The sequence below is a fragment of the Brucella sp. 22210 genome (assembly GCF_052045675.1).
Classification (GTDB): Bacteria; Pseudomonadota; Alphaproteobacteria; order Rhizobiales; family Rhizobiaceae; genus Brucella.
Window position 1 is genome coordinate 114,494 of record NZ_JBQEPD010000010.1, and the last position, 57,671, is coordinate 172,164.

The following is a 57,671-nucleotide window of genomic DNA, read 5'->3' on the forward strand; positions in this document are numbered from 1 at the left end:
AAACAAAAGGCGGGACTATTCAGTCCCGCCTTTTTCATAAAGCCGCAGCTTCAGAACTGGAGCATCTGGCTGAGCACAATAATCGTGCCGACAGCGCATGAGCAGGCAAAGAGCGCCAGTTCCGATGCCGTAAGCCGGTCGATCCAGATCGGTCGCTTCAATTGTCCATTCGTTTTTAATTGTGTGCTGGCGGGCAATTTTGCTTTCGCCCCGCTATCCCTTTTCATTGAACCGCTGCGCATTTTTCATTTTCTCCCCCATCCAACGCTAACCGCGTTGGGTCGCCGCGAGACCGGCGCAATTAACTGAACATTAACCAATCTTTAACCGTCGGGAAACAGCAAAAACGGACGAACCGACAAACCGGTCTGACGAATGAACATCGTGATCCCCTTGGCGCGATGAGCTTGCCTGTATGGTTGCAATCCCGGCCGGGTTCTGGTCAAAGCCTGCAAGGCTTTTCAGAAATGTCGGAACCAAGCCGAAAACAGGCCAGAAGTAGGCCAGAAGCAGGATTGTTGAACCATGCCCGATAATGGCGCATCTGCACCATTCATTGCTGTCGACGGCGTCGGTTACGCCATAGCCGGGCGACCGATCCTGCATGGTGTTTCGCTTCACTCTACAGCGCGCAGAATGGGCATTGTCGGCAGAAACGGCTCTGGCAAGAGCACGCTTGCGCGGCTTCTGGCTGGTCTGCTGAAACCCTCGGAAGGCGCGATCCGTATTGCGGGCCAGGACCTTTACGAAGACCGCAAGGCGGCGCTTTCAACGGTCGGTATCCTGTTTCAAAACCCCGAACACCAGATCATTTTTCCAACTGTCATTGAGGAAATTGCTTTCGGCCTGCGCCAGCAAGGTGCAACCAAAGCCGATGCGCGGACGATGGCGACAAAGGTGCTGGGCGATTTCGCCAAGGAACATTGGGCCGATGCCGCAATCCAGTCTTTGTCACAAGGGCAGAAGCATCTCGTCTGCATGATGGCGGTGGTCGCCATGCGCCCGGCGCTGATCATTCTCGACGAGCCTTTTGCCGGGCTCGATATTCCGACGCGGCATCAGCTGTCGCGCTATCTGAATGGTGGTGAGGCGCGTCTTCTCCACATTTCCCACCATCCGGAAGACTTGCACGGCTATGACGAAGTGTTCTGGATCGATCAGGGCCAGATCCGGGAAACCGGGGATGCGCAAACGGTTCTGACCCGCTATGTTGAAGAAATGATCCTTCAGGGCAAGAGCGATGATCTCTCTCACCTCTCCCGTTAAAACACGCGCCCATCAATGGCCGGTGGCGGCCAAGGTCGCAGCGCTTTGCATTGCGACCACGACGCTTTTCATGGTCCAGTCGGTCTGGTTCCAGCTTGGCGCATTCGTGTTCTGTCTTGTGCTCTACGCGCTTCCGGGGTGGGTGTTCTTTCGCGCTGGCTTGCAGGCCATGCGCCCGGTTCTGCCGTTTGCCGCGGTGATTTTTCTCTGGCATCTGGCTTTCTACACCGCGCTTGAAGGGGTGGAGATCACGGTACGGGTCGTCACGATGATCGCCTTGGCCAATCTGGTGACGATGACCACGCCGCTTGAAGATTTCGTGCATCTGCTGCGGTTTCTGAATGCGCCTTTGCGTCGCCTCGGGATGCCGACGCAAATTCTCGAAACGGCCATTCCGCTGGTGATACGCTTTTCGCCGGTGCTGATTGCCAAGGCCGGACAGCTTGTTGAAGCATGGCGCGCCCGGTCGCGCAGGCGCCCAGGCTGGCAACTGGTGCTGCCGCTGTCACTGGCCGCGCTTGACGATGCCGATCATGTTGCCGAAGCATTGCGTGCTCGCGGCGGAACTCTCAAATAAAGGCTTCCCGAATGGAAAGAAATGTCGCCCATGTGGCCCTGTTTGCAGCGCTGATCTGCGCATTGGGATTTTTGCCGGCTGTCACGCTCGGCTTCGGCGTGCCGATTACCGCGCAAAATCTCGGCGTTATGCTTGCCGGGGCCGTTCTGGGGCCGAAACGCGGTGTCGCCGCTGTGGCGCTGGTCATCCTGCTTGTGGCGATTGGCTTGCCGGTTCTGGCAGTTGGACGCGGCGGTCTTGGCGTGTTCTCCGGCCCGACGGTTGGCTTTCTGCTCGGCTGGATTCCGGCGGTTTACGTCACGGGCCTTTTCATCGAGCGTGCACCCATCGCCAATCTCGGCGTGTCGACCTTTATCGGCGCGGTTCTGGGCTGCATCGTGGTGCTCTATCTGTTCGGCGCAATCGGCATGTCGCTGATCCTCGCAAAGCCTTTCCTTGAAGCGGTCAAGCTCCTGGCCATTTTCATTCCGGGCGATGTGGTCAAGGCTGTCATCACGGGTGTTCTGGTGTCCGCACTTGCCAAAATCAGGCCGCAGGATATTCATCGCGGTCAAGCCATACGCTGAAAAGTTGTGCGTTCACGGTAACTTGTATCGCACCGCGCAGCAGATCGGTATTCCTGATGCTTTCTCCAATCGGAGAGATTACGGTAATTTTTCATAGCGAATCGATGTCCAGATTGGGAGACATTGCATGGCAGCAGAGACCGGTGCGGCGCGTACCATTCGGACCATTGTCGAAACCATTCGACCGCAGTTGAATGTCAAACTGTGGGACGGCACCCAGATTGGCGCTTTTGACGGGCCAACGCTCGCGATCAAGGACCCATTGGTCGTTCGTCAGGTGGTGCTGAAGCCGAATTACGATACGCTCATCAGTCTCTGGACCTCCGGCGCAGTCGACATCGAAAATGGAACCATCTTCGATGTCGCCGAAACAAAGATCGACGGTCATCTCAAGGACCGGATCAAGGCGCTGCCGAAATGGCAGTTGCTGAAAGGCATTCCATCGCTGCTCTTTGCCGGAAAGGCAAAGGACCAGGAAAATATCGACGGAAAGTCTCCCTTCGTCAGCGGCTCGAACAAGGAAGCAATCACCCATCACTACGATGTGTCGAACGAGTTCTATCAGCTGTTTCTCGATGAACGCATGGTTTACACCTGCGCCTATTTCACCGACTGGCAGAACAGTCTGGATCAGGCACAGCACGACAAGCTGGATCTGATTTGCCGCAAGCTGCGTCTGAAGCCGGGCGACCGCTTTCTGGATATCGGCTGTGGTTGGGGCGCGCTTTTGATCCACGCCGTGCAAAATTATGGCGTGATTGGAACAGGCGTTTCGCTGTCGGAAGCGCAGACCGCGCTGGCCCGACAAAGGATCAAGGCTGCCGGGCTGGAAGACAAGATCACCATCCATATCAAGTCCTATACGGAGCTTGATCAGGAGTTTGACAAGATCTCTTCCATCGGCATGTTCGAGCATGTCGGCATTGCCCATTACGACACCTATTTCAAATCGGTGCGGCGTTTGCTGCGGCCCGGCGGCCTCTATATGCATCACGCCATTACCCGCCGGATGAAGAAGAACAAGAAGAGCTTCAACCGCAAGAGTGCGGAACATCTGGCGCTGGTGAAATACATTTTCCCCGGCGGTGAACTGGACCATCTGGGCATGACGGTCGAGAATCTCGAAGGCCATGGCTTTGAGGTGCATGACGTGGAAAATCTCCGCGAGCACTATGGGCGCACCTGCCGCATGTGGGCGGACCGGCTTCATGCCAATTTCGACAAGGCCGTTGCCGAGGTCGGTTATGCGCGGGCGCGCCTCTGGATATTGTATCTCGCAGGATGTGCATTGGCGTTTGAGCGCGGAACGGTTCAGATCAACCAGACGCTCGCCTCGAAGCGCAAACGTGGCATTTCGGCTGTGCCGCAAACACGCGCTGATATTTATCAGAGCTAGAGCAGGCGAAGCGCGAGCTTCCGCCTGCCGCTTGATTTATGCCTATCTGACTTCGCGGTCGATATCGCGCCGCAGCACAAAGGCGGTGGTGATGTCGTCCACAATATCATGGGCGGCAACGAGGTCGCGCACGCGGTTCAGATCGTCGATTGTTGCCGCTTCCAGTTCGACAACCAGATCAAGCTGTCCGCTGACCGACGAGACGCGGCGGACTTCCGCATGCTGCGCCAGTATGTCGAGAAGCGCCAGAGCGGGCGTGCGTTTCAGGCTTACGAGCAGAATCGCGCGGATGAAATTGGTATCGATCTCGCCGATATCCGCACGATAGCCGCGAATAACGCCGCTGCGTTCCAGATTCGTGACACGTTCGCTGGTCGCGCTGCGGGACAAGCCGATACGACCGGCCAGTGTCTTCAGCGCGATGCGCGCTTCCTTGGACAGAATTGCCAGTATTTCGCGATCTTTCGCATCAAGTTCCCGCATCGTTACCCTATACGCATGACCGGACATATGCCGGTCTATTCCGACAAAGTGCCGGTTCTTCCGACAGGATACTTGATGCCCGAAAACGCATTGCGTGCCAAGCTTCTGATAAGAAATGTAAACTGGAAACGCACCGTCTATGACCGATCTCTCCCATCCGAACCCGCAGTTTTCCGCAGCCGATGCCGAGAAACTAGCCATTGAAGTCTTTGGCGTCACCGCGACGGCATCACCGCTCGACAGCGAACGAGATCGCAATTTTCGCCTGGAAACCGGAACGGACGCTGACTGGATTTTAAAGATCGTCAATGCCAGCGAGCCGCAGGTCGAAAGCGAATTCCAGACCGCACTTCTGCACCATCTTTCCAACGCGGATGCAAAGCTTGCCGTTCCGCAGCTGAAGCCGAGCCTTTCCGGCGATGTGCTTGCATCGGCTGTGGCTACCGGCGGCGAGCGCCACGCCATGAGACTGGTGGGGTGGCTTCCGGGTGTTCCGCTCGCGGAAGTCAAGCGCACATTCGAACTGATGCGCAATCTCGGTCGTTCGCTTGGCGAACTGGATTATGCCTTGCAGGGCTTTATTCATCCGGGCGCCGTGCGCGAACTCGATTGGGATCTGCGCCATGCAGGCCGCGCGCGGACTCGCCTGCATTTCGTCCGTGATGCCGACAGGCGTGCGCTGCTTGAGCGCTTCATCGTGCGTTTTGAAAACCATGTCGCGCCGAAATTGTCGCGCTTGCGCGCGCAGGTCATCCATAATGATGCGAATGACTGGAATGTGCTGGTCAGCAAGGGCGACCATGAACAGATTGCCGGACTGATCGATTTTGGCGATGCGGTGCACACCGTTCTGATCGCCGAAGTCGCCATTGCCTGCGCCTATTCCATCCTCGATATGGAAGACCCAATCGGCGCGGCGGCAGCACTTGCCGCCGGTTTCCATGAAAAATACCCGCTCAAGGCGGAAGAAATCGACCTGCTGTTCGATCTCATCGCCATGCGTCTCGTCACCAGCGTCACTTTCTCGGCTTCGCGCCACGACAAAACGGATGACAATCCATATCTCGCGATCAGCGAGGCACCGGCCTGGCGTCTTCTGGAAAAGATGGACGCGATGAACCCGCGCTTTGCCACTGCTATTTTGCGCAAGGCCTGCGGCTTCGACGCCATTGAAGGCGCGGGCGCGGTCCGCAAATGGATTGCCGATAACAGCAAAACATTTGCGCCGATCGTGCGCCCGGCACCGGCAACCATGACCAAGGCGCTTGTGCCTTATGGCGATGCGACGCATTTCATGACGGTTGCTTCCGCCGAACAGCGCGCCAAGGAAGCCACGGAATGGTGGGATAATTTCTGCGCCGAGAACAATGTCCAGCTTGGTATCGGACCTTGGGGCGAAAAGCGCACCGTCTATACCGACACGGCGTTCGAATCGCGCTTCATCGAAGGGCAGCGCCGCATCCATCATCTGGGCGTCGATCTGTTCATGCCTGCCGGAACGCCGCTGTACACGCCGCTGGCCGCAACCGTCGTCAGTGTCGAAATCGAACGCGAGCCGCTCGGCTATGGCGGTCTTGTCAAGCTTGAGCATCGTCCGGAAGGCTGCCCGCCCTTCGTAACCCTGTGGGGACACATGGCGCATGAGGCGCTTGGTCGTCTCAAGCCGGGTCAGAAGTTGCAGGCTGGCGATCTCGTTGGTCATATGGGCGATATTCACGAGAATGGCGGATGGACCCCGCATCTGCATTTCGAAATGACGACGGATATCAATCTGACGGCAACCGAAATTCTGGGCGTTGGCGAAGCCGCCTATCTCGACGTATGGGCCGATGTCTTCCCGGATGTGGCGGCGCTGGCCGGCATTCCGCCGGAGACCTTCCATCAAGATGGGCGCACCCGCGCCGAGATCATCGCGAAGCGCAAGGAAATCCTGCTGCCGAACCTGTCGATTTCCTATTCGGAACCGATCAAGTTTGTGCGCGGCGACGGGACGTGGCTGATCGACAATTATGGCCGCGCCTATCTCGATTGCTTCAACAATGTCTGCCATCTGGGCCATGCCCATCCGGAAGTTGTGGAAGCCATCGCCCGTCAGGCGGCGCTGCTCAACACGAACACGCGCTATCTGCACGACAACATCGTCGCCTATGCCGAACGGCTGACGGCAACCTTGCCGGAAGGGCTGACTGTCGCGTCCTTTGCCTGCTCGGGCAGTGAAGCAAACAGCCTGATGCTGCGCATGGCGCGCAATCATACGGGGCGCAAGGAAGCCATCGTTCTCGACTGGGCCTATCATGGCACCACGCAGGAGCTGATTGATCTCAGCCCCTACAAATACAAGCGGAAGGGTGGCAAGGGACGGCCGGATCACGTCTATGAAGCGGTCATTCCAGACAGCTATCACGCGCCGGAAGACTGGCCGCTGGAGGAGCATGGCAAGCGCTTTGCCGAAAGCATTGCCGAACAGATCGACACTATGCGCAAGCAGGGTCGTGCGCCGGCTTTCTTCTTCGCGGAATCCATTCCGAGTGTCGCTGGTCAGGTGTTCCTGCCGGAAGGCTATCTCAAGGAAGTTTACGCTATGGTTCGTGCGGAAGGCGGACTTTGCGTTGCCGACGAAGTGCAGGTCGGTTTCGGTCGCGTCGGCAGCCATTGGTGGGCGTTTGAAATGCAGGACGTCGTGCCGGATATCGTCACCATGGGCAAGCCGATTGGCAATGGTCATCCGATGTCGGCTGTTGTGACCACTCGTGAAGTCGCAGACAGCTTCAATAACGGCATGGAATATTTCAACACCTTCGGCGGCAATCCGGTGTCCTGTGCCGCTGGTCTTGCAGTCATCGATGTGATCGAACGGGACAAGCTTCGCGAGAATGCGCTGAATGTCGGCAACTATCTCATTGACGGTTTCCGCAAGATGCAGCAGCGCTTCGATATTATCGGCGATGTTCGCGGTCAGGGACTGTTCCTGGGTATCGAGCTTGTCACGGATCGCAAGACCAAGGCCCCGGCAACAGCGTTGGCCCGCAAGATCAACGACGGCGCGCGCGAACGCGGCATCCTGATGGGCACCGAGGGTCCGCACGACAACGTGTTGAAGATGCGTCCGTCCATGGTGTTCAACCGCGCCAATGCCGATCATCTGCTCAGCGTTCTCGCTGACAGTTTCGAAGCTGCGTTGAAGTAAAGTCTTCAATATCAGGGCCGATTTTCAAGGTCGCACTCCCATTCGGTTCGCCGGATGGGTGTGCGGCCTTTTTCGCGCTCGGGGTTCAAGGGATGGCGCTTGTTCTATCGATGAGGGGCAAGACAGTACGTTCGTGCTCAACAACGTATTTTCGTCGGGAAAAGCGTCTCCTCCGCCGACAATATGCCGGTCAATTCCGGCAATGTGTCGGGTCCGCAGTCATATTGCAGGATGCTTGAAAACAACGCCTGTGCGAAGCTCTGCCGATGAAGGTTGATGGCAAACCATAAGCCTAACAATAAGACCAATCCAGAGGAAAACACAAAGCCATGAATATGAAGCTCAAGACCCTGTTTGCGGCGGGCGCCGTTGCGATTGCAGCCGCTTTTTCAGCCATGCCCGCGCATGCTGACGAGCTGGAAAAGCTGAAGGAAAACGGTGAGTTGCGCGTCGCCATGAGCGGCGCCTATCCGCCCTTCAGCTTCACCAATGCTGATAACCAAGTGGTTGGCTTCGACGCTTCCATCGGAACAGAAATCGCCAATCGTCTGGGTGTGAAGGTCAAGCTCGTGACCACGCCGTTTGACGGCATCATTGCGGGTCTTCTGGCGAAGAAATATGACGCCGTGGTCGCCTCCATGACCATCACGCCGGAGCGCGAAAAGGCTGTCGACTTTGTGGGCCCCTACTACCATGCGGGCCGCACGGTAGTGGTCAAGGAAGACTCCTCCATCCAGAAGCTTGAAGACCTCAATGGCAAGACCGTTGGCGTGACCATGGGCGATGCCCACGAGAAGTGGGCCAAGGCACACGGCGACCTCAATGTCCGCACCTATAAGGGTCTGCCGGAAATGCTGATCGATCTCGATGCAGGTCGCATCGATGCGCTTATCATGGACAGCATTCCGGTGAAGATCGCCGTCAAGGAAACCGGCCAGAAGGTCCGCATCCTCGATACGCCGAATATTGAAGGCGGTCGCGAGGCGCTCGGCATTGCCATTCGCAAGAACAATCCGGAACTCAAGGCAGCCATGCAGAAGGCGCTCGACGACATGCTCGCCGATGGCGGCTACGAGAAAATCTCGATGCAGTGGATCGGTAGCGATATTCGCTAAGCCGGCTTTTAATCCGGCCCGGTTTGTCCGGGCCGGCACATGCGATCTTCCGGAGTAGTTTTATGGATCTTGCGTTAATGCGGCACGTCCTCCCGTTTTTTCTGGAGGCGGCATGGGTAACCGTGCAGATTTCCGTGCTTGCTCTCGTGTTGGGATTCGTCATTGCGGGCATTCTGGTCGCCGGACGCCTTTCAAACAGTACTATTCTGCGTTTTCTATCCGGCGCTTATGTCAGCATCTTTCGTGGAACGCCCTGTCTCGTGCAGCTGTTCGTTCTGTATTTCGGCGGCCCGCAGATCGGTCTGGAACTGGAGCCTTATGCGGCTGGTGTGATCGGTCTGGGGCTCAATATCGGCGCCTATATGGCCGAGTCCATTCGCGGTGCGATTGCAGGTGTTGACCGGGGGCAGGACGAAGCGGCCCGTTCGATCGGCTTTGGACGCGGACAGACCCTGCGCCTCATCATTCTGCCGCAGGCCGCGCGCCTGATGATCCGCCCGCTCGGTGTGAATGCCGTTGCTCTGGTCAAGGGTTCGGCACTGGTGTCGACCATTTCCGTGGTTGAACTCACCTATACGGCGCAACGTTTCATCAGCTCGACCTACAAGCCGTTCGAGATTTTCGCGGTTGCTGCGGTCATTTACATGGTCATCGTCTATGTGGTGGCGTCGATTGTCGATCTGCTCGACAAGCGCTTCGCTGCACGCTGAGGGAGGACGCTATGCCAGCTCTCGATTTCAGTATCGTCGCTCCCTATACCGATCTTCTTTTGACCGGACTGTGGTGGACTTTCGTTCTTGCGGTCGCATCCAGCGCACTGAGCTTTATCCTCGGCATCGCGTTTGCACTGGTCGTGCTTTACGCACCGGCCCTGCTCGCCTATCCGGTCCGCTTCTTCATGTGGCTCTTCATGGGCACGCCGCTGCTTTTGCAGCTCTATCTCATCTATTACGGTCTGGTGCAGATCGGCATTGATATTCCAGCACTGTTTGCCGGCATTCTTGGCCTCAGCCTGCATTTCGCCGTTTATAATGCGGATGTGTTCCGGGCGGGTATCGTTTCGGTCGATCCCGGCCAGATGGAAGGTGCGCGGTCCATCGGGCTTAGCCGCGGACAGGCGCTGCGCTATATCATCATCCCGCAGGCCATTCGCAACACCATCCCGCCCATCGGCAACAACATGATCGTGCTGTTGAAAGATACGTCGCTCGTGTCGATCATCGGCATTGCCGAACTGGTTCACAGCGCGCAGATCGCCATCAGTGAAACCTATAGTCCGTTTGAGTTCTATCTGACTGCCGCCGCACTTTATTATGTGGTCAATCTCGTCATGGAAGCGGGCCTGCGGCATATCGAAAGAAAAGTGGAGGTTACGCGATGAGCGCCTTGAAGCCTATGGTTGAAGTTAAGGGCGCCCGCAAAGCCTATGGTGCGCTGGAGGTTCTGAAGGGGATCGATCTTTCGGTATCGCGCGGCCAGATCATTGCGATCATCGGCCCCAGCGGTTCGGGCAAGAGCACATTGCTGCGCTCCATCAACCATCTGGAGACGCTGAATGGCGGCGAGGTCTGGCTGGATGGGCTGCAGGTGAACCAGCCACTCAGTGGGCAAGCTTTTGAAAAGCACATCAACTCCGTGCGTCAGCAGATGGGCATGGTGTTTCAGCACTTCAATCTGTTCCCGCATCTCACCGTGCTCGAAAACATCACGCTGGGACCGACAAAGCTGAAGGGCATGTCGAAATCGGCGGCCCGCGAACTGGCGCTGGAACTGCTAAACAAGGTAGGGCTCGCCAGCAAGGTGGACGTCTACCCGTCGCGCCTGTCCGGCGGCCAGAAGCAGCGCGTCGCCATTGCCCGCGCCTTGGCCATGCAGCCGAAGGTGATGCTTTTCGACGAGGCGACCTCGGCGCTCGATCCGGAACTGGTCGATGAAGTGAATGCGGTCATGAAGCAGCTTGCCGCTGAACACATGACGATGCTGATCGTGACGCATGAAATGCGCTTTGCCGGTGAGGTTGCCGACAGGATCGTCTTTATGGATGGCGGCGTTGTGGTTGAAGAAGGTGCACCCGCAGACGTGCTGCGCAACCCGCAGAAGGACCGCACACGCGCCTTCCTGAAAAACTATATCGCAGCCTGATCCTCTGCCCGTAATGAAAAGCCCCCGGACTTGGAGAAGTCCGGGGGCTTTGTCTTAGAGCATTTCCAGCAAAAGTGCGTAGCGGTTTTGCGTAGGATAATGCGCAAAACAAATAGATAGAGCGGTTCCACGATTCCGTTTTAACCGGAACCGCTCTGGGAAAGCAGAGCTTTCGATCAGCCTTCCTTATGCTGTTGCGCGGCCAGTTCTTCGACACTCATATCCGGCTCGTTACGGGTCTTGTAGAGCGAGTAGAGAACACCGCTTGCGAGAATACCGAGCGTTACCACCAGCGACAGCAACGTGTTGATGTGGACACCCAGCGGCACCAGGAAAATCTTGATACCGATCAGCACCAGAATGATCGCCAGCGATACCTGAAGATAACGGAAACGGTTCATGGCGGCGGCAAGTGCGAAATAGAGCGCACGCAGGCCGAGGACTGCGAAGATGTTCGACGTGTAGACGATAAACGTATCCTGCGTGACGGCAAACACGGCGGGCACAGAGTCGACGGCAAAGATCAGATCGACGGTTTCAACCATGATCAGGGCAACCGCAAGCGGCGTCAGCCAGGTGACCAGCTTGCCGGTTTTCGGATCGGGCTTCTTGACGGTGAAATTGCGGCCATGCACTTCGCTCGTAATATTGAAGCGCTTGCGCAGGAATTTGAAGACCGCATTCTGCTCGATATCGGGCGTCTCATCCTGATGGCGGAACATCTTGAAACCGGTGAAGACGAGGAAGGCGCCGAACAGGAACAATATCCAGTTGAACTCGTGCACCAGTGCCGCGCCCAGTCCGATCAGGATTGCGCGGAAGGCGATGACGCCCAGAATACCCCAGAAAAGCACGCGGTGCTGGTAAAGGCGGGGGATGGCGAGAAAGCCGAAGATCGTTGCGATGACGAACATATTGTCCATCGCAAGGCTCTGCTCGATCAGATAGCCGGTGTAGAATTCAAGGCCTGCCTGCGAGCCGCGTTCCCACCAGACCCAGCCGCCGAAGGCCAGCGCGATCAGAACATAGAAACCATAGAGGAGCAGGCTTTCCTTGGCGCCGATTTCATGTTCGTCACGATGCAGGATGCCAAGGTCGAAAACCAGCAAACCCACGACGATCGTGATGAATGCCGCCCAGAAATATACAGGTGTGCCGAGAAAATCGCCCGAAAGGGCTAAAATAAGCAAATCCATCGCCGGACCATCTCCATTTGAACAAGTGGAGCAGCCCCGACATCGCCATAGCGGAAAACCATGACCAGAGGGGCCCGGCGCTGCCTTCTTCAAATGTGTATGTTTTTGTCCCGTTCAAGACCCGGGTGTAAAATTTTTGTGATGAGCCATTCCGGTCTGGAGCGAAGCCCGCTCCAGACTGATTTCGTTTGGCAGATCAATGCTGTGGCGCTGCGGTCTCTTCCGCGTCCGGTTCCTTGATGCGGAACCAGGCCACGTAAAGCGCTGGCAGGAACAGGAGGGTGATTGCCGTGCCGGCGATAATGCCGCCCATCATGGCATAGGCCATCGGCCCCCAGAACACTTCACGTGCAATGGGGATAAGCGCAAGGCTTGCCGCCGCCGCCGTCAGCGCAATCGGGCGCATACGATGCTGGCTGGCAATCATCACCGCATCCCACGGTTTCATGCCTTCAGTGATGTGTTCCTCAATCTGCACGATCAGGATGACCGAGTTTCGGATCAGGATGCCGATCAGCGCCAGCACGCCCAGAATGGCGACGAAACCAAGCGGTTTGCCGCTCGGCAGCAGTGCTGCGACCACGCCGATCAATCCAAGCGGCGCAACCGCCACAACAAGGAACAGACGCTGGAAACTTTGCAATTGCAGCATCAGCACAGTCGCCATCACGAACAACATCAGCGGCACAACGGCTGCAATCGGTCCCTGGCTTTTGCCGCTTTCCTCAACCGTGCCTGCTGTCTGGATGTAATAGCCGGCTGGTAGCTTGTCAGCGAAAGCCTTGATGGCAGGACCCAGATCTTTCACGATCGTATCCGGCATCGTCTTGTCGATGATGCCTGCCGCCACAGTGATGGTCGGGATGCGCGACCGCCGGTAGATGACGGGCTGCTCAAGCTCGTAACGGAAATTGGCGATAGATGCGAGCGGCACCGAGGTGCCGTTGCCCGTCGCAATTTGCAGGCTCTGCAAAGTGTCGATGGAATCGCGTTCGTGCTTTTGCGCGCGCACGATGACATCGATCAGATAGATCGAATCCCGTACCTGCGTAACGGTAATGCCGCCGACGACACCGTTGAGAGTCGTGGCAATATCCTTGGACGAAATGCCAAGCTTGCGCGCCTTGTCCTGCATGACATCGACGCGGATCACGCGACCGGGTTCATTCCAGTTATAGTTCACCACGCCCAGCCGTTGATCGGCACTGAGAATACCGGCAAAATCCTGCGCTATGCCGCGCAGTTTCTGAATATCGGGGCCGGAAATGCGGTATTGCACGGGGCGTCCGACCGGCGGTCCAAGCTCCAGAAACTTCACATAAACGTCGGTGCCGACATAATCCTCGCGGAAGACTTCATCGAACTTGGCTTTCAAGCGATCACGCGCTTCAACATCCTTGGCGACGACGACCATCTGGCCGAAATAAGGATTGTTCGGCTGCACGTCGAAGGAAAGAATGAAGCGGATCGCGCTTTGCCCGACATAGGTGCTCCAATGCTCGATATCGGGATTATCCTTCAGCATCGTTTGTTCGAAACGCTCCATCTGCGCCCTGGTTTCGGCGATGGAGCTGTTTTGCGGCAAGGTCCAGTCGAGAACCAGTTCCGGACGATCCGATTGCGGGAAGAACTGTTGTTCTATGAAGCGCATCCCGAAAACCGAAACCGCAAACAGGAGGATCGTGGTGACGATGGTCACCCAGCGATAGCGCATCGCGAGCAATAGCGCCCTGGAAAAGGCCTCAAAGAAGCGGCTGCGCTTTTCCGCATGAGGTTTCATTTTTTTCGGCAGGAAGGTGACGCCGAGAAGCGGTGCAAACAGCACCGCGACAATCCATGAGACCACAAGCGAGACCGCGATCACCACAAAGAGCGTGAAGGTATATTCACCAGCCTGACTGGAATTGAGGCCGATTGGAATGAAGCCCGCAATGGTCACAAGCGTGCCGGTCAGCATCGGAAATGCCGTATGCGAATAGACGTAAGTTGCAGCCTTGTTGATCGGATCGCCGAATTCCAGTCGCGCCACCATCATTTCGACGGCAATCATGGCGTCGTCGACCAGAAGGCCGAGTGCGATGATGAGCGCGCCAAGCGACACACGCTGGAGCGAAATATCCAGAAGTGACATCGACAAGAAGGTGATTGCAAGCACAAGCGGGATCGAGAGCGACACTACAAAACCGGCGCGCAAACCGAGGCTTACAAAGCTGACCGCAAGCACGATGACCACGGCTTCGAACAGCGCGCTGGTGAAGCCGGAAACGGCTTCCTTCACGACATGCGGCTGGTCGGCCACCTTGAATACCTTGACGCCGACCGGCAGTTCCGCCGTCACCTGCTGCATCATCTTGTCGAGCGCTGCACCAAATTCGAGCAGATTGCCGTTCGGCTTCATGCCGATGCCAAGCCCGATGGAATCTGCGCCATTGACGCGGAAGATGGATGTCGGCGGATCGACATAGCCGCGTGTGATGGTCGCGACATCGGAAAGGCGGAAGAACCGGTCATTGACGCGCAGATTGACCGCGCGCAGATCGGCTTCGGAATTGAACTGGCCGCTGACGCGGACACTGATCCGTTCCGGCCCGGCCTGAACGACGCCCGATGGCGTGATTGCGTTCTGGTCCTGCAAGGCTTGCAGCACGGCTTGCTGGTCAAGACCGAGCGCCGCCACCTGCCGCGTCGAGAATTCGAGATAGATCGCTTCGTCCTGCGCGCCGATCAGCTCGACCTTACCGGCATTGGGCAGCGTCAAAATCTTGGCACGCACGTCTTCGGCATAGTCGCGCAGCTGCCGCATCGACAGGCCGTCGGCGGTGAAGGCGAAGATATTCCCGAAAACATCGCCGAACTTGTCGTTGTAATAAGGCCCGTAAACGCCGCTCGGCAGGTCCGGCTTGATGTCGTCCAGCATATGGCGGACTTCGTTCCAAGCATCAGTGACCTGCCGTTTGCGCACCGTATCCTTGAGGAAGACGAAGACGACCGACTGGCCCGCAGTGGTGACGCTGCGCGTGTAGTCCAGCGTATCGAGTTCCTCGAGTTTCTTCTCGATGTGGTCGGTCACCTGATTGAGCGTTTCTTCAACCGACGCGCCCGGCCAGTTGGCCTGCACCACCATCGTCTTGACGGTAAACTCCGGGTCTTCTTCGCGACCGAGATCGATATAGGATACGAAGCCCGCGACCAGAAATACGAGCATGAAATACCAGACCAGCGATCTGTGGTTCAAAGCCCAGTCGGACAGATTGAATCCCTTTTTCACAGGCCAGTTCCTTTCTGGTCCAGACGGACTTTCTGTCCTTCTTTCAACTCATGTACGCCGGCAATCGCCACATAGCTTCCAACATCGACGCCACCGGCGACGAAGTTGCTGCCCTGCCGCTCGATGACCTGAAGATCGTGCAGCGAAACGGTCTGCTTGTCGGGATCGATGATCCAGATGCTTGTCTTGCCACTATCCTCGCGCAAAGCCTGGATCGGCAGCCGCACCAGATTTTTTTCCGGCGTTGCTAGAGCGGCCCGAATGGTCGCGCCAAGGCGGAAACCGTCAGGCGGATTGTTGAGCGCAATTCTGACCCGGCGGCTGCGCGTCTGCGCATCGGCCTGCGGAGCCACTTCCCGCACAGTGCCTGCACCGGTCACGGACGGGTCGGCCTGAAGCTGTACATTGAAAGCAGCGCCGGGCGCAAAATACTGGGTCATGCTGTCGGGAATATCGACCACGGCTTCGCGAATGTCCGGGCGGGCCACCGTCATCACGGCCTGACCCGCGGACACGACCTGTCCAACCTCGGCATTGGTTGCCGAAATCACCCCGTCATAGTCGGGGCGCAACACGGCATAGCTGCGCTGGTCCTGCGCCTTTTTCAGCCCGGCGCGGGCCTTTTCCAGATTGGCGTTGGCGCTATCGCGCGCCTGTCTCGCAGCATCGTAATCCGCCTGGGAAACATTGTTGCCTTGCAGCAAACTACGCTGCCGTTCCTCACTGGCCGAGGCATTGGCAAATTGCGCCTCGGCGCTTGCAAGATCGGCCTTTGCCGACTGGATCGCCAGATCGAGCGTCGATGGATCGAGCGTTGCGACGGTTTCACCCTTCTGCACCAGATCGCCCACCTGTACCGGGCGGGTGATAATGCGCCCGAGCACGCGGAAGGCGAGGTCGGTCGAATAGCGCGGCTCGATCGTACCGGCAAAACCGGCCTGCGTGGCGGGCCGTGGTTCAACAACCATGTAGAGAACCGGGCGGACGGGTTCAGCCTTGGCGTCGCCTTCATCGCTCTTGCCGCAAGCAGCAAGCGCAATCGTAGCCATCAGGACGGCGGCGCGCATGAAGGGCAGGGTAACCGGCTTTCGGATATCTCGCGTCATTGCGCAACCGCCCCTTCCTGCGTCTGCATGATTTCGGTCGGCTCGCCCGAACGCAGCATCTGTGCGCCCTTCGTGACGATCAGTTCGCCGTCGTTCAGGCCGCTATCAACGATCACCCGTTCCTTTTCATAGGAAAGCACGGTGATCGGCACCAGCGTTGCGACATTCGTATCTCCAGCCACCCGCCACACGGCGGCGTGCCCGGCGTCGGAGGTCATGGCGCTCCATGGCAGGACGATGACCTGACGGTTCTCCATATGCACTGTGCCGGTTACAGTCGCGCCCAGCGCCATCTGTGGCGGGGTGTGAGCGATGCCGACCTTGACCCTGACCGTGCCGGTCTGTGCATCGACGACGGGAGAAATTTCGCGGATTTGACCTTCGGCAACCACTGAAGCGTCCGACAGAAGCGCGATTGTCACACCCATGCCGTCCTTGGCATGGTTCACCAGCGTTTCCTGCACGTCGAAGACAGCATCGCGGGGGCCATCTTCAGCAATGGAAAACGCCGTCTGTGCGGCCTGTATCACCTGACCCGCCTCGATGTTGCGCGCCGTCACAACGCCGGAAACCGGGGCGCGCAGCTCGGTATAGGACAGCTGATCGCGCGCGTCGCTCAGCTGGCTCTCGGCGCTCGCCAGGGTGCTTTGCGCGGTTTGCAGGGTCTGGTTTGCCTGATCATAGGTGCTGCGGGTCGTGAAACCCTGAGCCAGCAGCGCCTTCTGGCGTTTGAAATTCGCATCCGCCTGAACGAGTTGCGCTTGCGCCGCATCCTTCGATGCTTGAGCGACACGCAGATTTGCCTGCTGTTCGGCGTCATCGATGCGGGCGATCAGCTCGCCCTTTTCGACATGCTGGCCGATCTCTGTCTTGCGCTCCACAACCTGCCCGCCAAGCCGGAACGATGTGTTGACCAGCGAACGGGCTTCGATCGCACCGGACAGCGTCAATTTAGGCTGATAATCGCTTGCCGCGACTTTCATCACCGCAACCGCAACCACATTGCGGGAATCAGCATGGGCTGGAACGACAAATGTCATTGCCGACATGCAGAATGCAAAAGCAGCCGTGGTTCCGAATATGACGCTTCGTCCGGAGCGGAGGAAACGGAAGGAAGGTTTTGCAATCATTGAACGATCCCGGTGGTTCGCATGTCCGGGAGAATGCAATCAAACGGGTTTCAACGAAAGCTTATTTTTTTACGTTTGCGTCAAATTAATTCGGTAGCGGGCTTCGCTCAGGCGCCGCTACAGGCACGGGGGCGTTCTCCATTGGCGAGCCGTTGTTCGATTGCCTCTATGACCGGAAGGAGATCGGCAACCGTATCGATGATGTAGTCGGGCCGGTGCCGGGAAAGAACGGCAGATGCCTTTTCGCGAAGCGCGTTTTTTTCGGCTTCGCTCATTTTGGCCAGTTCGTCCGGCGTGACGCCCGCTTCGTTGCCGCTCAGCGATACGCCCACCGTCCAGCATCCGGATTCCCGTCCTTCGTCTATCCCGACGCCGGTATCGTCAACCTTGACCACAGCATGCGCTGGCCAGACATCGAGATCGAGAAAGCACTGATACATGTTCATCGGAGTTGGGCGTCCGTGCGGCAAATCTCCGGCGCAGACCAGATTGTCGGTTTCATACCCTTGCGCCTTGGCAAGCGGCAGGACGCGCTCCATGATCGAGCGGGTGAACCGGTCGTGGAGCCGATCTTGAGACCGCGTTCGCGCAATGCGCGGGCCGTTTCTACGGCACCCGGCACCAGATCGGCATATTGATCGACGACCTGTTCGTTCAGCGGGACGAACACGTCGTAGACGGCCTGAATGTCGGCCTGTGTCGGTGCGTGGCCGTGGTGTGCTTCCCATGCAGCATGGATGCGCGGCTGTGCCAGCATGGCTTCGATGTGATCCCACTTCGGGCGGCCCATGGGTTCACGCGCCTCGGCAATCGAAACCTCAATGCCGAATTGCGCGAATGCTTCCACAAACACACCCATTGGCGCGAAGGAACCGAAGTCGATGACCGTGCCTGCCCAATCAAACACGACTGCTTTGAGATGTCCCATGACTGCTCCGTTGTTATGCGTAGAGTGAATTGACGACCTGCTCACCGAGCGCGAAGCCTGTCGAAGCGCCGGTGCCACCCGTGACCATGACGAGGCGGATATTGTCGGCGGGTTCATCGATCATGACTACGCGGTCGCTGGCCGAAGCATAGGTTCCGCACCAGCGCCCAATGACCTCGCGGCCGGGCAGATCGAATATCTGGTCAAAGGCTTCCATGATCAGCGTATCGAAGCGTTCCTGTGCAAAGGGTTCCGGGGCATTGCCATAGACATGGCTGTCGCCCACCACCAGCGAACCGTCAGCGGATTGCACGGCGATCAGATGAATGCCACCCCGGCGCATTTCGCCAAGTTCGGCATCAAGACGGTCACAAAGCGCCTTGGCTTCCGGCAGATCGGCAAAGCCTTCATAACGGCCAAAGCTCAAGTCAGACATGACGGCCGCGCCGAAACGCGCTGCTTGGGCTGGCATGACGCGCAGCATCTGCAACGTGCAGATGCGCAGATCATAGGCGGCGATGCGTTCCGGAAACAAAGTTGAAAAGTCGTCGCCGGGGCACACAATGCAGGCTTCCGCTTCGATGACGCCGCGACTGGTGGCAATTTTGTTGCCTTCAATGGCATTGACGGCGGTGTTCCAGTGGAAGGTGACGCCGTGGCGGCGTTCCAGCCACGCGGCAATTTTCGGGATGGCGTCGCGCGATTCGACGCGCAGTTCATGCGGGCTGAAGAGCGCGCTGCGCATTCCATCGGCGCGGATCGATGGCACATGTTCCAGCGCTTCGCCGGGTGTCAGCCTGCGGCAGTCTTCACCCATAGGCGTTTTCAGAAAAGCTTCCAGCACGGTGTCCGCTTCCTCGCGGTAAGCAGGCATAACCAGTCCGCGATGGATGATTTCGATACCGGCATTGTCGGCGATCTCGGCCCAGATGTCGCGGGCGCGCCGCGCCCGTGCCCAGTGATCGCCAGCCTTCTGGCCGGATATGGTGACGAAGCCAAAATTGCGGATCGATGCGCCGACAGCCTTGGCATTGCGCTCGACAACAACGACCTTCTTGCCTTTGCGGGCTGCGGCAAGCGCGGTGGAAAGGCCGACAATGCCCGCGCCGACAACCAAAAGATCGTATGTATTCTTCATCTGGGTTCTGTCCTCACCGAAACACATATCCTGCCATGGCTGATAGATATTTCAGTTTGATGACGGTCGACATGTGATGAGGCGGACGACAGAAAGTCTTGGGGGAAAGTAAGAAGGGGTGTGACTGACGAAATTACGTCACGAAACCGTCATGAGGGGCTTCTAGTATTCTGTGCAATCGCGCGGAGCCGCTGCGGTTTCGGGGATAATCTTCAGCTTATGGTGTGAACATGTTCGAGAACAGCCATCTGGACCGTATCAAGGCGGAAATCGCCGACAGTTTTGATGAAGAGCTGGAAATGCAGATCGAGGAAGAGCGTCTGGACGCGATGGTCGCCGAGGGCATGTCCGGCCCTGCCGAGCAGACGCTGGAACGCCGCTTGTATTTCCGCGAGTTGTTTCGCCTCCAGCACGAGCTGGTCAAACTTCAGGACTGGGTGCAGCACAAGAAGCTCAAGGTCGTGGTGCTGTTCGAAGGCCGCGATTCTGCTGGCAAGGGCGGCGCGATCAAGCGCGTGACCCAGCGCCTCAACCCACGTGTCTGCCGCGTGGTCGCGCTGCCTGCACCGACCGAACGCGAGCGCAATCAGTGGTATTTCCAGCGTTATGTGCCGCATCTGCCGACCGCTGGCGAAATGGTTCTGTTCGACCGCTCCTGGTATAATCGCGCCGGTGTCGAGCGGGTCATGGGCTTCTGCACCAAGGACGAACTGGAAGAGTTTTTCCGCTCCGTTCCCGAGTTCGAACGCATGCTCGTGCGCTCCGGGATCATTCTTATCAAATACTGGTTCTCGATCACCGATGAGGAGCAGGAATTCCGCTTCAACATGCGTATCCACGATCCGCTGAAGCAGTGGAAGCTTTCTCCGATGGACCTTGAAAGCCGCGTGCACTGGGAAGACTACACCAAGGCCAAGGAAGAGATGCTGCATCGCACGCATATCGAGGAAGCGCCATGGTGGGTTGTCGAGGCCGTTGACAAGAAGAAGGCGCGCCTCAATTGCATCGCACATCTCCTGACGCAGATACCGTATGAGGATGTGCCGAAATCAGCCATTCATCTGCCGGAACGCGTGCGTCATGACGATTACGTGCGTCACCAGACCCCGTCCGAAATGTATGTGCCGGAAGTCTATTGAACATTACGTGCGAGGCCGCTTAGCGCCGAGCATCGGTATACGACATTGAACATCATTCGCGGTTCCAACATGGAACATAGTCCCGGTCTGGTGGGTGCTTATCACAAGCGCCCCGACCAGCCGGTGGTTGAACTGAAAGCCGATGAGGTGGCTGCCGCTCTGGCCGCGCATGACGGCTGGGTCTGGCTGCATGTCGATCTCGTTGATCAGCGCGCACAGGGTTGGCTTTCAGAACGATGCGGCTTGCCAGCGTCGGCGCGGGCGATATTGGAGGGGCATGACGACAGTCTGGTGCTCAGCCATGAGGCCGGGACGATCCACGGTGTCATCGCCGATATGCATCAGGACATGGAGCGCATGTCCACGACCATCGGTCGCCTGCATTTTGCGGTGACGAGCGGACTTCTTGTCACCGGCAGACGGCATCCGCTGGAAGCTATCGACCGGGTGCGCCATTCATTCGCAAGCGGGTTCTGCCCGGCAACGGCCTATGAACTGTTCGAGGCCGTGGTGACAGGTTTCTGCAAGAATACGGCGAAACGGCTCAACGAAGCGAGCAAAATGCTCGATTCCGTGGAAGACAGGCTGGTGACAGAGCGGTTGAACGACGAGCGCCGGGACCTCAAGGAAGTGCGCCGTCTGGCCGTCTCGTTGCACCGCCCGGTGGCCGGTATGGTGGCCTTGTTCGAAGAAGAAGACCGTCTGGACTGGACCTTGCCAGAGATGGGCCAGGCGGTTTTGAAGCGGCTTTCCATGCGGCTTGAGCGGCTCGACCGTGAAATCGTCATGGTCAATGATCGTGCGCGGCTGCTTCAGGAAGAGATCGCGGCGGAACTGGCGGATGATTCAAACCGCAGCCTCAAAGTAATGGCGGTGATGAGCGCCTTGCTGCTGCCGGGCACGCTGATTGCCGGGATTTTAGGGATGAACACCGCCGGACTGCCCTTCACCGGCGATGGGTCCGGTTTTGGCTGGGCGATGCTGCTGGGGGTAGGCGCGACAGCGCTGTTCTACTGGCTTCTCCGCAAGGCCGGTATCAGCCTGCGATTTTGATTAGCATCGGTGGGGGCGTGCCCCAAACAGGAGGCACCGTTTCACACGATACCTCCCATTGGGAGTATAGTTATTTCTGGGTGGGTGCCGTAGTTTCTGCGCTCGCCGTTGTTTGCGGCTTTTCCATTTTGGTAGAAGATTGCGCACTATGGTAAGTGCAGTCTGCCATCGCAGCCGTAACCGACAGAGCGAGGACAGCGGTCGTTACAAATACGACTTTCATGCCTGTCTCCATTCAATGTTAGTTTCGTGGGGCATTACATCGACGACTGTAGCAAATGCTGCAAGTCTTGTCTCATCACTTCATATTCTAGTCTCTGGGCAGTTGCCGTGCGCCCCATTCGCTTTCGGGAATGGCGTGACCAATGGCATAGCTGAAGGACTGGATTGACATCGCCTCGGCATCGATCTGACATTTGAAGTCCACGCCATACCACTGGGCGCGGCTACGAAACGCGCCGTTGCTGACCGTCAGACCGGTATTGGAAACGGAACCTCCGGCGCGCGCCAGCATGTCGGGGAAAGCGCCCGGTTGCTGACGGCGGATCTGTTCAAGCGCTTCGATACTGCAAATCTGGATGACGCGATCTGTTGGCGAGAGCTTGCCGAGCGCTTGTTTCACACGCGGATCAGACAGGGCATCCTTCGAATAAAGCCTGCGCGCCTGTTTGAAATTTTCAGCCTTTTGCTCCGAAACGGCCTTGGCGGCTGGTTTTTCCTGTTCTGGCTTTGGTTGAGGAACGGGCGGGTTTTCGACAGCAGGGGCTGCGGCTCCGTTGGTGTCATCGACATTTGAAGATTGAGCGCTCAGCTCAGCCGCTTCCTGTTTGTCTTCCTGCGGCTGCTCGTTCTTGGCCTCGGCAGTTGCAGGCGGAATTTCGTCGGGCTTTTCGCTTGCTTCCGGGGCAGCTGGCGGGACATCCGGTTGCTCCGGCGTCTCATCCTTGGGGTCGTTGGAAGCGGACTCAAAGGCAAGCTTCTGGGCTTGCGCCTGCGGTGGCGCAGGGGCGGGCTTGTCCTGTTCCTGCTTGGGCTTTTCTTCGGCGGGCGGTGGTGGCGGAACAAGCTCTACATTGACGCTCTGTTCCTGCGCCGTCGGCAGTTCCGGTAAGCGGACGAGCAGAACAAAGGCCAGCAGCAGATGCAGGACGATCGAGCTTGGAATACCCCAGCCGATTTCTGCAGATATTTTTCTGGCCAATTGCTGCATTGTTCAGACGATCAAGGATATCCAACTACACGCGCACGGTTACTTGCCGTTGGTGATATCACATTGCAGCGTCAACAACAGGCCCAACAGCACGTGTTGGGCCGAACTATCTTCTGAGCCGGGATGCCAGGCATCCCGGCAAAGTCTTATGCGGCTTCCAATGCCTGCTCGCATCGCAGCAGCATGCCGTAGAGATCGCGCGGCTCATCGGGGTCCGCAAGCATGTCCAGTTCAGCATAGAGACCGGTTTCTTCCAGCTTGCTGCGGACATAGCGCAGGGCGGAAAAATCTTCGGTTGCAAAGCCGACGCTGTCAAACAGCGTGATCGCGCGATCCGATGTTCTGCCCGGCAGCTTACCGGTGATCACTTCCCACAACTCCTTGACCGGATAATCTTCCGGCAATTGCTGGATTTCGCCTTCGATACGGGTCTGCGGCGGGTATTCGACAAAAATATCCGAGCGCAGCAGAATTTCCTTGTTCAGCTCGGTCTTGCCGGGGCAATCGCCGCCAACGGCATTGATGTGCACGCCGGGGCCAACCATGTTGTCGCTCAAAATCGTGGCATATTGCTTGTCGGCGGTGACGGTCGTGATGATATCCGCACCCTCGACGGCCTCCTGCGACGAACCGCAGATGGTGACTGCAAAGCCCTTGTCGGCCAGATTGGCGGCGCAACGTTCGCTTGCCGAGCGGTCAATGTCGAACAGGCGGAGATTGTCGATGCCAAGCAGCGCCTTGAAGGCCAGCGCCTGAAACTCGCTCTGCGCGCCATTGCCGATGATCGTCAGCGTTTTGGAATCCGGGCGGGCCAGATGCTTGGCGGCCACCGCCGAGGTGGCGGCAGTGCGCAAGGCGGTCAGAATGGTCATTTCGGTCAGGAGCAGCGGATAGCCGCTGTCCACATCGGAGAGAACGCCAAAGGCGGTCACGGTCTGACGCCCCGCTCGGGTGTTCTTCGGATGGCCATTCACATATTTGAAGCCATAGAGCGTGCCATCGCTGGTCGGCATCAGTTCGATAACGCCTTCCTTGGAATGGGAGGCGACGCGCGGCGTCTTGTCGAACTGTTCCCAGCGGCGGAAGTCTTCTTCGACAACCACGGCCAGTTCCTTCAGGAAGGTTTCGACACCCACCGTCAGAACCAGCTTCATCATGTGATCGACGCTGACGAAGGGGACGATATTCAGCTTTTCATTGGTCATTTAAATGAACCTTTTTGTTCAGGGCGCGTGCGCCCGATCAGCGGGCGCCGTTTCCGGTCTTCGCCGTGAGGAATTTTTCAGCGATCATCGAAACGATCTGCGGCAGAACCTCGAAGGCGTAGGGCGCGTGGACGCGCTCAAGCTTCTGGTGGAACTCGCGACCCCACGGGCCAATATTGACCACAGGGAAACGCAGCGCATTGGCGGCTGGATGATCGACGAGGCGCGACACGGGCGTGTTTTGCGATACGATATCCTGTCCAAGCGTTGCCTGACCGAGAAAGCTCATGTCGGAAATGCCCTGGAAATGTGGCTTCCAGACAAGGCTCTGATCGGGGAAGGCGGCGAAAACCTTGATGGTTTCATCAATGGCTTGCTGAAACAGGCGGTCGTTGGTTTTCGTGTGATCGAGATGGCTCGCGGGATAGTGCAGCCCGGCAAAGCCGACAACAATCGCCGGTCCGGCGAGATGGGCCACACCCACAAGCCATTCGGTCAGCTGGCGGCTGACGGCCAGCGGATTGTCGATGCCGGAAAGGCGCTGTTCCTGTTCGTCATAGAGGCGTTCAAAGTCGTCGCCTGCAATGTCTGCCGCCATGGCGCGCAGCTGCGTGAAGGTGACCAGCTTCGGTTCAGGCGGGGTTGCTCCGGCGCGCTTGCCCACCAGCTTGCCATAGGCTTCGGCCTGTGCGGCGAAGCGTGCAACCGCATCGACGGCGCCGGTGCGCACTTCGTCCTGAAAGCGCTTGAACAGCTGTTCGGCGGTCATGCCGTGATAGAGCCAGTTGAGCGCGATCCAGAAACGTTCCGGCGTCGTCACTTCATAGCCGTCGCGCAGGTCCTTTGCCTCAAGGCAGATGGGCGGTGGGGAAATGTCTTTTTCGTCGCGGTCGGCAAGATCGGCATTGCCTTCGAAACGGGTGAGAATGCCTGCGGCCATCGCCTGTGCGCTGACGCCTTCATAAGGGTAGCTGGCATGGGAGCTGCAACCGATGACCAGCGCAAAAGGCAGAAGCTTGCCGATGGTGCCGGCATAAACGGCGCGGCCTTCGCTACCGTCGCCCTGATCGGAGGTCACGTCGAGATTGATGGCAGCCGAAATATCGAGATCGAAGTCCCGGGCAATATCCGGCAGCGCATTGCGCATGGACCGCATGCCGCGGCTTTCGCGTTCTTCATCGGGCGTGACGATCAGGACCAGATTGCCGCTGCGGTCAGGATCGGCAGCAAAGCGTTCAAGGCAGGCAATACCCGCGGCAATACCACTCTTCATATCGAGCAGACCACGACCGGGGAGAAAATCGCCGCTCAGGAGGTCTTCCAGCGCGCGCTCTTCCTGCTGCGAACGTGAGCGCTTGCCAAGGTCCTTGATCAGCACCTCTTTCAGATTGACGCTGTCGCAGGAGAGCGACTTCAACTCGTGATAATTGTCGGTCGCAACCGTGTCGAAATGACCGGCAAGCGCCACCGTCTCGCGACCCTTGCCGCGAACGAGCGCCACCACATTATGGGTCAGCGGATCGCCATGGCTGGCAACCGTGCGGATATTTGCCGGGTTCTGCTGGAAATACGGGATTTCCTTGAGCAATTCGACAAAACGGCCGGAGAATTCCGCTTCGCCGGGCGTACCGGTTTCGCTGCGCCAGCTGACCATGCGAAGAGCCAGCTCTTCGACATGCTTCGCATCGATTTGGTTATGCGCCATCGTTACGGCGTTTTGCGCGCCGTTTGAAACATTCGCAGTCATTGAGTAGTCTCCGTAATATGGAGCGCATCCCGAAAAGTGTGAAACGGTTTTCGGGAAAGATGCGCGTTAAAACAAAGAATTAGAGCGCCGATCTGATCCAATCAGATCGAAACGCGCTCTAGTGCGAAAGATGCTTTCGCAGGAAAGCGCGGGTCCGTTCCTCTTTCGGATTGGACAACATCTGGTCTGGCGATCCCTGTTCGACCACCACGCCGCCATCCATGAACATCACATGGTCGGACACTTCAGCGGCAAAGCGCATTTCATGGGTCACGATCAGCATGGTCATGTGCTCGCTGGCGAGCTGCTTCATCACCTGATTGACCTCTTCAACCAGCTCGGGATCAAGCGCCGAGGTGGCCTCGTCGAAGAGCATGACCTTGGGCTGCATTGCGAGTGCGCGGGCAATCGCCACGCGCTGCTTCTGGCCGCCCGACAGGCGGGCCGGATAGGCATTGCCCTTGTCGACAAGCCCGACCTTTGCCAGCAGGGCGTTGGCGCGGTCCAGCGCTTCGGCGCGCGGCAGATGCTTGAGCCGCATTGGTCCGATCATGATGTTTTGCAGCACGGTCAGATGCGGAAACAGGTTAAACTGCTGGAAAACCATCCCCATTTCCTGACGGATATGGTTGATGTGCTTTTCGAAGGCATGGCCCTTGAGCGGCTTGTTGACCTGATTGCCGTCGAGCCAGATTTCGCCGCCCGAGGTTTCTTCCAGCATGTTGATCGAGCGCAGAAGCGTGCTTTTCCCGGACCCGCTGGGGCCGATGATGGATACGATCTTGCCCCGTGCAACGGTCAGGTCGATGCCCTTGAGAACTTCATGGTCGCCATAGGATTTCCTGATCTGGCGCAATTCGATCATGGGTGTCTGTGTGTTCATCGGATAGCTTCCGCTTTCTTGGCCGCTTTGCTCAATGCCCATTCCATCAGAAGATTGACGGCGTAATAGAGCACGGCGGCGACGAAATAGAATTCGAATGGACGGTAGGTTTCGCTGATGGCGCGCTGCGCATTCAGAACCAGTTCCGTGATGCCGAGGACGGAAAGCACGGCTGTATCCTTGAGCAGGATGATGCTGTTATTGCCCACCTGCGGCAGTGCGGTCAGGATCGCTTGCGGAATGATGAAATAGCGCAGCGACATGCCCCGGCTGAAACCCAGTGAACGGGCCGCTTCCATCTGGCCATTGTCCACGGCTTGCAAGGAAGCGCGGAAAATATCGGCATTATAGGCGGCGTAATGCATGCCAAGGCCGAACACACCGGTCCAGAAGGCCGGAACCATGATGCCGATCTGCGACAGGCCGTAATAGAGAAGATAGAGCTGGAGCAGCAGCGGCGTTCCCATGAACAGGAACACGATGCCGCGTACCGGCAGGCTGACAACCTTCGGCGCATGCAGCGTCACCAGAGCGATGACGACGCCCAGCACCACGCTGATGACACCAGCGAGGATCGTGATCAGCACCGTCCAGAGCAGGCCGATGAAGAGCAGTTCCAGATAGGAAGGAACGACTGTAAAATCGAGGCTCATGCTTCGGCCTTCCTGTCAGTGTTGAAGAAGGTTTCAATGCCGCGAACGATCATAGAAATGATGGCTATGATGACGATGTAGGCGATACCGGCGACCGTGAAGACTTCGAAGGGCTTGTATGTCGATGTTACGAAACGCTGTGCCGAATAGGTCAGCTCGACCACGCCGATTGTCGAGACAAGCGCGGTGCTCTTGGTCAGGATGATCGTGTTGACGCCGAGCGAACGGATCATCAAGGGTGCCGCCTGCGGCAGAATGAAAAGCCGCATCGTGTTGAAACGTCCAAAGCCGATGCTGCGGGCAGCTTCGCTCTGACCCTTGTCCACGGCCAGAATGGCGCCGCGTATGCCTTCCGACATATAGGCCCCGATGTTGAAGCCCATGGTGATCACACCGGCCATGAACGGGCTGAATTCCAGACCGAATTGCGGGCCGCCGAAGAAGACCAGAAAAAGCTGCACCAAAAGCGGCGTGCCGCGCATGATGCTGACATAGCCTGTGGCGAACCAGCGGAACGGCTTGAAACGCGAAAAGCGGGCGATGACCAGAACGGTTGCGACGACCAGACCAATCAGAAGCGATACGACGGTCAGCTGAACGGTGACCCAGGCAGACTGAACAATGAAGGGAAAAATCCGCTCGATAAGTGCGATATCCATCCTTCAACCTTTCTTCCCCATCGGTGGCTCATGGAATAGCCAGAGGAACCGCGACGATTGACCGGGCCGCTTGTCGGCGGTCAAAAAGCGGGCAGGACCAAGAAGCTTTCGGGGATCAAAACCGAAGATGGGTTGCGGTCGCAACCCATCTTCTGGAGAGGGAGATTAGCGGATATCCGCGCCGATCCACTTTTCGGAGATAGCCTTATAGGTGCCGTCGGCCATCATGTCGTCCAGAGCTTTCTGCATGGCAGCGGCAAGTTCCGGATTGTTCTTGCGCACGGCAATGCCGATGTCGTAGCGCGGCAGCTGGTCATCCTTGACCTGCTTGATGGGCGCGTTGCTCTTGGAGATGGCAACCAGAACCGGCACGTCGTCAGCGACAACCGCATCGATACGGCCCGAACCGAGGTCGAGCAGCATTTCCGGCAGGCCCTTATAGGTGCGCACGTCGTATTTGCCTTGTTCGCGGACCCACTTTTCAGAGGTTTCGCCAAGCGTCACGCCGATGGTCTTGCCTTCAAATTCCTTGAGCGAGGTGGCAGCGTCGTCCTTGCGGACGAACAGCGCCAGACCCGAACGATAGTAAGGGCCGACAAAGGCAATGGCCTTCTTGCGTTCTTCGGTGATGCCCATCGAACCGACGATGGTGTCGTAACGGCCGGTGACGAGACCGGCGATGATGCCGTCCCATGCGGTGGCGACGATTTCCGGCTCGACCTTCAGGCGGTGTGCGATTTCAGAACCGACATCGACGTCGAAGCCGACGACCTTGTTGGATTCATCCACAAAGCTGAAAGGAGGGAAAACGCCGGACAGGGCAATGGTCATCTTGCCGGCCTTCTGGATCTTATCCAGATCGTCGGCCTTGGCCGCGGTCATGGAAAAGCTGAGGCCGAGCGCCAGAAGCGCTGTCGAGAAAAATTTCGCGGTATTCATGTAGGTCAGTTCCCCAGTAAAAGCCCCGGATATCGGGACCGTGAAATCGCCGTTTGCATGCGCTTGTTTTCGTGACCTTGTGACCGGTCCAAGCAGAGATTGGCCGGGGCTGTCCGTGTGTTTCCATCGCGTTCGACGTCTGGAAACCACCTGGGCAATCCCCTTGGCGAAAATCAATATCTGCAATCAGATTGACAAAAAAGAACATAAAGTGATTATTTTTATAAATAACTGCCGATATAGGCAGGCGTACTTACTAAAAAGAAAGAGGGGACATGGACGAACTCGACAAAAGATTGATCACGGAATTGCGTATCAATGGCCGCGCATCGGTGCCACAGCTGGCCGAGCTTCTGGGGGTGGCGCGCGCGACAGCTCAAAAGCGTCTCGACCGCATGGTGGCCAATGGTGACATCAAGGGCTTCACGGTCCGTGTGCGCGACGATATCGGCAAGGACCAGATCAGGGCTTTCATGCTGATCGAAATGTCAGGCTCATCGCTCAAATCGACAATCAGCGCGATCAAGCGCGTGCCGGGTCTGACGGGTCTCTTCAACACGAACGGCATGTGGGATGTGATTGCCGAACTGGAAGTGGCGACCATGTCTGAACTCAACGAGGTGATCTCGACGATCCGTTCGCTTCAGGGCGTCAGCAAAAGCGAGACCAACATCATGCTTGGTCCCGCCTGAACCTGCTCAGTCATTTTCGACCAGATTGGCATAGACCAGATAGCGAAGCGGTCCGGGTGTGATTGCGTCGAAAGGGTAACAGGTCGCCAATACGAGATGTTTTCCTGTCGCCTGCGGGTCGATCGGCGCTTCGTCCCAGCGGGCGACGGCCATATGCGTCGTGCGATAGGTGACGATCTTCCCGTCGCGCCGCGTGATGCGGATCAGGTCGTTCGGCTCGACATTTTTCAGGAAGGCGAAATGGGTGTCGCGGTGCGCGGCATAGACTGCGGTGCCCCGATCTCCTGCTTCAGGTGTGTTGTCGAGATGCCCCGGGCCGAAGGCAAGCGCCTGACCGCTCGCGCCCTTGAGCGCAATTGCTGCAGTTTCCAGTCGCGGAACTTCGATGCGTGCAACCGGCCATGTATCCGCCCAGCTCCATGGCTTGACTGGCACGCCGGTCGCGACACTCTGTGTAAAGGCGCGTTCCAGCAGGATCTGCGCGGCAAAGGCCTTGGCGTGGATCCATATGCCCTGACCGGCGAGGACCAGACCGCCTGCAATCAGAAGGCAGGCGAGGAGTGTCGAGAGGGAGCGCGCAAGCGCGCCCCCTTTGAGGATGGACTGATGATTACTCATGGCTGCCTGCCTTTTCACGACGTGTGAACCAGAAGAGAAGTGCACCGACCAGCACAGCGAGCAATCCCTGAAGCATCAGAAGGGTTGCAGGTGTCGCCGTTTGTGGCAGTGGAAGGCTCGGAGAAACCGGCGACGGAGCGGCCTGCGGCTCGGCTTGGCGATTGACGCTGCTCCACTCGGCGGTTTCGCTTTCGGTTGACTGTCCGGCATTCGCATCGCGGGTTGCGCCGATACCGAGCAAGGTGCGGTAGTCCCAGCCAGCAGGCAGATGCAGCGGAATATCGGCCTGGGTCAGCGGTATATTGGCAGCGCGGGACGGGGTTACATCCACAGCAACGAGACTGGTCAGGCGCGTCACCAGATGATGATCGAGCGCCAGCCGCAGGATGCGGGCGTCAGCAGCGTCCTGGCTGATCGAACCGAGCGTAGCTTCAACCTCTGCATCGTCAATCTTGCGGCGCGCCCAGATTTTGGAAATGCCTTCCGCGCTGCTGGCCTGATCGAGCGGTAGTGTCACGGTCCACGGGTGGTCGCCAACCATGCCGTTGATGGTCACTTCGCCAGTCGCCTTGCCCATGCGGGCAGCGATGACAAGCGGCTCGCCGCGATAAAGGTCGGGCAGCAATGTCGGCGTGAGGCTCACATTCTTTTCGGAAAAAGTGGCCCGGATATCTGTGACGGCGGGGTTTTCCAGCTTGTCGAACAGGGCGCGCATGCGTTCGTCGACTTCCGCGGTCGAACCGATATGGGTGAAGCTGCCACGACCAAGTTCGGCGGCGCGGTTCATCAGATAGCTGTTCGGGGCCGAACCGATGCCGACCATGAAGATGCGCGAGCGTCCACGCCGGGCGGCAATTGTATCGAGAAGCTGCTGTTCGTTGCTCACTTCGCCATCGGTCAGAAACACGATCTGACGCAGGCCCTTGCTCTGGTGGCTGTCATCAAGAGCGGCGTGCAGCGGCGGCAGCATTTCCGTGCCGCCGGAGGCTTCCAGCTGGCCGACAAAGCTGCGCGCGGCGGTGACGTTCTCGCCGGTTGCGGCAACGCTGTCCGGGAAGAACTTGGTCAAAGTGTCGTCGAAGCGGATGACATTGAAATGGTCGTTCGGTTCCAGTCGCGACAGGGCATAGTCGAGGCTGGCTTTCGCCTGCGCCATGGAGGTGCCGCCCATCGAACCCGAATTATCGATCACGAAGACAATCTCGCGGCTGGTCTTTTTGGGCGCTGCCAGAACCGGCGGTGTGACATAGGCAAGCACATAGTCGTCCTTGCCGACCTGCTCGCGAAACAGACCGACGGTTGGCGTGGCGCTTGCCGCAGCGCCCCATTCGAGCACGAAGTCGTGGTCGGCAATGGCATCGCCCTGCAGTGTGATCTGGCGTGCCTCGCCATTCAGCCGGTCGATCTTGACGGGGTGATAGAGGCTCTTCAGATCATCGACCGGGAACCCGGCGTCCAGCTTGATTGCAAGCGTAACCGGATTGGTCCGGGTGCTGTCCGGTCCGGTCAGTGACGTATGGATCGGTGCGTTATCGGTGGTCTGCGCCGTGCTGGTGGTGGACTGACCCCAGCCACCATTCAGTTCTGCGCGCTGGTCGATGGCGGCCTTGTCCTGCGGATTGTAGCGCGGCGCAACGACCAGTGGCACGCGCAGCGAAAAGCGGTTATCGGCCAGACGAACGGCCTGCTGATATTCGATCTGCACGACGACCTTTTCATGCGGGCCGATATTGGCAACGGCATTTGTGAAGACGTTGGGCCGCTGCTGCTCAACCAATGCGGCCTTTTTGCCTTCGCTGCGGGCCTGCTCGTAAATGGCGCGTGCGGCCTGCTTTTCCTTGATGTCGGCCACGACAACGCGATTGCCGATGATCATTTTCAGCGAGTAAACCGCGCTATCTTCGGGTAGTGGAAACACATAGAGCGCTTCAACCCAACCATTGGTGGGGTTTTCGAAAGCCTGGGTAAGACGCGCCCGTGCTGTCGGGCCGCTGACAGTGATGTCTACATCGGTGGCAAGGCGCGGGGCTTCGACATATTGTCCGGCCTGTTCGGTCTGCATAAGCAGGCTGCCCGATTCCACCTCATTCGGCGTCACGAAAGCGGTTGTCTCCGCGCGCGCCTGCAAGGGGTGAAACAGGGCGAAGATAACGGCCAGTGCGGGGAGCAGGATAGCGTTCCCAAACCATAGAAGCTGGCAGAAGCGGACGAGAAAATTTCGCCGATCCCTTTGATGTGAAACAGTGATTGCGGTGTGCATGACAGGCTCCCTTCCTCGATGGAGTTACTGGAGCGATTGTCTGCAAGGCGCTGTTTCCTCGCCAGCGTCAGCTTTGACCTCTTTCGTCCGCATCTTGCCGCAAACCGTCTTGCCGCTGGCGGACATGTGTGGAATTGTGAAAGAAAGTACGCAATCAGGAAATTGGCGCATGGTCCACGGGGACCCTTATCTGTCGGAAAATCAAAGCAGTAGCGTTGCGGCGCGGGTTCGCGAGGAAATCGCGCGACGGCGTATTTCGCGCCAGCGACTCGCGGATGATGCGCGGATCAGCCTTTCAACGCTGGAAAAAGCGCTGTCGGGGCATCGACCTTTCACGCTTGCCACCATCATCCGGCTTGAACAGGCGATGGGCGTAGCTCTGCGTGAGCCGGGCGGGGTGCTGGCACCGAAAGCCGGGGATGCCGCCGAGCGCGCCGTCACAAACGGCTATGGCAGCGGCCATGCGCCCGAGGAACTGGGGGCCTATTCGCGGCCTGCCGTTTCGTGGCTGGAGGGAACCTATCTGACCCTGCGCCCGTCCTTCGGCGACCCGGATGCGATCTTTGCCTATTGCACGGAAATCGTCTGGGACGATGAAGGCACGCGGCTGCGGTTTCGCGAGCGCGAGCGCACCGACGCCTCCTTTTCGCAGCACGGCTCAATATCCGTCCCGCATTTGTCCGGGCACATCTATCTCGTCACCAATACATCCGGGCAATATCGGATGGTGGTTCTGTCACGGCCCAGCATTACCGGCGAGATGTTCGGCCTGCTGACGACCTTGCGGGCCGGGCAGGGCGCACAGCTGACGCCGGTTTCAACACCATTGGTGCTTTTGCCGCTATCGACCTTCACGGAGCCGACCTTTGGGCGTGTCGCCAGAGGCGATGATCATTACAGCGCTTACGCGGCCATATTGGGCAAAGTGCTGGCTGATAATTATGCGGCCTTTGTCAGCCAAAGCTGACAACATTCTATTCGCTTGAACGCCTTCCCGTCTTGTGCCAGCATTCAGGTGGAGGAGGATGGTCATGGTGTCGACCCTGTCGCACATCAAGGAGATTGAGCGCGTCGCCATGGGCGGGGCCTCGGATCGCGATCGCCCTGTTATTCAATCCTGGCTGCGCTGCCTCAATGATTATCGGCTTAATCCTGCCCAGACGCAGGAAGCCTATATTGTCCCCGACACATTGCTGCGGGAGCATCGTGAGCAGTCGGAAGAACTCATCCGCATCGGGCGCACCGGTCTTGAAGCGCTGTTCAGACAAGTCGCTGATCAAAGCTATGTCCTGCTGCTGTCGGATGCGCGTGGCGTCACTGTGGAATTCATGGGCGACCCCACATTCGACAATCAGCTGCGCAAGGCAGGCCTTTATCTCGGATCGGAATGGTCAGAAGACAGGGCGGGAACCTGCGCCGTCGGGGCCTGCATGGTTTCGGGCAAGCCCGTCATCATCCATCAGGACGATCATTTCGACGCCTGTCATATCGGCTTGACCTGCACGGCTGCGCCCATCTTCGATACGTTTGGCGATCTGTCGGCGGTGCTCGATATTTCGCAACTGCGCTCGCCGACTGCGAAAGCCAGCCAGCAGCTGGCGCTGCATCTGGTTGCTTCAACGGCGCGGCGGATCGAGCTTGCCAATCTGATGACCAGGGCCCGCGAGGATTGGGTTCTGCGTCTGGCAAGATTGCCGGATTTTCTTGATGTCGATCCCGATGCAGCGATTACGATTGATGGCAGCGGTACGATTACCGGCATGACGCATGGCGGTTTTGGTGCGGTCGCACGCGGTATGAACCTGAGCACAATCTCAACCAGGGACTTTATCGGGAAACCCATTTCCAGTGTGTTTGATATCGATATTGATCAGCTTCCGGCGCTGATGCGCGGACGGCCCAATGGCGAGCGCTTGCTCCGGGCGCGCAATGGTCTGGCGCTGTTTGCCAGCGCCATTGCGCCTGTCAGCAGTTTCCGCGCACCTGCGACCAGCGTCTCCGTGCGTTTGCCTGCGGCCTTGCGCCAGTTGAGTTTCGGCGACCCGGCCATGGAGGCGCTTCAGGCCCGTGCGGCCAAACTGGCGGACCGGCATATCCCCATTCTCATCAAGGGCGAAACCGGCAGCGGCAAGGAATATCTGGCGCGCGCCATTCATGACAGCAACGCCAAACCCGGCCCCTTCATGGCTGTCAATTGCGCGGCAATACCGGAACAACTGATTGAATCCGAATTGTTCGGCTATGTGCCCGGCGCTTTCACGGGTGCGATGCAGAAGGGAAAGACCGGGCTTATCGAGGCGGCCAATGGCGGCACGCTGTTTCTGGACGAGATAGGCGACATGCCGCTTGCGCTGCAAAGCCGCCTGCTTCGGGTTCTGTCCGAAAGCGAAATCCAGCCTGTCGGTGCGCTGAAGCCGAAGCCGGTCAAGTTCCGGCTTTTGTCGGCATCACATCGCGATCTGGCTGCGCTCGCTGTCGAAGGGCGTTTTCGTGAAGATCTGCTCTATCGGCTCAATGCCGCCACGCTGACCTTGCCGTCGCTGCGACAGAGGAAGGATTTCGACAATCTGGTCGATCATCTTCTACGCCGTATCGGGGAAGAAGAGGGCGAGACGATCACGCTTGATCGCGCCGCGAGAAAGGTACTGGCGGGCTATGGCTGGCCGGGAAATCTGCGTGAACTCGACAATACGTTGCGTGTTGCAGCCGCAATTGCAACAGATGCAACAATCACCATCGATTGTCTGCCCGAACATTTTCCGGCCGAAATCGCCATGGGAAACGGCCGCACGGATCAACAAGCCTTGCGCCGTGAGCTTGACGCATGCGGCAACAATATTTCCGCGCTGGCGCGAAAACTCGGAGTCAATCGGTCGACGATCCATCGTCGTTTGAAGCAGACACACTGACGGTGCAACAGTTGCAACAGCTGTTGCATAAACCCTGTTGCATCGGTTCAAGCTGCATTCTTTCTTCTAAATAAAATAACGAATAAACAATGGCTTAGAACATAGGTCGCAACTGGCACGCAGTTTGCTATTTCCTCCTTTGACGCAACTGGAGGAGAAATATATGCGTGCGTTGCGCTTTTATGCTGCCAAGGATCTGCGCGTTGAAGACGTGCCGGCGCCGGTCGATCTTGGCGCGGATCAGGTTCTGATTGAAAACCGCTTTTGCGGCATCTGCGGGACCGATCTGCACGAATATGCCTATGGTCCGATTTTCATTCCGACTGAACCGCATCCCTTCACCAAGGCAAGTGGTCCTCAGATTTTGGGCCATGAATTTGGCGGCGTGGTCAAAGCCGTGGGGGCTGATGTTCACCACGTGAAGGTGGGCGACCGCGTGTCGGTACAACCGCTCATCATGCCGCGGGCAGGCGACTATTTTGCTGATCGTGGGCTTTATCATTTAAGCACCAGTCTGGCGCTAGCGGGGCTGTCCTGGCATTCGGGCGGCATGGCCGAACAGGCCTTGCTCAACAGCTATAATGTCCAGCCCATTCCCGACGACCTCAGCGATGAAGAGGCGGCGCTGATCGAGCCAACGGCAGTTGCAGTTTATGCCTGTGACCGTGGCGGCGTGACGGCTGGCAACAGCGTGCTTGTCACGGGCGCTGGTCCCATCGGCATTCTGGTGGCGATGGCGGCGCGAGCCGCGGGCGCTTCGCAGATATTCCTGTCCGATCTGAACGAGACACGCTTGCAGCTCGCGCGCGAAAAACTGGGTGACATTCGCACCATCAATCCGAAATCGGAAAATGTCGGTGATGTGGTCCGAGCGGAAACCGAAGGCAATGTCGGCTGTGATGTGGCTATCGAATGCGTCGGCAATGAACATGCCTTGAAGAACTGTACTGATGCCGTTCGCAAGCAGGGCGTTGTGGTGCAGACCGGCCTTCACCCGCATGAAAACCCGCTCAACTGGTTCGATGTCACGTTCAAGGATATCGATATTCGCGGCTCCTGGGCCTATCCCACCCATTACTGGCCGCGTGTCGCAAGGCTGATTGCGAGCGGCCAAATCCCAGCAAAGAAGATCGTTACCAAGACAATTGCGTTGGAGGACGCTGTTGCCGAAGGTTTCGACCGCCTGCTCGACCCGGCGGGTACGCAGCTCAAAATTCTGATCGATCTCAAAAGGTAACGCATTTCACTGCCGGGCTTGGGAGAGCCCGGCGTCAACATCTATGGGAGGAAATTGCAATGCTTGAGAAAACACCAAATGTCCGCGTGCAGGCCTTTCTCGACAAGTTCGGCGCAGCACTTGAAGCGGGCCGGATCGATGAAGCGGTTTCGATGTTTGCCGATGATTGCTACTGGCGCGATCTGGTCGCCTTCACCTGGAACATCAAGACTGTGGAGGGTCATGATCAGGTGCGCGATATGCTGCAATCGCAATTGCAGCTTGTGAAGCCGACAAAATGGCTCGTCGCAGCAGGGGAGACAGCGACGGAAGCCGATGGCGTCACCGAAAGCTGGATCTCGTTTGAAACTGAAGTTGCGCGTGGTTACGGTCTCATTCGCCTGAAGGGTGGCAAGATATGGACCCTTCTCACTGTCATGTCGGAGCTGAAGGGTCACGAGGAAAAATCCGGCTTTACCCGCCCGTTAGGCGCGAAGCACGGTCAGGATCTTGGCGCCAAGACTTGGAAGGAAGAGCGCGAGGAAGAGGCCCGCACACTCGGCTATGACACGCAGCCCTATGTGCTGGTGATCGGCGGCGGGCAGGGCGGTATTGCGCTCGGCGCACGCCTGCGCCAGCTTGGCGTGCCGACCATCATCGTCGAGCGCAATGAGCGCCCTGGCGATTCATGGCGCAAGCGCTACAAGTCGCTCTGCCTGCATGATCCGGTCTGGTACGATCATCTGCCCTATATCGACTTCCCGAAAAACTGGCCGGTCTTTGCACCGAAAGACAAGATTGGCGACTGGCTGGAATTCTACACCAAGGTGATGGAGTTGAATTACTGGACGCGTTCCACGGTGAAGTCCGCGCAATGGAACGAGGACAAGAAGGAATGGTCTGTCGTCGTGGACCGGGACGGCGAGGAAGTCGTTCTGCGTCCAAAGCAGCTTGTCTTCGCGACCGGCATGTCGGGCAAGGCGAATATTCCAAGCGTCAAAGGACAGGACCGCTTCAAGGGCGAGCAGCAGCATTCGTCCCGCCATCCGGGGCCGGACGGTTTCAAGGGCAAGAAGGTCGTTGTCATCGGGTCGAACAATTCGGCGCATGATATTTGCGCAGCGCTGTGCGAAGCGGGCGTGGATGTGACCATGGTGCAGCGCTCATCGACCCATATTGTTCGCTCCGAACCGCTGATGAAGCACGGGCTTGGCGCACTTTACTCGGAAGAGGCTTTGCAAAACGGCGTCACCACCGCCAAGGCCGATCTGATCTTCGCGTCGCTGCCTTATCGCATCATGCACGAGTTCCAAAAGCCCATCTATGACAAGATCCGCGAGATCGATGCCGACTTCTATGCCGCGCTTGAAAAGGCCGGCTTCCAGCTGGATTTCGGCTCGGACGGTTCGGGCCTGTTCCTCAAATATCTGCGGCGCGGCTCCGGCTATTATATCGATATCGGTGCTTCGCAACTCATCATCGACGGCAAAATCAAGCTTGCCTCGGGGCAGATTGATGAGATCACCGAGAATTCGGTCCGGCTCGCCAACGGGACAGAGCTGCCCGCCGATCTGATCGTCTATGCGACGGGCTACGGTTCAATGAACGGCTGGGTTGCCGATATCATCGATCAGCAGACGGCGGACAAGGTCGGCAAGGTCTGGGGTCTGGGTTCGGAGACGCCCAAGGACCCAGGCCCATGGGAAGGTGAGCAGCGCAATATGTGGAAGCCGACGCAGCAGGAGGCGCTGTGGTTCCATGGCGGCAACCTGCACCAGTCGCGGCATTATTCGCAATATCTGTCGCTGCAACTGAAAGCCCGCATGGAGGGCATCGATACGCCCGTCTATGAATTGCAGGCGGTGCATCACCTGCGTTGAAGTAGATTGTGAAAACGCCCTGCCCGGTCGACTGCCGGGCAGGGTTTTGTTCAAGCACCTATGGTCTTGTTTGCGGATGCGCGGATTGCAGCGCTGAGCGCGCGCAGCGCAGCTTTTGCCTGTTGGTCGTGCACATTGGTGTAGAGCAAGACATCTCGCGACGGCAGCGGGGGAAGGCCCGCTTGCGGCCCGATATCAATGGTTCCCGCCGGTGCAACCCGGCGACCCAACGCCGCGACGGCCAGTCCGGCTGATGCGGCTGCACCGACCGTCATGACGCCGCCGCCAACAAAGGCTTCCGTCCACGGAATATGTGCCGCATCCAGCGCATCTGTGGTCATGCTGCGCACATTGCAAGGCGCTGCCTGTGTTGCCAGACGCAAGGGTTCACCCTTGCGATATTCAAAATCGGGCGTTGCCATCCACCCGAAGGTTTCTTCCAGTATTTTCTCGCCATCGCGCCGGATGTTGTCGTGGTGCAGGACAATGGCTGCGTCGAGAAGACCGCGCTCGAAATCTGCCAGCGTATCGCGAGAGGTGGCTATCCGCATCTCCAGTACAAGGCCGGGCTCGGCGCTGCCTAGGCGCTTCAGCAACAAGGGCAGCTCCGCACCGACGATATGATGACTGATGCCGACGACCAGACGGCGAGGATCGAGGTCGAAACAGGCGATGGCCTCCTCATGCGCCGCCACCAGTGCGCGGGCACGCGGTAAGAAGGCGTCGCCATCGGCTGACAGGCGAACGAGCCTTGGCGTGCGCTCCAAAAGCTTGCGTCCGATGCCGTCTTCGAGACGCTTGATCTTCAGGCTCACCGCGGCTTGCGTTGTGTTGAGCGCCTCCGCGGCGCGGGTGAAGCTGCGAAGCTCGGCGGTCAGAACGAAGGCGCGGGTGGCCTCGATATCCAGTCCCTTCATGGCTATACCATTGCAATTTGTTATCATTGAAACATCTAATGATATTCTATTCAAATGTTCGGTCGATGGCTACCTTTCTTTGCATGATGCACGACATGCAAGGACATGGGTCATGATTATTGCCAATTACGGCCACCGGCTGCCATCAAACTACGATATCAATCTGATCCGGGAACGGGCTCGCGAGCGCGGGAAACTATGGGATTCCACACCGAGGCTGCTTTTCAAGGCTTTTCTCCTCCGCGAAAGTGGGGCACTCGGCGCGACGGCCAATCACTATTCCTCGCTCTATCTGTGGCAGGACGATGCGGGTTTTCGCGATTTTCTTGTCTCGGGCGCTTACAAGACTGTGACGGACAGTTTTGGCCGTGCGGATATTGCGACGGCCTTCGCACTTGATGCCCGCAAAGGTGCCGCGCGGGAAGCGCGCTTCCTGCATAAGGAAGAGATTGCCGTTCCGGTCGACAGTGAACTGACCGAGGTGATCGCCGCGGAGATTGAGCGCAATCGTCTGTTGGCCGGACAGGCAACGACTGTAGCGGCTACCGTCGGACTGGACCCGCTCAACTGGAAACTCACGCGGGTGCTGGTCTCGTCGGAACAGCCTGAACCGACGGCGCAAGGTATTGCGTTTGAAGTCCTGCATTTCGCTCGCCCGCTTCTGGAGATTTTGCCGGGAGCAGACCTGTGATGAAGAGGCAGAACGATGATGCGGATGCAGTTTCCGCAAGGCAGATAGTGCTCGCCCATTGCGCGGCTATTCTTGCGACAGCCCTTCTGGTGCTGGCCTTGGCCTTGGCGCTCGTTCCTATCGGTACGGCTCTGACGTCTGTGTGATCCGAACCAGACACCGCTCACATGCACAAAAAATGGCCAGAGCTTGCGCCCCGGCCATTTTCGTTTGGACTCTCTGCCTGCCTAATTAAGCGGCAAGAGCTTCATCTTCCGAGGTCGGAACTTCGGAAATGGTCTTCAGCACCTGGGAGGCGATCTGGTATGGGCAGCCCTGCGAGTTCGGGCGGCGATCTTCAAGATAGCCCTTATAGCCGTTCTTGACGAAGGAATGCGGAACGCGGATCGAAGCGCCACGGTCTGCAACGCCGTAGGAGAACTTGTTCAGCGGGGCCGTTTCGTGCTTGCCGGTCAGGCGCAGATGGTTATCCGGGCCGTAGACGTCGATATGGTCCTGCAGGTTCTTGTCGAACTGGGCCATCAGCGCTTCGAAATAGTCCTTGCCGCCAACTTCGCGCATGAATTTGGTCGAGAAGTTGCAATGCATGCCCGAGCCGTTCCAGTCGGTGTCGCCCAGCGGCTTGCAATGGAATTCGATGTCGATTTCATACTGTTCGCAAAGGCGAAGCAGAAGGTAGCGCGCCATCCAAATCTGGTCGGCGGCGTTCTTCGAACCCTTGCCGAAAATCTGGAATTCCCACTGGCCTTTGGCCACTTCGGCGTTGATGCCTTCGTGGTTGATGCCAGCGGCGAGGCACAGGTCGAGATGTTCTTCAACAATCTTGCGGGCAACCGGGCCGATATTGCTGGAGCCGACGCCACAGTAATATGGACCCTGCGGGGCAGGGAAGCCGTGCTCAGGGAAGCCGAGCGGGCGGCCATTCTGGTAGAGGAAATATTCCTGTTCGAAGCCGAACCAAGCATCGTCGTCTTCGAGAACGGTTGCGCGGCTGTTCGATGCATGCGGCGTGACGCCATCCGGCATCATGACTTCGCACATCACAAGCACGCCGTTCGTGCGGGCCGGATCAGGATAGATAGCGACTGGCTTCAGTACGCAATCGGAGCTGCGGCCTTCGGCCTGCATCGTCGACGAACCGTCGAAGCCCCAGAGCGGCAGTTGCTCGAGCGTCGGGAACGCATCGAATTCCTTGACCTGTGTCTTGCCACGCAGGTTCGGTGTCGGAGTGTAACCGTCTAGCCAAATGTACTCGAGCTTATACTTTGTCATCGCCTAGTCTCTTTTATGATGGGTATTGAACCAACACAGTAGGGGCAGCCACCATCAATATGCTCTTCCCTGCTTCTGCCTATTGAAATGCAAGTGTCATGCCAGTTTCACAAAGGGCGATCTTTTTGTGGAGATGACTAGCCTATATGTTTGAAAAGACGAGATTTATTGAGGAGCTAAAATTTTGGCCTTCATCCCACGGGTGGGGAATGGAGATCAGCCCGGCAGGCAATGGAGAGGCTTTGAGAATGACGTTGATTATTATTTAGGCATTCGTCTAAATAATCGCCATTTCATGGTGGTGCATTAAGCGTAAAAAAAGGGCGAAGCTGCAGCTCCGCCCTTTGTTGCATGCATTGAGTGGCGCTTTCGCTTTTTGTCAGTCGAAAGGCATCAGAGCGTGTTCTTGTGAATGCGCCCGTCCTTCATAATGACCGCCATAGTCTCCGCTGGCTTTTCCAAGGCGTGGATATCTTCAAGCGGGTTGGTGTTCAAAACCAGAATATCCGCAAGCGCGCCCTTCTCAATAACGCCGAGCTTGCCCGGATAGGGATTGCGTAAATTGGAAAGGGTGAGGAGTTCCGCATTGCCGGAAGTGGCCATGCGCAGCGCCTCGGCATTCGAATACCACTGGCTGAGATGGGTGAGCATGAAACTCTGCCGGGGCGCCAGCTGGGGTGAAAACAAGATGTCCGATCCCCAGGCAGTTTTGACCCCGTGCTTCCGGATCAGCTCATACATCTTGGGCGTTGCGGCAAACAGCTGCTCTGCTCTTTCGGCCGAGGGGCCGCTTAGTGTCCCGGTATCCGCCGCGCTCATGAACGGCTGCGTGCTAAGCCAGACATTCTTGTCGACAAACATCCGCGCGGTTTCGTCGTCCATCAGATGCGCATGTTCGATACAGCCCACGCCAACATTCAGCGAGCGTTGCACCGTGTGCGGTGCATAGGCATGCACAGTCATATAGGTGTTCCAGTCGCGCGCCACGTCATTGGCGGCGCGTATCTCGTTTTCGTCGAAAGTCGACATATCAAGCGGGCTGCGCGGTGATGAAACGCCGCCGCCGCCGACCAGCTTGATCTGAGATGCGCCCTGCATCAATTGCTCGCGCACGCGCATCTTGAGGCTGCCCGCATCGTCCACGATAGCCGCGCCGCCGATCTTCTCGCCGAGGCTGAGTTCGTTTCCACTACGTGGGACTTCAAAAGGCATTCTCAGGTCGCCATGTCCACCCGTCGTGGTGATCATTGCGCCGGATGGATAAATGCGTGGACCCGGAATGATGCCATTATCAATCGCCTGTTTGAATGTGAACACCGGTCCGCCCATGTCGCGAACGGTCGTAAAGCCGCGCTCAAGCGTGCGTGCAGCCTCCGCCGTTGATGAGGCGAATATGCCTGCGGGATCGCCGGTCAGCAGGACATTCAACGGAACGGCTGCATAAAGAGTGTGCCAGTGCGCATCGATCAGGCCGGGCATGAGAACGCGACCGCCGCAATCCACCACGGTCGCGTCGGCGGGCGGTGCACTGTTTGTCGTATCCACGGCAACGATTTTGTTGCCCTCGACCAGAATCTGGACGTCGTCGCGCAGATTATCAGACTTGCCGTCAAACAATTTGACCTGTCGGAACAAGGTCTTGGTCGTCGCGCCTGTCGTCTGGGCATAGAGCGTCTTCGGCGCGGCTGCTGCGATCGCCGTAGCTCCAAGCCCTGCAAGGAATGATCGGCGTGAAAAACTGTCTAGTCGGCGGGAAACCTGTTGCAAGGCGGGGCTGAGACAAGAGCAGCCGGAGCCATGGACGAAGGATTGATATTTTTGTCCCAGCCGAAACATAACAATTCCTCCCTTGTTACCTGATCGGTAAATTACAATAGCATTGAATGCTATTCAGGTGCGTTCAACTTGGCTTTGTTCCAGGTGATGCTTTCGGATTTTCGGTCAGGTCGCCGGACGGTTCGTCCCAGAGAAGCGGCGTGTCATTGGACATCAGCGTGGCGATCCACGCCAGTGATGGCGATGCAGCGCAAAAGACAATGACGGCGATCAGGATCGGAACGCCGATGAAAGCGCCCGCAATGCCCCACATGAAGCTCCAGAAGAAGACGGCGAATATAACCGCGAATGGCGAGATCGACAGCGAGGCTCCGGCCAATCGCGGTTCAAGATAGCTGCCAATGACAAACTGGATGACGTTGAGGCTGAGAAATACCACGATGGCAAATTGCCAGGAGTCGAACTGCACGATGGCGAATAGCGTCGGCAATGTCGTTGCAAAGAGCGGACCGAGCACTGGAATATAGTTGAAGGAGAAAGCGATAGCGCCCCATGCGGTCGCCAGTTCCAGCCCTGCGCCAAGCGCGAAAAGCCAGACAATCAGGCCGGTAAGCACGCTGGCAAATGTGCGCACCAGCATATAGCGCCGCAGTTTCGCGCCGATGATGCGGTCGCAAAGCAGGATGGTCTTGCCATAGGGCTGGGCATAGGGCGAAGTGAGGCGCTTGTTGAAGTCATCAACTTCCAGCAGGCCAAGCATCAGGAAGATGAAGACGAGAAGCAGGAAGCCGGCAAAACTGTTCAGCCGTCCCGCCATGCCCTGCATGAAGCGGACTGCCCAAAGAACATCGAAGCGGTCTGCCAATGGCCCGACAAGTGCAATGCCATGTTCTTCCAGCCAGTCGGTCCAGCCGAGATAAATGCTCTGCAAACGGTCGGCATTGACGAAGAACCATTGTCCGAGCTTGCTGATACCCCAGACGAGCGACGATCCGACGGCGATCATCACCGCCATGGAAACCACGAGGGTTATCAGCAAAGCGAGGCCGCGCGGCATATAACGTTGCAGGATGGACTGGCACGGCCACACCATGGCGATGATGAACAGCGCGAAAACAAGCGGCGCAAAAACCGACTGCGCCACATACATCAAGGCAAGTATAAGTATGGCCGGTACGATGACGCCGACTGTCCGCGTGCTTTCTGTCATGCTACGAGCACCTCGCCATGGGTTGGCGTGGTGCTGAAGCAAATCCGGTCAGTTCGACAGCGACCTGTCATGACCGCAACTCAGTAGTCGACAGCGTCGCGAATGATCGGGCAGGTCATGCAATGGCCGCCGCCGCGTCCGCGTCCAAGTTCCGCGCCGGTGATGGTGATGACCTCGATGCCTTGCTTGCGCAGCAGCGTGTTGGCATAGGTGTTGCGGTCATAGGCAAAGACCACGCCGGGGGAAGCGCAGACCAGATTGGCGCCGCTGTCCCATTGTGTGCGCTCACGCATGTAATCATTGCCGCCGGTTTCGACGACGCGCATCTTCTTCAGGCCTAGCGCATCGCGAACGGTATCGACGAAGCTGCCCTTGTCCTTGTGCAGCTCGACGCCGCCCTTGCCGTCAGGGCGATAGGAGAAGGCATCGATTCCGTCGACAATATCCGGATAGATCAGCACGCAATCCCGATCAGCGAAGGTGAACACCGTATCGAGATGCATTGCAGCGCGCAGTTTCGGCATGGCCGCAACGATAACGCGTTCCGCCCCACCTTTGGCAAACAGGGCTTGCGCGACCTGACTGATCGCCTGCCGGGAGGTGCGTTCACTCATGCCGATGAGCACATTGCCCTTGCCAATAGGCATCACATCGCCGCCTTCCAGCGTGGCCAGGCCCCAATCCTTCGTCGGGTCACCCCACCAGACATTGACGTTACCTGCAAAGTCTGGATGGAACTTGTAGATGGACGATGTGAGAATTGTCTCTTCATGGCGGGCTGGCCAGTAGAGCGAATTGAGCGTCACGCCGCCATAGATCCAGCAGGTGGTGTCGCGTGTGTAGAGCGTGTTGGGCAGCGGTGGCAGCAGATATTCATTGGCCCCGGCGGCATCGCGGATCAGCGCAAGCTGCTCGCCGCCAATTGCCTCGGGAAACTCGGTCGTCGACAGGCCGCCGATCAGCGTTTCCGCCAGTTCGCGGTTGGATAGGCCTTCGAGATAGGAGCGTACTTCATCGATCAGACCAAGCCCGATCTGGTTCGGTACGATCTGATGGTCGAGAATCCATTTCTTCGCTTCCGGTACGGCCAGCGTTTCGGCAAGCAGATTGTGCATTTCCAGCACTTCAATGCCGCGATCACGCATCTTGGTCATGAAGTCGAAATGGTCGCGCTTGGCATTGTCGACCCACATGACATCATCGAACAGCAGATCGTCGCAATTGCTTGGTGTCAGGCGCTGGTGGGCGCGCCCCGGCGCGCAGACAAGCACCTTGCGCAGTTGACCGACTTCAGAATGTACACCAAGCGGAGTGCCGTTTGTCATGGTGCTTGAACCTCCCTACGCGTGATTATTCGCCGATTGACTCAATGTGTGATGAGGCCTGTCATCAGACCGTAGAACCCGATCAAACCCGCAAGCACGGTTATGCCGAAGATCACGAGTTCGACCGTGGTGAAGAGCTGCACTTTCTGTTCGCGCCGCGCCCAGAAATAGAGGATCGTGCCCGGCACGAAGAGAACCGCCACGAGCAGAACATATTTGAGCCCGGCGGCGACGAACATGAAGATGGTGTAGATGGCCGCAATCCACGCAAAAGCCTGATCGCGTCCACGTCCGCCTTCGCCCGGCGCGTAACCTTCCCCACGACGGGCAACCAGAATGCCGTAACCGGCCACGAGCAGATAAGGCAGAAGCGAGGTCACGCTCGTCATGTCGAGCATGAAGTTGAAGGCATCCTGCGACCAGTAGGTCGAGATGACGAACAGCGAGACGACGATATTGGTCAACCACAGCGCATTGGCCGGAACCCGGTTGTTGTTTTGCGCGGCGAACATTTTCGGCATGTCTTCCGATTTCGCGGCGGCAAACAGAACTTCGGCGCAGATCAGCGACCATGCGAGATAAGCGCCGAGAACCGAAACCAGCACGCCGATCGAAATGAACACCGCCCCCCAATGGCCAGCCACCGTTTCAAGAACGCTGGCAAGCGACGGTTGCTGTACGGCGGCAATGGCGGATTGCGGCATGACGGCATAGGGCAGCAGCGTGACTGCAACCATAAGGCCCAGCACGCCAACAAAGCCGAGAATGGTTGCCGTGCCGACATCGGAGCGTTTCTTGGCGAAGCGGGAGTAAACGCTCGCGCCTTCGATACCGATGAACACGAAAACGGTGATCAGCATCGTGTCGCGCACCTGCGCGATTAGCGGCTTGGCGGGCATATCGGGGCCGCCGAAGAAGTTCTCGGCAAACTGATCGTAGTTGAATGCAAAGATCAGCACGAGAATGAAGACGATGATCGGCACGATCTTGGCCACGGTGACGATCGTGTTGATGAATGTCGCCTGTTCGACACCGCGCAGGATCATCAGGTGAAACGCCCAGATGCCGATGAGCGACACGACAATGGCTGGAATACTGCTGCCGTCGCCGAAAATATCGGGAAAGAACCGGCCAAGCGTAGAGCCGATCAGCACCCAGTAAAACACGTTGCCGAGACAACTGCCGAGCCAGTAGCCAAAGGCCGACAGGAAACCCATATAGTTGCCGAAACCGGCTTTGGCATAGGCAAAGACGCCGGAGTCGATATCGGGTTTTTTCTCGGCTAATAACTGGAAGACGCGCGCCAGCATATACATGCCGGTGCCGGCGATCAGCCAGGCAATGATGGCCCCGAACGGGCCGGTAGCCGCGCCAAAACGACCGGGTAGGTTGAAGATGCCTGCGCCGACCATTGAACCCACAACCATGGCAGTGAGCGCGAGAAGCGGAAGTTTTTGATTGTCGCCTGACGCCATAGTCCCCTCTCATTACGTAACGAATAAGAACAAGATACGAAAGCAGTTCTGGGCAGATGATCGAGCAGTCTGATATGGACGAGAGTTAGCTAAAAAGTCCCTGTTTATTAGCTGTCCCGAAGCTACTGCATGTCAGATGATAAGTAAACCGCCAAGACGTCGATAGCAGACGCTAATAAGGCATATGTTTCAATCCGGTACAGACATATTTAAGGATCAATAGGCGCGCAATAGCGTTCGTCAAGGCCAGTATCGGGAAATAAATCCACTATAAATTTGTTCGCCTTGGCTGCGCCTCGAGATCAGCGATTCCGGGGCTGGAAAGGTACTTTTGGAGAGTACCTGTCAGCGGCGCTCCACCATTTGCGACTTGGCGATGACCTTGACCACCCAATCAGCAAAGACGCGCAAACGATTGCTGAGATGTCGGTTGGGCGGATAGACCAGATAAATCGGCATCGGTTCGATCTGCCAGTCTTCGAGGACTGGCCGCAACGTGCCTTTTTCCAGATCCTCCTGAACCATGAACAGGGGCGCTTGTGCGACGCCCAGACCGGCGCGGACTGCCGCCAGATAGGTGGTCGATTCATTGGCGGCCACAACGTAGCGCCCGTTGATCTCGACTTCCTCCGTGCCGCGCTTGAAGTGAAACGGCATTTGCTGCCCGGTCGAGGGTCGGAAATAGCCGACCGCATAGGTGTTGCTGGCAAGGTCCGACGGGTGGTGCGGCGTAGAACAGCGATCCAGATATTCGGCGGAAGCACAGGCAATGAAATGCATGTCGCCAATGCGCCGCGCGATCAGCGACTGGTCGGTCAACTCGCCGATGCGAATGGCGCAATCTACATTCTCCGCCACATAATCGACCGGGCGATCCGATACGCCGAGATCGATCTGGATATCGGGATAGCGCTGGTGAAACTCGATCAGGGCGGGAATGACAATCAAATTGGCGACGGCGCTCGCCATTTCCACGCGCAGGCGACCTTTGGGCAAGGTCTGTGCGCTGGACAGGCTGCCGTCGAGTTCCTGCAAATCGGCCAACAGGCGGGCCGCACGCTCATAGTAAAGTGCGCCGTCCGGTGTTACGAGAACACGACGGGTGGTGCGATTGAGGAGTTTTGCGCCCAGATGGGCTTCCAATCCCTGAATGAGATTGCTGATGGTTGCCTTGGGCATGCTGAGTGACGCGGAGGCGCGCGTAAAGTTTCCGGTTTCAACAACCCGGAGAAAGGCGCGCATGGCCGAGAGTTGGTCCATTGATCAATAACCGTCATTGTTCGAGATTTTGGATAGTGTAACCAATCCAGGGGGACTATTCCAGATAATAGACAATGCTAATATCTGACCATGGCGGTTTGCCGCTAGACATGAAAGCTAAGAAAGATGTGCGAGAAGTTTACGGTTGAAACAATGCAGGCTGGCAATTGCGCCTGCACGGCACGCATTTATCGCTGCGCCAAATTGCTTTCACCGCCACCTGTGGTGCTGCATCTCCATGGTGGGGCTTTCTCAGCTGATTGTCCAGATGCCTGCGAGGGTGTCGCCGAAGCTCTTGCCGATGCGGGAGCGGTGGTCGTCTCGCCGGAATATTCGTCGGCCTGTCTCAACCCGTTCCCGGCGGCGCTTGAGGTGGCCTATGCCATTCTGACTTCGATGCGTGCGCGTTGCCCGGAATTTGCACACAAGAAGTCGATGCTGTTCGTTGCCGGTGAAGAGGCGGGCGGCAATATTGCAGCCGGTTTGGCGCTTATGGCGCGAGATCAGAATCTGACGGATCTCAAAGGTCAGATATTGCTTTCGCCCATGCTCGATCCTTGCCTTGCGACGGCATCTTTCCGCAAATACTGCCCGGAAAGTGCGGTGCAGACAATGTCGGATGGCTGGCAGCATTATCTGGGTCAGTGCGGTGGGTTTACCCACCCCTATGCCGCGCCTGCGCTGTGTACGCGTCTTGCCGGTCTGGTGCCGACACTGCTCGTCACTGGTGCTGAATGCCCGATGCGTGACGAGACCCAGGCCTATGCCGAGCGGCTGCGTCAGGCAGGCGTCAAGGTTCAGTCCCATGTCCTGCCGGGTCAGGCTGGCTGGATACCGGAAAGCACCGTGGCCGACCGCGAGTGGCCGCCACAGAAAGAAGCCCTTACTGGCCTGTTTTCGGATTTCTTCCGGCGGGCTGGTGCAAAAGCAATACCAGCATAACGTCGGTTCAAAAGTCCTCCCAAGCTTTGTTCTGACGATCAGAATGTAGCCGGCTCCGACCGGCAAGGAGATACAACATGACGTCGATCATTGGACGCCGGGCCCTGTGGGGCGCCGGCCTGAGTATCCTATTGTCTGCAGCTGGCGGTGGCGCCATTCTCTTTGGCGCTCCCCATCTGAAGGCGGACGCAGCGACAGATATATCCGCGCCTCCGCCTGCCGTGCCGGTTTCAGTCGCCAAGGCGGAGTCGCGCCGCATTTCGACCTGGGAAGAATTTTCGGGCCGCCTTGAGGCAATCGAGCGTGTGGAAATTCGCCCGCGTGTCGGCGGTGCTATTCTGAAAGCGCATTTCCGTGAAGGAGCGCTGGTCAAGCAGGGCGATCTGCTTGTCACCATTGATCCAGAGCCTTATGCGGCAACGGTTGAAAAAGCCAAGGCGCAGGTTTCCGCCGAGGAAGCGCGCGTGGCGTTGGCGAAGACGGAACTGGATCGCGGTCGCCAGCTTGTAACCACCCGCACGCTCGCCCAGAGCGGGCTGGACCAGCGGTCGAGCGCCTTTGACGAGGCGCAGGCAAGCCTGCGTTCTGCCAAGGCGGCACTTCGCTCCGCTGAACTCGACCTTCAATATACGGAAGTGCGCGCGCCGATTTCTGGTCGCGTTGGACGTCTGGAAGTAACCGCTGGCAATCTGGTTGCCGCCAGTTCCGCTTCGCCGGTGCTCACCACGCTTGTGTCTGTCGATCCGATCTATGCAAGCTTCAGCGCCAATGAAGAGGTTGTCACCAAGGCTCTTGCCAAGCTTGCCGCATCGCCGGGCGGCAACGCCATTGAACGTATCCCCGTTCAGATTGGTACAGCCGCCGATGATGGCACGCCAATTGCCGGACATATCCAGCTGATCAACAATGAAGTGGACGCCACCACGGGCACGATCCGTGTGCGCGCCGCCATCGACAATCCGGATGGCAAGCTCATTCCCGGTCAGTTTGTGCGCATTCGCTTCGGCGAGCCGGAACCGGACGAAAAGCTGGTGGTGAGCGACCGTGCCATTGCCTCCGATCAGGACAAGAAGTTTGTCTTCGTCGTGGGTGCGGACAACAAGGTCGAATACCGGCAGGTGGTGCTCGGTCGCAATTATGATGGCTTGCGCATTGTCGAAAGCGGCCTGAAGGCTGGCGAAAACATCGTTGTCAACGGCCTGCAACGCATTCGTCCGGGCGTGGTCGTCGCACCGCAGCCCGTCACTGAAACACTTGCCAAGAATTAACTGAAACGGCGCGTCTGACGACGCGCGCGAAACGCAAAAGCTCAGCCTATTCAACCCGCGAGAACGCATGTTTTCGCGGAACGGGAGAGTTTTCGCTCATCCGCCTAAAGGGGGATAAACAGATGAACTTCTCACGCTTCTTCGTAGACCGCCCGGTCTTCGCTGGCGTTCTCTCGGTTCTGATCTTCGTGGCCGGTCTGATCGGCATGACAGGTCTGCCGATTTCGGAATATCCGGAAGTCGTGCCACCACAGATCGTGGTGCGCGCACAATATCCGGGCGCCAACCCTGCCGTGATTTCCGAGACTGTCGCCACACCGCTTGAAGAACAAATCAACGGTGTTGAAGGCATGCTCTATATGCAGAGCCAGGCGACAGCCGACGGCGTCATGACATTGACCGTCACTTTCGCACTCGGCACCGATCCTGATCAGGCGCAGCAGCTTGTGCAGAACCGTATCTCGCAGGCCGAACCGCGCCTGCCGGAAGAGGTGCGCACGCTCGGCGTCACCACAGCTAAAAGCTCGCCCGACCTCACGCTGGTCGTTCACCTCATCTCGCCCGATGGCCGATATGACGTGAACTATCTGCGCAACTATGCCGTTTTGAACGTCAAAGACCGCATCGCGCGTATTGCTGGTGTCGGTCAGGTGCAGATATTCGGCGGTGGCGATTATTCCATGCGCGTCTGGATCGACCCGCAAAAGGCAGCCGAACGTGGACTTTCCGCGAGCGATATCGCAAACGCAATCCGGCAGCAGAATGTTCAGGCCGCCGCTGGCGTGATCGGTGCTTCACCGAATGTGGCCGGTCTTGATCTTCAGCTTTCCGTCAATGCGCAGGGCCGTCTTCAGACGCCGGAAGACTTCGCCAATATCGTCGTGAAGTCGGGTAGCGAGGGCGAAATCACCCGCCTTGGCGATGTTGCCCGCGTCGAGATGGGTGCTGCGGATTACTCGCTGCGCTCTCTGCTCGACAACAAGCAGGCGGTTGGCATGGGCGTGTTTCAGGCGCCGGGTTCCAACGCTTTGCAGATTTCGGAAAATGTGCACGCGGCCATGGCCGATCTGAAGAAGACCATGCCGGAAGGCGTGGATTTCGACATCGTCTATGACACGACAGCATTTGTGAAAGCCTCTATCGAGTCGGTTATTCACACCCTGCTCGAAGCCATCGTTCTGGTGGTGATTGTGGTCATCCTGTTCTTGCAGACATGGCGCGCATCAATCATTCCGCTGGTCGCGGTCCCCGTTTCCATCGTGGGTACGTTTGCGGTCATGTATATGTTCGGCTTCTCCATCAATGCGCTCAGCCTGTTCGGTCTGGTGCTGGCCATTGGTATCGTCGTCGACGACGCCATCGTGGTGGTGGAAAATGTCGAGCGTAACATCGAACAGGGACTGTCACCGGTTGAAGCGACCTATCGCGCCATGCAGGAAGTGTCTGGCCCGATCATCGCGATTGCGCTGGTGCTGGTTGCGGTCTTTGTGCCGCTGGCATTTATTACCGGCCTTACCGGCCAGTTCTATCGCCAGTTCGCACTGACCATCGCCATCTCGACGGTGATCTCGGCTTTCAACTCGCTGACCCTGTCGCCTGCTCTCGCAGCCCTGTTGCTGCGTGGTCATGATGCGCCGAAGGATCGTCTGACCCGCGTCATGGACAAGGCGTTCGGCTGGTTCTTCCGTGGCTTCAACCGCTTCTTCGGTGCAAGCTCGAACGCCTATGGTCGCGGCGTGGGCGCAATTCTCTCGCGCAAGTCGCTGGTGATGGGCCTCTATGTCGTGCTGCTCGGCGTCACCTTCGTTCTGTTCCGTGCGGTGCCAGGCGGCTTCGTTCCGGCACAGGACAAGCAATATCTGATCGGCTTTGCGCAATTGCCGGATGCGGCCACACTTGACCGCTCGGAAGATGTCATCCGCCGCATGACGGATATTGCGCTTGACCAGCCGGGCGTTGCCAATGCCATTGCCTTCCCGGGCCTTTCGATCAACGGTTTCACCAACTCGTCGAATTCAGGCATTGTCTTCGTCACGCTGAAGCCGTTCGAGGAACGCAGGACGCCGGACCTGTCGGCTGGCGCTATCACCATGCAGCTGAACCAGAAGTTCGGCTCCATTCAGGATGCGTTCATTGCCATGTTCCCGCCACCGCCTGTGCAGGGTCTGGGTACAACGGGCGGCTTCAAGCTCCAGCTTGAAGATCGCAACGGGCTTGGCTTCCGTGCGCTTGACGATGCGACCAAGGCGTTTCTCGCCAAGGCCTATCAGACGCCCGAACTGGCCGGTCTTTATTCGAGCTACCAGATCAATGTGCCGCAGCTTTATGCCGATCTGGATCGTGTGAAGGCACGTCAGCTGGGTGTGGCGGTGACCGATGTGTTCGAGACGTTGCAGATCTATCTGGGTTCGCTCTATGTCAACGACTTCAATGCATTCGGACGCACCTACAGCGTGCGCATTCAGGCCGATGCGAATTACCGCAGCCATGCCGAAGACATCGGCAAGCTGAAGGTTCGTTCGCAATCGGGCGAGATGATCCCGCTGTCGGCGCTGATGAAGGTGGAGCAGACCGTGGGTGCGGAACGCGCCATCCGGTATAATGGCTTCCTGTCTGCCGATATCAACGGCAATCCGGCCCCCGGCTTCTCGTCCGGTCAGGCGCAGGCGGCCGTCGAACGGATCGCGCAGGAAACCTTGCCTCCGGGCATCGCCTTCGAGTGGACCGATCTGACCTACCAGCAGATTCTGGCTGGCAATTCAGGCTTCCTGGTCTTCCCGCTGGCGCTGCTGCTCGTCTACCTCGTGCTGGCCGCGCAATATGAAAGCCTTGCTCTACCCCTGTCGATCATCATGATTGTTCCGATGGGTATCATGGCTGCACTTACCGGCGTCTGGCTGACGGGGGGTGACAACAACGTCTTCACCCAGATTGGCTTGATAGTCCTTGTGGGACTATCGGCGAAGAACGCGATCCTGATCGTGGAATTTGCCCGCGAGCTGGAGCTTTCCGGTCGAAGCGTGGTGCAGGCTGCGGTCGAAGCCAGCCGGTTGCGTCTGCGCCCGATCCTGATGACCTCCATGGCCTTCATCATGGGCGTGGTGCCGCTGGTTACATCCACCGGTGCCGGTGCGGAAATGCGCTCGGCAATGGGTATCGCGGTCTTCGCGGGCATGATCGGCGTGACGGCTTTCGGCATCTTCATGACGCCGGTGTTCTATGTGCTGATCCGCAAGCTGAGCGGCGAGCGTCCGCTCAAGCATTCGGGCGCAAAGATTGAAGCACCGCATCTTGTGCCGGGTGAGTGATCGCAGCTAGAGCGGTTCCGGTTAAAACGGAATCGTGGAACCGCTCTAGCTATTTGTTTTTACGCATTATCCTACGCAAAACCGCTACGCACTTTTGCGGGAAATGCTCTAGCAGCAAAACAAAAGGGCCGGAGTGATCCGGCCCTTTTCTTATGAGTTATTGGTTGTCGCTGAAGGCGCGAATGATTGCGTCTTTCGAACTGCCATTGGCGATCAGCGCCGCCAGCAGAATGCGCGCCTGACCGGGACGAAGTGTGCGGGCGTGGATCGCGCCTGCCGCAGCAAGATCGTGCCCACCGCCACCGCCGCCATAGCCCGGCGTCAACAGACCTTCCGGGACGCGGCTTGATACGACAACCGGGATGCCCCGTTCGGTGCAAAGCTTGACGGCTTTGACAATCTCCGGCGTCGCATTGCCGGAGCCAAGCGCCGCCAGAACAATGCCGCGCGCGCCTGCTGCAACACTTGCCGCGATATGAGTGGCATCGCAGCCGGGATAAATCGCAACCGTATCGACGCGGCTATCGCCAAGCGGTGACGGGAGTTTCACGTCGGGCAGCACATCCAGCCTGCGTGTTGAATGAAACGCATCGGCGCTGTCGCTGCTCGCCTTGTAAACACCCCATGCAGGCAGAACCCGCCCGCCAAAAGCGATCAGCACGCCGCGTGCGGCGTTGCCCGGATCAGTGGCAAGCCTGACCGCATCTGCCAGATTGGCAGGTCCATCGGCGTGGGGATTATCGGCTGTAAACTGCGCGCCGGTGAAAATGACGGGCTTTGCAAGCCGGTGCTGGAGCTGCACCAAAAGCGCCGTTTCCTCCATGGAGTCGGTGCCATGCAGGACGACAACGCCGTCGATGGCGGCATTGTCCAACGCTTCGCCGACCGCATTGCTGATATGTTGCATGTCGGCCAGAGTGAGCAGTGAGGAATCCTTCGCCATCAGGTCGATGGGGCGCAGATCGGCATCGATATCCGGCAAGAGCGCAAGCAGGTCTTCGCCGGATAATGTCGGCGTGCTCGCACCGTCTTCACCGCGTTTGCTGGCAATGGTGCCCCCGGTGGCGATGACCGCCACCACGGGCCTGATCGGCGCTGTATTCACGTTTCCCTCACTTGGTCAGAGTGCTTGCGTCTATAGCACGCTCGGCGGCAAGTCGATGGATACGGTCGCGCATCAGATACCATCCCATGATGAGCACGGGGATGATGATCAGCAAGGAGGCGATGGTCATGGTACCGACCGGATAATCGAACGCCATCAGAACCAGAACACCGAGCAGAAAAGCCAGCGTGAGGATGCCCGTATAGGGTGCGCCGAACATCCGGAAATCAGGCCGTTCGATCTCACCGCGCCGCGCCAGATACCAGAGCTTCAGCTGGCAGAGAACGATGACGCCCCATGCGGTGATAATGCCAAGCGCGGAGAGATTGAGCGCAATCTCGAAGGCCGCTGAAGGCACGAAGGCATTGAGGACAACGCCGATCACCGTGACGACGGCAGTGACTGCGATACCGACAAAGGGAACGCCGTTCTTGTTCATCTTGGCCAGAGCCGAAGGCGCTGAGCCGGAAATGGCCATCGAATGCAGAATACGGCCGGTGGAATAAAGACCCGCATTGAGCGACGAGAGAACTGCGGTCAGCACCACAAGGTTCATGATGATATCCGCACCCTCAACGCCGATCTTGCCGAAGAAGGTCACGAACGGGCTCTCACCGGCGGAATAGGCCGTGTAGGGCAGAAGCAGCGAAAGCAGCAGCACCGAGCCGACATAGAAGACCAGCAGGCGGAAGACGACAGTGCGGATTGCGCCGGGCATTACCTTGCGCGGATCTTCAGTTTCGCCAGCCGTGGTGCCGATCAGTTCGATGGAGGCATAGGCGAATACAACGCCCTGTATGATCACAAAGGCCGGTAATATGCCGTTCGGGAACAAGCCCCCGCTATCGGTGATGATGCTGAAACCGGCGGCATGACCGTCAATCGGCGTGCCGGAGACGACGAAATAAATGCCGACCACCAGAAAGGTAACGAGCGACAGAACCTTGACGAGACTGAACCAGAATTCCATTTCGCCAAAGACTTTCACCGACATCAGGTTCATCGCGAGAACGATGAGGAGCGCGGTGAGTGCAAACATCCACTGGTCTATCCCCTGCAGCCAGGGAACATAGTGCTTGAAGAAATTCATATAGAGCGCGACGGCGGTCACGTCGGCCACCGAGGTCATCGCCCAGTTCAGCCAGTACATCCAGCCAGCCGCGAAGGCCAGCTTTTCGCCGTAGAACTCACGGGCATAGGAGACGAACGATCCCGAGCTTGGCCGATGCATGATCAGCTCACCCAGTGCGCGCAAAACCAGAAAGGCGAAGAAGCCGCAAAGCGCATAGACGAAAACGAGGGCAGGCCCCGCCTGCGCAAGTCGCCCGCCAGCGCCGAGGAAAAGCCCCGTTCCGATCGCTCCCCCAATCGCGATCATCTGGATTTGCCGAGGCTTCAGGGCCTTGTGGTAGCCGCTATCCTCTTCGATGAAGATTTCTCGTTCAGCCGGACCGGCTTTTACGGATTCAATCGACATTGCTCCTCCCTGTGAGCGCGTTTCGACGGAGACCATTCGCGGCATGAAACGCCACCTAGGGCGTGCTGCGGGCCATTCAATGGGGAGGGTGATATTGCACCCTATTTGGTGGGTAATCTGTAAAGCTGTATGACAGATTATGGCGCTTTAACGCATATTGAAAATGACCCGTCAAGTCACCGGCAAGCACTGGATGGTCCGCCGGAAGGAGCTGTGTTTTCTGGCAAACGGAATATCTTTTTGAAAAGAAGACGTTAGCTTTCAGCTTTCGCGCATAGCGATTTTGTCTGTCTCCCAAGATTGTCCCGGTGACAATTATCCACAGGCCGTCACGCGACAGGTTTTGGCCCGTCACTTGCGCAAAACAGTCGGTTTGAAAGGGGGGGCTTAAGAGCTGCTGCTGCCAGTTATGGCGTTGACGGCGGTTTTAACTTTGCTTAGATGCGCCTCCATGGCAGTCCGGGCGCCGGCTTCGGAACCGGCCCGGATAGCATCGACAATCCGGCGATGTTCGATATTGGACGCCTCACGGCGACCTGCCATGAGATTGATGAGTTCGGATTGCTGGACCAGAGCATCGCGGGCATCGGCGACGATCTTGGCAAAGAGCGTATTACCGGAGGCAACAGCTATGGCGCTGTGAAACTCGGAATCGAGCAGCTCCCATTTATGCGGGTCGGTCTGGCGGTCCATCTTGTCGCAAAGTCCAAGCAGTTGCGCGAGCTGTTCGTCGCTTCGACGAAGTGCCGCCCAGCCTGCCGCCGGAACTTCGATAAACGGGCGCGCTTCAATCAGGTCGCGCGCGGAATAGCCGTCATAGCTCAGTTCCGCCGAGGGCGTTGCATTCAATATATAGGTGCCGCTACCGGTCCGGGTCTGGGTGAGGCCGAGGGTTTGCAGTGAGCGCAGCGCCTCGCGCACAATGGGGCGGCTGACGCCAAACCGGTCGGCCAGCCGGGCCTCCGATGGCAGGCGCGTACCGACCTGAAGGCGACCGGATATGATCGCCGAGCGTATGTCGTCGAACACGACTTCAGCGGCGTTCTTCCGGTTGACCGGATGCGCTTCCGATAGCCAGTCAGCC

48 protein-coding genes (1 of these 48 cut by a window edge) are annotated in these 57,671 nt (G+C 58.0%); 21 read left to right on the top strand and 27 right to left on the bottom strand.

Annotation, left to right across the window (positions count from 1 at the left end; translation table 11 throughout):
• Positions 1–525 precede the first annotated feature (525 nt).
• The 4 genes from ACTJKP_RS14650 (at position 526) to ACTJKP_RS14665 (ending at position 3,805) form a co-directional block, all read left to right on the top strand.
• A complete protein-coding gene (locus ACTJKP_RS14650) occupies positions 526–1,266 on the top strand; it encodes an energy-coupling factor ABC transporter ATP-binding protein (RefSeq protein ID WP_440631155.1) in 741 nt (246 codons plus the stop codon).
• Complete coding sequence (locus ACTJKP_RS14655) at positions 1,241–1,843, top strand: energy-coupling factor transporter transmembrane component T family protein (protein ID WP_440631156.1); 603 nt, start codon at positions 1,241–1,243, stop codon at positions 1,841–1,843. Before ACTJKP_RS14650 ends, ACTJKP_RS14655 begins: the two co-directional genes overlap by 26 nt.
• Before the next feature lie 11 nt (positions 1,844–1,854).
• Positions 1,855–2,409: a biotin transporter BioY gene (locus tag ACTJKP_RS14660; protein ID WP_440631157.1), complete on the top strand. Its 555-nt coding sequence runs from the start codon at positions 1,855–1,857 to the stop codon at positions 2,407–2,409.
• A gap of 127 nt (positions 2,410–2,536) precedes the next feature.
• Complete coding sequence (locus tag ACTJKP_RS14665; protein ID WP_440631158.1) at positions 2,537–3,805, top strand: class I SAM-dependent methyltransferase; 1,269 nt, start codon at positions 2,537–2,539, stop codon at positions 3,803–3,805.
• Positions 3,806–3,847: 42 nt separating this feature from the next.
• Here the strand turns inward: ACTJKP_RS14665 and ACTJKP_RS14670 are convergent, their stop codons facing one another.
• Positions 3,848–4,288, bottom strand: a complete 441-nt coding sequence (locus ACTJKP_RS14670) for an Lrp/AsnC family transcriptional regulator (protein WP_078338226.1) — start codon at positions 4,286–4,288, stop codon at positions 3,848–3,850.
• A 139-nt stretch (positions 4,289–4,427) separates the two neighbouring features.
• Between ACTJKP_RS14670 and ACTJKP_RS14675 the strand changes: the two genes are divergently transcribed.
• The 5 genes from ACTJKP_RS14675 (at position 4,428) to ACTJKP_RS14695 (ending at position 10,732) form a co-directional block, all read left to right on the top strand.
• A complete protein-coding gene (locus ACTJKP_RS14675) occupies positions 4,428–7,475 on the top strand; it encodes an aminotransferase class III-fold pyridoxal phosphate-dependent enzyme (protein WP_440631159.1) in 3,048 nt (1,015 codons plus the stop codon).
• Between the two features lie 329 nt (positions 7,476–7,804).
• Positions 7,805–8,590 carry an ABC transporter substrate-binding protein gene (locus ACTJKP_RS14680; RefSeq protein ID WP_440631160.1) on the top strand — a complete coding sequence of 262 codons (786 nt, stop codon included), beginning with the start codon at positions 7,805–7,807 and terminating at the stop codon, positions 8,588–8,590.
• A gap of 62 nt (positions 8,591–8,652) precedes the next feature.
• Positions 8,653–9,300: an amino acid ABC transporter permease gene (locus tag ACTJKP_RS14685; protein ID WP_440631161.1), complete on the top strand. Its 648-nt coding sequence runs from the start codon at positions 8,653–8,655 to the stop codon at positions 9,298–9,300.
• A gap of 11 nt (positions 9,301–9,311) precedes the next feature.
• Positions 9,312–9,971, top strand: coding sequence for an amino acid ABC transporter permease (locus ACTJKP_RS14690; RefSeq protein ID WP_078338230.1), 660 nt, complete (start codon positions 9,312–9,314; stop codon positions 9,969–9,971).
• A complete protein-coding gene (locus ACTJKP_RS14695) occupies positions 9,968–10,732 on the top strand; it encodes an amino acid ABC transporter ATP-binding protein (protein ID WP_440631162.1) in 765 nt (254 codons plus the stop codon). The genes ACTJKP_RS14690 and ACTJKP_RS14695 overlap by 4 nt, the downstream gene beginning before the upstream one ends.
• Positions 10,733–10,908: 176 nt before the next feature.
• On the opposite strand, the gene ACTJKP_RS14700 is transcribed toward ACTJKP_RS14695, so the two are convergent.
• The 7 genes from ACTJKP_RS14700 to ACTJKP_RS14730 form a co-directional block, all read right to left on the bottom strand.
• Positions 10,909–11,928, bottom strand: coding sequence for a TerC family protein (locus ACTJKP_RS14700; protein ID WP_440631163.1), 1,020 nt, complete (start codon positions 11,926–11,928; stop codon positions 10,909–10,911).
• A gap of 196 nt (positions 11,929–12,124) precedes the next feature.
• Positions 12,125–15,196, bottom strand: a complete 3,072-nt coding sequence (locus ACTJKP_RS14705; protein WP_440631164.1) for an efflux RND transporter permease subunit — start codon at positions 15,194–15,196, stop codon at positions 12,125–12,127.
• Entirely contained in the window at positions 15,193–16,263 is a 1,071-nt protein-coding gene (locus tag ACTJKP_RS14710) for an efflux RND transporter periplasmic adaptor subunit (protein ID WP_440631212.1), read from the bottom strand. Before ACTJKP_RS14710 ends, ACTJKP_RS14705 begins: the two co-directional genes overlap by 4 nt.
• A gap of 35 nt (positions 16,264–16,298) precedes the next feature.
• The gene (locus ACTJKP_RS14715) at positions 16,299–17,351 is read right to left on the bottom strand and encodes an efflux RND transporter periplasmic adaptor subunit (RefSeq protein WP_440631213.1); all 1,053 of its coding nucleotides are present in this window, start codon (positions 17,349–17,351) and stop codon (positions 16,299–16,301) included.
• Between the two features lie 188 nt (positions 17,352–17,539).
• Positions 17,540–17,878 (bottom strand): hypothetical protein, encoded by a 339-nt coding sequence (locus tag ACTJKP_RS14720; RefSeq protein WP_440631165.1) that lies wholly within the window; start codon positions 17,876–17,878, stop codon positions 17,540–17,542.
• Entirely contained in the window at positions 17,875–18,360 is a 486-nt protein-coding gene (locus ACTJKP_RS14725) for an HAD family hydrolase (protein WP_440631166.1), read from the bottom strand. Before ACTJKP_RS14725 ends, ACTJKP_RS14720 begins: the two co-directional genes overlap by 4 nt.
• Before the next feature lie 13 nt (positions 18,361–18,373).
• Entirely contained in the window at positions 18,374–19,498 is a 1,125-nt protein-coding gene (locus tag ACTJKP_RS14730) for a TIGR03364 family FAD-dependent oxidoreductase (protein WP_440631167.1), read from the bottom strand.
• 230 nt (positions 19,499–19,728) lie between these two features.
• On the opposite strand from ACTJKP_RS14730, the gene ppk2 reads away from it, so the two are divergent.
• Together ppk2 and ACTJKP_RS14740 are read left to right on the top strand one after the other, a co-directional pair.
• A complete protein-coding gene (gene ppk2, locus ACTJKP_RS14735; RefSeq protein ID WP_078338237.1) occupies positions 19,729–20,637 on the top strand; it encodes a polyphosphate kinase 2 in 909 nt (302 codons plus the stop codon).
• A 45-nt stretch (positions 20,638–20,682) separates the two neighbouring features.
• Positions 20,683–21,690 carry a transporter gene (locus ACTJKP_RS14740; RefSeq protein WP_440631168.1) on the top strand — a complete coding sequence of 336 codons (1,008 nt, stop codon included), beginning with the start codon at positions 20,683–20,685 and terminating at the stop codon, positions 21,688–21,690.
• A 310-nt stretch (positions 21,691–22,000) separates the two neighbouring features.
• Here ACTJKP_RS14740 and ACTJKP_RS14745 read toward each other — a convergent pair whose 3' ends face one another.
• The 7 genes from ACTJKP_RS14745 to ACTJKP_RS14775 all read right to left on the bottom strand — a co-directional run bounded on the left by ACTJKP_RS14745 (position 22,001) and on the right by ACTJKP_RS14775 (position 28,986).
• The gene (locus ACTJKP_RS14745; RefSeq protein ID WP_440631169.1) at positions 22,001–22,900 is read right to left on the bottom strand and encodes a DUF930 domain-containing protein; all 900 of its coding nucleotides are present in this window, start codon (positions 22,898–22,900) and stop codon (positions 22,001–22,003) included.
• Between the two features lie 146 nt (positions 22,901–23,046).
• Positions 23,047–24,105 carry an ornithine cyclodeaminase gene (locus tag ACTJKP_RS14750; protein ID WP_440631170.1) on the bottom strand — a complete coding sequence of 353 codons (1,059 nt, stop codon included), beginning with the start codon at positions 24,103–24,105 and terminating at the stop codon, positions 23,047–23,049.
• A 37-nt stretch (positions 24,106–24,142) separates the two neighbouring features.
• On the bottom strand, positions 24,143–25,852 hold the full coding sequence (locus tag ACTJKP_RS14755; protein WP_440631171.1) for a M20/M25/M40 family metallo-hydrolase: 1,710 nt from the start codon (positions 25,850–25,852) through the stop codon (positions 24,143–24,145).
• 118 nt (positions 25,853–25,970) lie between these two features.
• Positions 25,971–26,735, bottom strand: coding sequence for an amino acid ABC transporter ATP-binding protein (locus tag ACTJKP_RS14760; RefSeq protein WP_318282792.1), 765 nt, complete (start codon positions 26,733–26,735; stop codon positions 25,971–25,973).
• Positions 26,732–27,388 (bottom strand): amino acid ABC transporter permease, encoded by a 657-nt coding sequence (locus ACTJKP_RS14765; protein ID WP_280993426.1) that lies wholly within the window; start codon positions 27,386–27,388, stop codon positions 26,732–26,734. The genes ACTJKP_RS14760 and ACTJKP_RS14765 overlap by 4 nt, the downstream gene beginning before the upstream one ends.
• A complete protein-coding gene (locus ACTJKP_RS14770; protein ID WP_440631172.1) occupies positions 27,385–28,047 on the bottom strand; it encodes an amino acid ABC transporter permease in 663 nt (220 codons plus the stop codon). The genes ACTJKP_RS14765 and ACTJKP_RS14770 overlap by 4 nt, the downstream gene beginning before the upstream one ends.
• Before the next feature lie 165 nt (positions 28,048–28,212).
• Positions 28,213–28,986, bottom strand: a complete 774-nt coding sequence (locus tag ACTJKP_RS14775) for an ABC transporter substrate-binding protein (protein ID WP_440631173.1) — start codon at positions 28,984–28,986, stop codon at positions 28,213–28,215.
• 275 nt (positions 28,987–29,261) lie between these two features.
• Between ACTJKP_RS14775 and ACTJKP_RS14780 the strand changes: the two genes are divergently transcribed.
• The gene (locus ACTJKP_RS14780; protein ID WP_078338246.1) at positions 29,262–29,678 is read left to right on the top strand and encodes an Lrp/AsnC family transcriptional regulator; all 417 of its coding nucleotides are present in this window, start codon (positions 29,262–29,264) and stop codon (positions 29,676–29,678) included.
• 6 nt (positions 29,679–29,684) lie between these two features.
• Here the strand turns inward: ACTJKP_RS14780 and ACTJKP_RS14785 are convergent, their stop codons facing one another.
• The gene (locus tag ACTJKP_RS14785) at positions 29,685–30,296 is read right to left on the bottom strand and encodes a class GN sortase (RefSeq protein ID WP_440631174.1); all 612 of its coding nucleotides are present in this window, start codon (positions 30,294–30,296) and stop codon (positions 29,685–29,687) included.
• Entirely contained in the window at positions 30,289–32,556 is a 2,268-nt protein-coding gene (locus ACTJKP_RS14790; protein ID WP_440631175.1) for a marine proteobacterial sortase target protein, read from the bottom strand. The genes ACTJKP_RS14785 and ACTJKP_RS14790 overlap by 8 nt, the downstream gene beginning before the upstream one ends.
• A 169-nt stretch (positions 32,557–32,725) precedes the next feature.
• Between ACTJKP_RS14790 and ACTJKP_RS14795 the strand changes: the two genes are divergently transcribed.
• The 4 genes from ACTJKP_RS14795 (at position 32,726) to ACTJKP_RS14810 (ending at position 38,561) form a co-directional block, all read left to right on the top strand.
• Positions 32,726–33,523, top strand: coding sequence for a helix-turn-helix domain-containing protein (locus ACTJKP_RS14795; protein WP_440631176.1), 798 nt, complete (start codon positions 32,726–32,728; stop codon positions 33,521–33,523).
• Positions 33,524–33,587: 64 nt separating this feature from the next.
• The gene (locus tag ACTJKP_RS14800; protein WP_440631177.1) at positions 33,588–35,465 is read left to right on the top strand and encodes a sigma-54-dependent Fis family transcriptional regulator; all 1,878 of its coding nucleotides are present in this window, start codon (positions 33,588–33,590) and stop codon (positions 35,463–35,465) included.
• 163 nt (positions 35,466–35,628) lie between these two features.
• Positions 35,629–36,702, top strand: a complete 1,074-nt coding sequence (locus ACTJKP_RS14805) for a 2,3-butanediol dehydrogenase (protein ID WP_440631178.1) — start codon at positions 35,629–35,631, stop codon at positions 36,700–36,702.
• A 59-nt stretch (positions 36,703–36,761) separates the two neighbouring features.
• Positions 36,762–38,561, top strand: a complete 1,800-nt coding sequence (locus ACTJKP_RS14810) for an NAD(P)/FAD-dependent oxidoreductase (RefSeq protein ID WP_440631179.1) — start codon at positions 36,762–36,764, stop codon at positions 38,559–38,561.
• 50 nt (positions 38,562–38,611) lie between these two features.
• On the opposite strand, the gene ACTJKP_RS14815 is transcribed toward ACTJKP_RS14810, so the two are convergent.
• Positions 38,612–39,478, bottom strand: coding sequence for a LysR family transcriptional regulator (locus tag ACTJKP_RS14815; RefSeq protein WP_440631180.1), 867 nt, complete (start codon positions 39,476–39,478; stop codon positions 38,612–38,614).
• Positions 39,479–39,590: 112 nt separating this feature from the next.
• Between ACTJKP_RS14815 and ACTJKP_RS14820 the strand changes: the two genes are divergently transcribed.
• Both ACTJKP_RS14820 and ACTJKP_RS14825 read left to right on the top strand, forming a co-directional pair.
• Complete coding sequence (locus tag ACTJKP_RS14820; protein WP_440631181.1) at positions 39,591–40,169, top strand: DUF4865 family protein; 579 nt, start codon at positions 39,591–39,593, stop codon at positions 40,167–40,169.
• Entirely contained in the window at positions 40,169–40,315 is a 147-nt protein-coding gene (locus ACTJKP_RS14825) for a hypothetical protein (RefSeq protein ID WP_440631182.1), read from the top strand. The genes ACTJKP_RS14820 and ACTJKP_RS14825 overlap by 1 nt, the downstream gene beginning before the upstream one ends.
• A gap of 85 nt (positions 40,316–40,400) precedes the next feature.
• Here ACTJKP_RS14825 and ACTJKP_RS14830 read toward each other — a convergent pair whose 3' ends face one another.
• The 6 genes from ACTJKP_RS14830 to ACTJKP_RS14855 all read right to left on the bottom strand — a co-directional run bounded on the left by ACTJKP_RS14830 (position 40,401) and on the right by ACTJKP_RS14855 (position 48,487).
• Positions 40,401–41,441 carry a glutamine synthetase beta-grasp domain-containing protein gene (locus tag ACTJKP_RS14830; RefSeq protein ID WP_182521272.1) on the bottom strand — a complete coding sequence of 347 codons (1,041 nt, stop codon included), beginning with the start codon at positions 41,439–41,441 and terminating at the stop codon, positions 40,401–40,403.
• A 393-nt stretch (positions 41,442–41,834) separates the two neighbouring features.
• Complete coding sequence (locus ACTJKP_RS14835; protein ID WP_440631183.1) at positions 41,835–43,277, bottom strand: amidohydrolase family protein; 1,443 nt, start codon at positions 43,275–43,277, stop codon at positions 41,835–41,837.
• Between the two features lie 64 nt (positions 43,278–43,341).
• Entirely contained in the window at positions 43,342–44,427 is a 1,086-nt protein-coding gene (locus tag ACTJKP_RS14840) for an AI-2E family transporter (RefSeq protein ID WP_440631184.1), read from the bottom strand.
• An 80-nt stretch (positions 44,428–44,507) separates the two neighbouring features.
• Positions 44,508–45,752 (bottom strand): arginine deiminase, encoded by a 1,245-nt coding sequence (arcA, locus tag ACTJKP_RS14845; protein WP_078338257.1) that lies wholly within the window; start codon positions 45,750–45,752, stop codon positions 44,508–44,510.
• Between the two features lie 41 nt (positions 45,753–45,793).
• A complete protein-coding gene (locus ACTJKP_RS14850) occupies positions 45,794–47,227 on the bottom strand; it encodes a basic amino acid/polyamine antiporter (protein ID WP_078338258.1) in 1,434 nt (477 codons plus the stop codon).
• Positions 47,228–47,572: 345 nt separating this feature from the next.
• The gene (locus tag ACTJKP_RS14855; protein WP_078338259.1) at positions 47,573–48,487 is read right to left on the bottom strand and encodes a LysR family transcriptional regulator; all 915 of its coding nucleotides are present in this window, start codon (positions 48,485–48,487) and stop codon (positions 47,573–47,575) included.
• Between the two features lie 126 nt (positions 48,488–48,613).
• Between ACTJKP_RS14855 and ACTJKP_RS14860 the strand changes: the two genes are divergently transcribed.
• The 3 genes from ACTJKP_RS14860 (at position 48,614) to ACTJKP_RS14870 (ending at position 54,005) form a co-directional block, all read left to right on the top strand.
• Complete coding sequence (locus ACTJKP_RS14860; RefSeq protein WP_440631185.1) at positions 48,614–49,429, top strand: alpha/beta hydrolase; 816 nt, start codon at positions 48,614–48,616, stop codon at positions 49,427–49,429.
• A 77-nt stretch (positions 49,430–49,506) separates the two neighbouring features.
• Positions 49,507–50,697, top strand: a complete 1,191-nt coding sequence (locus ACTJKP_RS14865; protein WP_440631186.1) for an efflux RND transporter periplasmic adaptor subunit — start codon at positions 49,507–49,509, stop codon at positions 50,695–50,697.
• A gap of 122 nt (positions 50,698–50,819) precedes the next feature.
• Positions 50,820–54,005, top strand: a complete 3,186-nt coding sequence (locus ACTJKP_RS14870) for an efflux RND transporter permease subunit (protein ID WP_440631187.1) — start codon at positions 50,820–50,822, stop codon at positions 54,003–54,005.
• A 157-nt stretch (positions 54,006–54,162) separates the two neighbouring features.
• Here the strand turns inward: ACTJKP_RS14870 and ACTJKP_RS14875 are convergent, their stop codons facing one another.
• The 3 genes from ACTJKP_RS14875 to ACTJKP_RS14885 all read right to left on the bottom strand — a co-directional run.
• A complete protein-coding gene (locus ACTJKP_RS14875; RefSeq protein WP_440631188.1) occupies positions 54,163–55,110 on the bottom strand; it encodes an asparaginase in 948 nt (315 codons plus the stop codon).
• A 7-nt stretch (positions 55,111–55,117) separates the two neighbouring features.
• A complete protein-coding gene (locus ACTJKP_RS14880; protein WP_440631189.1) occupies positions 55,118–56,587 on the bottom strand; it encodes an amino acid permease in 1,470 nt (489 codons plus the stop codon).
• A 387-nt stretch (positions 56,588–56,974) separates the two neighbouring features.
• Positions 56,975–57,671, bottom strand: partial view of a FadR/GntR family transcriptional regulator gene (locus ACTJKP_RS14885; RefSeq protein ID WP_440631190.1) — the 3' portion only. It continues 11 nt past the right edge of the window; only the last 697 of its 708 coding nucleotides appear in the window; the start codon falls outside the window, past its right edge — the gene reads right to left on this strand; its stop codon occupies positions 56,975–56,977.

Excerpts from the sequence above, each read along its gene's own strand:
- arcA (WP_078338257.1), bottom strand. The coding sequence starts at position 45,752 with ATGACAAACGGCACTCCGCTTGGTGTACATTCTGAAGTCGGTCAACTG.
- ACTJKP_RS14695 (WP_440631162.1), top strand. The coding sequence starts at position 9,968 with ATGAGCGCCTTGAAGCCTATGGTTGAAGTTAAGGGCGCCCGCAAAGCC.
- ACTJKP_RS14675 (WP_440631159.1), top strand. The coding sequence starts at position 4,428 with ATGACCGATCTCTCCCATCCGAACCCGCAGTTTTCCGCAGCCGATGCC.
- ACTJKP_RS14820 (WP_440631181.1), top strand. The coding sequence starts at position 39,591 with ATGATTATTGCCAATTACGGCCACCGGCTGCCATCAAACTACGATATC.
- ACTJKP_RS14720 (WP_440631165.1), bottom strand. The coding sequence starts at position 17,878 with ATGAACATGTATCAGTGCTTTCTCGATCTCGATGTCTGGCCAGCGCAT.
- ACTJKP_RS14795 (WP_440631176.1), top strand. The coding sequence starts at position 32,726 with ATGGTCCACGGGGACCCTTATCTGTCGGAAAATCAAAGCAGTAGCGTT.
- ACTJKP_RS14870 (WP_440631187.1), top strand. The coding sequence starts at position 50,820 with ATGAACTTCTCACGCTTCTTCGTAGACCGCCCGGTCTTCGCTGGCGTT.
- ACTJKP_RS14670 (WP_078338226.1), bottom strand. The coding sequence starts at position 4,288 with ATGCGGGAACTTGATGCGAAAGATCGCGAAATACTGGCAATTCTGTCC.
- ACTJKP_RS14745 (WP_440631169.1), bottom strand. The coding sequence starts at position 22,900 with ATGCAGCAATTGGCCAGAAAAATATCTGCAGAAATCGGCTGGGGTATT.
- ACTJKP_RS14790 (WP_440631175.1), bottom strand. The coding sequence starts at position 32,556 with ATGCACACCGCAATCACTGTTTCACATCAAAGGGATCGGCGAAATTTT.
- ACTJKP_RS14835 (WP_440631183.1), bottom strand. The coding sequence starts at position 43,277 with ATGTTTCGGCTGGGACAAAAATATCAATCCTTCGTCCATGGCTCCGGC.
- ACTJKP_RS14880 (WP_440631189.1), bottom strand. The coding sequence starts at position 56,587 with ATGTCGATTGAATCCGTAAAAGCCGGTCCGGCTGAACGAGAAATCTTC.
- ACTJKP_RS14760 (WP_318282792.1), bottom strand. The coding sequence starts at position 26,735 with ATGAACACACAGACACCCATGATCGAATTGCGCCAGATCAGGAAATCC.
- ACTJKP_RS14685 (WP_440631161.1), top strand. The coding sequence starts at position 8,653 with ATGGATCTTGCGTTAATGCGGCACGTCCTCCCGTTTTTTCTGGAGGCG.
- ACTJKP_RS14825 (WP_440631182.1), top strand. The coding sequence starts at position 40,169 with ATGAAGAGGCAGAACGATGATGCGGATGCAGTTTCCGCAAGGCAGATA.
- ACTJKP_RS14800 (WP_440631177.1), top strand. The coding sequence starts at position 33,588 with ATGGTGTCGACCCTGTCGCACATCAAGGAGATTGAGCGCGTCGCCATG.
- ACTJKP_RS14755 (WP_440631171.1), bottom strand. The coding sequence starts at position 25,852 with ATGACTGCGAATGTTTCAAACGGCGCGCAAAACGCCGTAACGATGGCG.
- ACTJKP_RS14815 (WP_440631180.1), bottom strand. The coding sequence starts at position 39,478 with ATGAAGGGACTGGATATCGAGGCCACCCGCGCCTTCGTTCTGACCGCC.
- ACTJKP_RS14850 (WP_078338258.1), bottom strand. The coding sequence starts at position 47,227 with ATGGCGTCAGGCGACAATCAAAAACTTCCGCTTCTCGCGCTCACTGCC.
- ACTJKP_RS14860 (WP_440631185.1), top strand. The coding sequence starts at position 48,614 with ATGTGCGAGAAGTTTACGGTTGAAACAATGCAGGCTGGCAATTGCGCC.
- ACTJKP_RS14665 (WP_440631158.1), top strand. The coding sequence starts at position 2,537 with ATGGCAGCAGAGACCGGTGCGGCGCGTACCATTCGGACCATTGTCGAA.
- ppk2 (WP_078338237.1), top strand. The coding sequence starts at position 19,729 with ATGTTCGAGAACAGCCATCTGGACCGTATCAAGGCGGAAATCGCCGAC.
- ACTJKP_RS14810 (WP_440631179.1), top strand. The coding sequence starts at position 36,762 with ATGCTTGAGAAAACACCAAATGTCCGCGTGCAGGCCTTTCTCGACAAG.
- ACTJKP_RS14765 (WP_280993426.1), bottom strand. The coding sequence starts at position 27,388 with ATGAGCCTCGATTTTACAGTCGTTCCTTCCTATCTGGAACTGCTCTTC.
- ACTJKP_RS14840 (WP_440631184.1), bottom strand. The coding sequence starts at position 44,427 with ATGACAGAAAGCACGCGGACAGTCGGCGTCATCGTACCGGCCATACTT.
- ACTJKP_RS14660 (WP_440631157.1), top strand. The coding sequence starts at position 1,855 with ATGGAAAGAAATGTCGCCCATGTGGCCCTGTTTGCAGCGCTGATCTGC.
- ACTJKP_RS14680 (WP_440631160.1), top strand. The coding sequence starts at position 7,805 with ATGAATATGAAGCTCAAGACCCTGTTTGCGGCGGGCGCCGTTGCGATT.
- ACTJKP_RS14805 (WP_440631178.1), top strand. The coding sequence starts at position 35,629 with ATGCGTGCGTTGCGCTTTTATGCTGCCAAGGATCTGCGCGTTGAAGAC.
- ACTJKP_RS14780 (WP_078338246.1), top strand. The coding sequence starts at position 29,262 with ATGGACGAACTCGACAAAAGATTGATCACGGAATTGCGTATCAATGGC.
- ACTJKP_RS14700 (WP_440631163.1), bottom strand. The coding sequence starts at position 11,928 with ATGGATTTGCTTATTTTAGCCCTTTCGGGCGATTTTCTCGGCACACCT.
- ACTJKP_RS14690 (WP_078338230.1), top strand. The coding sequence starts at position 9,312 with ATGCCAGCTCTCGATTTCAGTATCGTCGCTCCCTATACCGATCTTCTT.
- ACTJKP_RS14750 (WP_440631170.1), bottom strand. The coding sequence starts at position 24,105 with ATGACCAATGAAAAGCTGAATATCGTCCCCTTCGTCAGCGTCGATCAC.
- ACTJKP_RS14710 (WP_440631212.1), bottom strand. The coding sequence starts at position 16,263 with ATGCGCGCCGCCGTCCTGATGGCTACGATTGCGCTTGCTGCTTGCGGC.
- ACTJKP_RS14650 (WP_440631155.1), top strand. The coding sequence starts at position 526 with ATGCCCGATAATGGCGCATCTGCACCATTCATTGCTGTCGACGGCGTC.
- ACTJKP_RS14785 (WP_440631174.1), bottom strand. The coding sequence starts at position 30,296 with ATGAGTAATCATCAGTCCATCCTCAAAGGGGGCGCGCTTGCGCGCTCC.
- ACTJKP_RS14655 (WP_440631156.1), top strand. The coding sequence starts at position 1,241 with ATGATCTCTCTCACCTCTCCCGTTAAAACACGCGCCCATCAATGGCCG.
- ACTJKP_RS14865 (WP_440631186.1), top strand. The coding sequence starts at position 49,507 with ATGACGTCGATCATTGGACGCCGGGCCCTGTGGGGCGCCGGCCTGAGT.
- ACTJKP_RS14715 (WP_440631213.1), bottom strand. The coding sequence starts at position 17,351 with ATGTCGGCAATGACATTTGTCGTTCCAGCCCATGCTGATTCCCGCAAT.
- ACTJKP_RS14775 (WP_440631173.1), bottom strand. The coding sequence starts at position 28,986 with ATGAATACCGCGAAATTTTTCTCGACAGCGCTTCTGGCGCTCGGCCTC.
- ACTJKP_RS14725 (WP_440631166.1), bottom strand. The coding sequence starts at position 18,360 with ATGGGACATCTCAAAGCAGTCGTGTTTGATTGGGCAGGCACGGTCATC.
- ACTJKP_RS14830 (WP_182521272.1), bottom strand. The coding sequence starts at position 41,441 with ATGACAAAGTATAAGCTCGAGTACATTTGGCTAGACGGTTACACTCCG.
- ACTJKP_RS14770 (WP_440631172.1), bottom strand. The coding sequence starts at position 28,047 with ATGGATATCGCACTTATCGAGCGGATTTTTCCCTTCATTGTTCAGTCT.
- ACTJKP_RS14855 (WP_078338259.1), bottom strand. The coding sequence starts at position 48,487 with ATGGACCAACTCTCGGCCATGCGCGCCTTTCTCCGGGTTGTTGAAACC.
- ACTJKP_RS14730 (WP_440631167.1), bottom strand. The coding sequence starts at position 19,498 with ATGAAGAATACATACGATCTTTTGGTTGTCGGCGCGGGCATTGTCGGC.